General features: G+C 45.6%; 67 protein-coding genes and 1 pseudogene (1 of these 68 only partly in view). 43 read left to right on the top strand and 25 right to left on the bottom strand.

The genetic code is table 11. From position 1 onward, the window contains the following. The 4 genes in view from P401_RS0107180 to P401_RS0107165 are tightly spaced (at most 12 nt apart) and all read right to left on the bottom strand, a layout consistent with a single transcriptional unit that may run on beyond the window. On the bottom strand, positions 1-631 hold the 5' portion of the coding sequence (locus P401_RS0107180) for a M14 family metallopeptidase (RefSeq protein ID WP_029341885.1). 509 nt of this gene lie to the left of the window's left edge; 631 of the gene's 1140 nt are visible here — the first part of the coding sequence; the start codon lies at positions 629-631; the stop codon falls past the left edge of the window. Between the two features lie 2 nt (positions 632-633). Next, on the bottom strand, positions 634-1185 hold the full coding sequence (locus P401_RS0107175) for a cysteine hydrolase family protein (RefSeq protein WP_029341884.1): 552 nt from the start codon (positions 1183-1185) through the stop codon (positions 634-636). Positions 1186-1197: 12 nt separating this feature from the next. Further along, positions 1198-1503 (bottom strand): hypothetical protein, encoded by a 306-nt coding sequence (locus P401_RS0107170; protein ID WP_029341883.1) that lies wholly within the window; start codon positions 1501-1503, stop codon positions 1198-1200. Next, the gene (locus P401_RS0107165) at positions 1493-3808 is read right to left on the bottom strand and encodes a sensor histidine kinase (RefSeq protein WP_029341882.1); all 2316 of its coding nucleotides are present in this window, start codon (positions 3806-3808) and stop codon (positions 1493-1495) included. Before P401_RS0107165 ends, P401_RS0107170 begins: the two co-directional genes overlap by 11 nt. A gap of 291 nt (positions 3809-4099) precedes the next feature. Here P401_RS0107165 and P401_RS0107160 point away from each other — a divergent pair, with 291 nt between their 5' ends. Both P401_RS0107160 and P401_RS0107155 read left to right on the top strand, forming a co-directional pair. Next, positions 4100-4501, top strand: a complete 402-nt coding sequence (locus P401_RS0107160; RefSeq protein WP_029341881.1) for an RrF2 family transcriptional regulator — start codon at positions 4100-4102, stop codon at positions 4499-4501. Between the two features lie 328 nt (positions 4502-4829). Continuing rightward, the gene (locus P401_RS0107155) at positions 4830-5258 is read left to right on the top strand and encodes a hypothetical protein (RefSeq protein WP_029341880.1); all 429 of its coding nucleotides are present in this window, start codon (positions 4830-4832) and stop codon (positions 5256-5258) included. Between the two features lie 45 nt (positions 5259-5303). Here the strand turns inward: P401_RS0107155 and P401_RS0107150 are convergent, their stop codons facing one another. After that, on the bottom strand, positions 5304-5639 hold the full coding sequence (locus tag P401_RS0107150; protein ID WP_268871242.1) for a VOC family protein: 336 nt from the start codon (positions 5637-5639) through the stop codon (positions 5304-5306). Positions 5640-5817: 178 nt separating this feature from the next. Here P401_RS0107150 and P401_RS0107145 point away from each other — a divergent pair, with 178 nt between their 5' ends. From P401_RS0107145 to P401_RS0107135, 3 genes are read left to right on the top strand one after another with little or no spacing between them, the layout of a single operon-like run. Next, positions 5818-6630, top strand: coding sequence for an MBL fold metallo-hydrolase (locus tag P401_RS0107145; RefSeq protein ID WP_029341878.1), 813 nt, complete (start codon positions 5818-5820; stop codon positions 6628-6630). After that, positions 6627-7121, top strand: a complete 495-nt coding sequence (locus P401_RS0107140; RefSeq protein WP_029341877.1) for an AAA family ATPase — start codon at positions 6627-6629, stop codon at positions 7119-7121. Before P401_RS0107145 ends, P401_RS0107140 begins: the two co-directional genes overlap by 4 nt. Further along, the gene (locus P401_RS0107135; protein ID WP_029341876.1) at positions 7118-7747 is read left to right on the top strand and encodes an HAD hydrolase-like protein; all 630 of its coding nucleotides are present in this window, start codon (positions 7118-7120) and stop codon (positions 7745-7747) included. Before P401_RS0107140 ends, P401_RS0107135 begins: the two co-directional genes overlap by 4 nt. Positions 7748-7796: 49 nt before the next feature. Here P401_RS0107135 and P401_RS0107130 read toward each other — a convergent pair whose 3' ends face one another. Then, positions 7797-9182 (bottom strand): MFS transporter, encoded by a 1386-nt coding sequence (locus P401_RS0107130; RefSeq protein ID WP_029341875.1) that lies wholly within the window; start codon positions 9180-9182, stop codon positions 7797-7799. A gap of 322 nt (positions 9183-9504) precedes the next feature. Between P401_RS0107130 and P401_RS0107125 the strand changes: the two genes are divergently transcribed. Together P401_RS0107125 and P401_RS18575 are read left to right on the top strand one after the other, a co-directional pair. Continuing rightward, the gene (locus P401_RS0107125; protein WP_029341874.1) at positions 9505-9846 is read left to right on the top strand and encodes a hypothetical protein; all 342 of its coding nucleotides are present in this window, start codon (positions 9505-9507) and stop codon (positions 9844-9846) included. A gap of 263 nt (positions 9847-10109) precedes the next feature. Further along, complete coding sequence (locus P401_RS18575) at positions 10110-10283, top strand: hypothetical protein (RefSeq protein ID WP_160171460.1); 174 nt, start codon at positions 10110-10112, stop codon at positions 10281-10283. A gap of 40 nt (positions 10284-10323) precedes the next feature. On the opposite strand, the gene P401_RS0107120 is transcribed toward P401_RS18575, so the two are convergent. Then, complete coding sequence (locus P401_RS0107120; protein WP_029341873.1) at positions 10324-11034, bottom strand: GntR family transcriptional regulator; 711 nt, start codon at positions 11032-11034, stop codon at positions 10324-10326. Positions 11035-11197: 163 nt separating this feature from the next. Between P401_RS0107120 and P401_RS0107115 the strand changes: the two genes are divergently transcribed. The 3 genes from P401_RS0107115 to P401_RS0107105 all read left to right on the top strand — a co-directional run bounded on the left by P401_RS0107115 (position 11198) and on the right by P401_RS0107105 (position 15234). Beyond that, complete coding sequence (locus P401_RS0107115) at positions 11198-13090, top strand: beta-glucoside-specific PTS transporter subunit IIABC (protein WP_029341872.1); 1893 nt, start codon at positions 11198-11200, stop codon at positions 13088-13090. A 23-nt stretch (positions 13091-13113) separates the two neighbouring features. Beyond that, positions 13114-14571 (top strand): 6-phospho-beta-glucosidase BglA, encoded by a 1458-nt coding sequence (gene bglA, locus P401_RS0107110; RefSeq protein WP_029341871.1) that lies wholly within the window; start codon positions 13114-13116, stop codon positions 14569-14571. Positions 14572-14676: 105 nt separating this feature from the next. Beyond that, the gene (locus tag P401_RS0107105) at positions 14677-15234 is read left to right on the top strand and encodes a ribonuclease FAU-1 family protein (protein ID WP_029341870.1); all 558 of its coding nucleotides are present in this window, start codon (positions 14677-14679) and stop codon (positions 15232-15234) included. A 17-nt stretch (positions 15235-15251) separates the two neighbouring features. Here the strand turns inward: P401_RS0107105 and P401_RS0107100 are convergent, their stop codons facing one another. Continuing rightward, positions 15252-16463, bottom strand: a complete 1212-nt coding sequence (locus P401_RS0107100; protein WP_029341869.1) for an MFS transporter — start codon at positions 16461-16463, stop codon at positions 15252-15254. Positions 16464-16593: 130 nt separating this feature from the next. On the opposite strand from P401_RS0107100, the gene P401_RS0107095 reads away from it, so the two are divergent. Both P401_RS0107095 and P401_RS0107090 read left to right on the top strand, forming a co-directional pair. Beyond that, on the top strand, positions 16594-17163 hold the full coding sequence (locus P401_RS0107095) for a GNAT family N-acetyltransferase (protein WP_029341868.1): 570 nt from the start codon (positions 16594-16596) through the stop codon (positions 17161-17163). Between the two features lie 3 nt (positions 17164-17166). Next, on the top strand, positions 17167-17601 hold the full coding sequence (locus tag P401_RS0107090; RefSeq protein WP_051656277.1) for a zinc dependent phospholipase C family protein: 435 nt from the start codon (positions 17167-17169) through the stop codon (positions 17599-17601). A gap of 171 nt (positions 17602-17772) precedes the next feature. On the opposite strand, the gene P401_RS18570 is transcribed toward P401_RS0107090, so the two are convergent. Together P401_RS18570 and P401_RS18565 are read right to left on the bottom strand one after the other, a co-directional pair. Next, positions 17773-17931, bottom strand: coding sequence for a hypothetical protein (locus P401_RS18570; protein WP_160171459.1), 159 nt, complete (start codon positions 17929-17931; stop codon positions 17773-17775). A gap of 6 nt (positions 17932-17937) precedes the next feature. Continuing rightward, complete coding sequence (locus tag P401_RS18565; protein WP_160171458.1) at positions 17938-18078, bottom strand: hypothetical protein; 141 nt, start codon at positions 18076-18078, stop codon at positions 17938-17940. A 247-nt stretch (positions 18079-18325) separates the two neighbouring features. On the opposite strand from P401_RS18565, the gene P401_RS19060 reads away from it, so the two are divergent. From P401_RS19060 to P401_RS0107065, 3 genes and pseudogenes are all read left to right on the top strand, one after another. Further along, positions 18326-18544, top strand: a complete 219-nt coding sequence (locus tag P401_RS19060) for an AbrB/MazE/SpoVT family DNA-binding domain-containing protein (RefSeq protein WP_023468485.1) — start codon at positions 18326-18328, stop codon at positions 18542-18544. Positions 18545-18568: 24 nt separating this feature from the next. After that, the gene (locus tag P401_RS0107070; RefSeq protein WP_029341865.1) at positions 18569-19069 is read left to right on the top strand and encodes a cation:proton antiporter regulatory subunit; all 501 of its coding nucleotides are present in this window, start codon (positions 18569-18571) and stop codon (positions 19067-19069) included. 3 nt (positions 19070-19072) lie between these two features. Beyond that, positions 19073-20254: pseudogene (locus P401_RS0107065) on the top strand (cation:proton antiporter); the annotation flags it as partial. 90 nt (positions 20255-20344) lie between these two features. On the opposite strand, the gene P401_RS0107060 reads toward P401_RS0107065, so the two are convergent. Continuing rightward, the gene (locus tag P401_RS0107060) at positions 20345-20869 is read right to left on the bottom strand and encodes a dihydrofolate reductase family protein (RefSeq protein ID WP_029341863.1); all 525 of its coding nucleotides are present in this window, start codon (positions 20867-20869) and stop codon (positions 20345-20347) included. An 83-nt stretch (positions 20870-20952) separates the two neighbouring features. Here P401_RS0107060 and P401_RS0107055 point away from each other — a divergent pair, with 83 nt between their 5' ends. Continuing rightward, a complete protein-coding gene (locus P401_RS0107055) occupies positions 20953-21861 on the top strand; it encodes a helix-turn-helix transcriptional regulator (protein WP_029341862.1) in 909 nt (302 codons plus the stop codon). A 56-nt stretch (positions 21862-21917) separates the two neighbouring features. Then, complete coding sequence (locus P401_RS0107050; protein WP_023468480.1) at positions 21918-23933, top strand: Na+/H+ antiporter; 2016 nt, start codon at positions 21918-21920, stop codon at positions 23931-23933. Positions 23934-23985: 52 nt separating this feature from the next. Here the strand turns inward: P401_RS0107050 and P401_RS0107045 are convergent, their stop codons facing one another. Further along, a complete protein-coding gene (locus tag P401_RS0107045; protein ID WP_029341861.1) occupies positions 23986-24417 on the bottom strand; it encodes an Lrp/AsnC family transcriptional regulator in 432 nt (143 codons plus the stop codon). Between the two features lie 120 nt (positions 24418-24537). On the opposite strand from P401_RS0107045, the gene P401_RS0107040 reads away from it, so the two are divergent. Beyond that, on the top strand, positions 24538-24972 hold the full coding sequence (locus tag P401_RS0107040) for a carboxymuconolactone decarboxylase family protein (protein ID WP_029341860.1): 435 nt from the start codon (positions 24538-24540) through the stop codon (positions 24970-24972). Positions 24973-25116: 144 nt separating this feature from the next. Here P401_RS0107040 and P401_RS0107035 read toward each other — a convergent pair whose 3' ends face one another. Then, a complete protein-coding gene (locus tag P401_RS0107035; RefSeq protein WP_029341859.1) occupies positions 25117-25563 on the bottom strand; it encodes an NUDIX hydrolase in 447 nt (148 codons plus the stop codon). 177 nt (positions 25564-25740) lie between these two features. Next, entirely contained in the window at positions 25741-27156 is a 1416-nt protein-coding gene (locus P401_RS0107030; RefSeq protein ID WP_029341858.1) for an NAD-dependent succinate-semialdehyde dehydrogenase, read from the bottom strand. A 193-nt stretch (positions 27157-27349) separates the two neighbouring features. Here P401_RS0107030 and P401_RS0107025 point away from each other — a divergent pair, with 193 nt between their 5' ends. Beyond that, the gene (locus P401_RS0107025; RefSeq protein WP_236627088.1) at positions 27350-28597 is read left to right on the top strand and encodes a polysaccharide deacetylase family protein; all 1248 of its coding nucleotides are present in this window, start codon (positions 27350-27352) and stop codon (positions 28595-28597) included. A gap of 37 nt (positions 28598-28634) precedes the next feature. Here the strand turns inward: P401_RS0107025 and P401_RS0107020 are convergent, their stop codons facing one another. Together P401_RS0107020 and P401_RS0107015 are read right to left on the bottom strand one after the other, a co-directional pair. Next, entirely contained in the window at positions 28635-29432 is a 798-nt protein-coding gene (locus P401_RS0107020) for an SDR family NAD(P)-dependent oxidoreductase (RefSeq protein WP_029341856.1), read from the bottom strand. Positions 29433-29494: 62 nt separating this feature from the next. Further along, the gene (locus P401_RS0107015) at positions 29495-30262 is read right to left on the bottom strand and encodes an SDR family NAD(P)-dependent oxidoreductase (protein ID WP_029341855.1); all 768 of its coding nucleotides are present in this window, start codon (positions 30260-30262) and stop codon (positions 29495-29497) included. Positions 30263-30380: 118 nt separating this feature from the next. Here P401_RS0107015 and P401_RS18040 point away from each other — a divergent pair, with 118 nt between their 5' ends. Continuing rightward, positions 30381-31010 carry a hypothetical protein gene (locus P401_RS18040; RefSeq protein ID WP_051656276.1) on the top strand — a complete coding sequence of 210 codons (630 nt, stop codon included), beginning with the start codon at positions 30381-30383 and terminating at the stop codon, positions 31008-31010. Here the strand turns inward: P401_RS18040 and P401_RS0107005 are convergent. Continuing rightward, positions 30998-31852 carry a LysR family transcriptional regulator gene (locus P401_RS0107005; protein WP_029341853.1) on the bottom strand — a complete coding sequence of 285 codons (855 nt, stop codon included), beginning with the start codon at positions 31850-31852 and terminating at the stop codon, positions 30998-31000. The two genes, P401_RS18040 and P401_RS0107005, sit on opposite strands and share 13 nt — an antisense overlap. A 136-nt stretch (positions 31853-31988) precedes the next feature. Between P401_RS0107005 and P401_RS0107000 the strand changes: the two genes are divergently transcribed. The 3 genes from P401_RS0107000 to P401_RS0106990 are packed head-to-tail and all read left to right on the top strand — an operon-like array spanning position 31989 to position 33260. After that, on the top strand, positions 31989-32354 hold the full coding sequence (locus P401_RS0107000) for an ArsR/SmtB family transcription factor (RefSeq protein WP_051656275.1): 366 nt from the start codon (positions 31989-31991) through the stop codon (positions 32352-32354). Beyond that, positions 32326-32829 carry an SRPBCC domain-containing protein gene (locus tag P401_RS0106995; RefSeq protein WP_029341851.1) on the top strand — a complete coding sequence of 168 codons (504 nt, stop codon included), beginning with the start codon at positions 32326-32328 and terminating at the stop codon, positions 32827-32829. Before P401_RS0107000 ends, P401_RS0106995 begins: the two co-directional genes overlap by 29 nt. A gap of 20 nt (positions 32830-32849) precedes the next feature. Continuing rightward, positions 32850-33260, top strand: a complete 411-nt coding sequence (locus tag P401_RS0106990) for a DUF4362 domain-containing protein (protein ID WP_029341850.1) — start codon at positions 32850-32852, stop codon at positions 33258-33260. A gap of 48 nt (positions 33261-33308) precedes the next feature. On the opposite strand, the gene P401_RS0106985 is transcribed toward P401_RS0106990, so the two are convergent. Further along, positions 33309-33944 (bottom strand): hypothetical protein, encoded by a 636-nt coding sequence (locus P401_RS0106985; protein WP_029341849.1) that lies wholly within the window; start codon positions 33942-33944, stop codon positions 33309-33311. 183 nt (positions 33945-34127) lie between these two features. Here P401_RS0106985 and P401_RS0106980 point away from each other — a divergent pair, with 183 nt between their 5' ends. Then, the gene (locus tag P401_RS0106980; RefSeq protein ID WP_029341848.1) at positions 34128-34838 is read left to right on the top strand and encodes an SAM-dependent methyltransferase; all 711 of its coding nucleotides are present in this window, start codon (positions 34128-34130) and stop codon (positions 34836-34838) included. On the opposite strand, the gene P401_RS0106975 is transcribed toward P401_RS0106980, so the two are convergent. Next, positions 34827-35594 carry a nucleotidyltransferase domain-containing protein gene (locus tag P401_RS0106975; RefSeq protein ID WP_029341847.1) on the bottom strand — a complete coding sequence of 256 codons (768 nt, stop codon included), beginning with the start codon at positions 35592-35594 and terminating at the stop codon, positions 34827-34829. The two genes, P401_RS0106980 and P401_RS0106975, sit on opposite strands and share 12 nt — an antisense overlap. 12 nt (positions 35595-35606) lie before the next feature. After that, positions 35607-35963: a hypothetical protein gene (locus tag P401_RS0106970; protein ID WP_029341846.1), complete on the bottom strand. Its 357-nt coding sequence runs from the start codon at positions 35961-35963 to the stop codon at positions 35607-35609. 76 nt (positions 35964-36039) lie between these two features. Here P401_RS0106970 and P401_RS0106965 point away from each other — a divergent pair, with 76 nt between their 5' ends. The 8 genes from P401_RS0106965 to P401_RS0106930 all read left to right on the top strand — a co-directional run bounded on the left by P401_RS0106965 (position 36040) and on the right by P401_RS0106930 (position 42351). Further along, the gene (locus tag P401_RS0106965) at positions 36040-36444 is read left to right on the top strand and encodes a MarR family winged helix-turn-helix transcriptional regulator (RefSeq protein WP_029341845.1); all 405 of its coding nucleotides are present in this window, start codon (positions 36040-36042) and stop codon (positions 36442-36444) included. Beyond that, complete coding sequence (locus tag P401_RS0106960) at positions 36425-36769, top strand: DUF3147 family protein (protein WP_029341844.1); 345 nt, start codon at positions 36425-36427, stop codon at positions 36767-36769. Before P401_RS0106965 ends, P401_RS0106960 begins: the two co-directional genes overlap by 20 nt. A 16-nt stretch (positions 36770-36785) precedes the next feature. Then, positions 36786-37235: a GNAT family N-acetyltransferase gene (locus tag P401_RS0106955; RefSeq protein WP_236627087.1), complete on the top strand. Its 450-nt coding sequence runs from the start codon at positions 36786-36788 to the stop codon at positions 37233-37235. A 62-nt stretch (positions 37236-37297) separates the two neighbouring features. After that, entirely contained in the window at positions 37298-37513 is a 216-nt protein-coding gene (locus P401_RS0106950) for a helix-turn-helix transcriptional regulator (RefSeq protein WP_029341842.1), read from the top strand. Further along, positions 37510-37863, top strand: a complete 354-nt coding sequence (locus P401_RS0106945) for a hypothetical protein (RefSeq protein WP_051656274.1) — start codon at positions 37510-37512, stop codon at positions 37861-37863. Before P401_RS0106950 ends, P401_RS0106945 begins: the two co-directional genes overlap by 4 nt. Positions 37864-38039: 176 nt before the next feature. Further along, complete coding sequence (gene licT / locus P401_RS0106940; RefSeq protein WP_029341840.1) at positions 38040-38882, top strand: BglG family transcription antiterminator LicT; 843 nt, start codon at positions 38040-38042, stop codon at positions 38880-38882. A gap of 164 nt (positions 38883-39046) precedes the next feature. Then, positions 39047-40885 (top strand): beta-glucoside-specific PTS transporter subunit IIABC, encoded by a 1839-nt coding sequence (locus P401_RS0106935; protein ID WP_029341839.1) that lies wholly within the window; start codon positions 39047-39049, stop codon positions 40883-40885. Positions 40886-40899: 14 nt separating this feature from the next. Continuing rightward, positions 40900-42351: a 6-phospho-beta-glucosidase gene (locus P401_RS0106930; RefSeq protein WP_029341838.1), complete on the top strand. Its 1452-nt coding sequence runs from the start codon at positions 40900-40902 to the stop codon at positions 42349-42351. 112 nt (positions 42352-42463) lie between these two features. On the opposite strand, the gene P401_RS0106925 is transcribed toward P401_RS0106930, so the two are convergent. Then, complete coding sequence (locus P401_RS0106925) at positions 42464-42865, bottom strand: VOC family protein (RefSeq protein WP_029341837.1); 402 nt, start codon at positions 42863-42865, stop codon at positions 42464-42466. A gap of 87 nt (positions 42866-42952) precedes the next feature. On the opposite strand from P401_RS0106925, the gene P401_RS0106920 reads away from it, so the two are divergent. Then, the gene (locus P401_RS0106920) at positions 42953-43942 is read left to right on the top strand and encodes a phosphotransferase (RefSeq protein ID WP_160171457.1); all 990 of its coding nucleotides are present in this window, start codon (positions 42953-42955) and stop codon (positions 43940-43942) included. 45 nt (positions 43943-43987) lie between these two features. On the opposite strand, the gene P401_RS0106915 is transcribed toward P401_RS0106920, so the two are convergent. After that, positions 43988-44851 (bottom strand): NAD-dependent epimerase/dehydratase family protein, encoded by an 864-nt coding sequence (locus P401_RS0106915; protein ID WP_029341835.1) that lies wholly within the window; start codon positions 44849-44851, stop codon positions 43988-43990. 6 nt (positions 44852-44857) lie between these two features. Next, on the bottom strand, positions 44858-45040 hold the full coding sequence (locus P401_RS0106910; RefSeq protein ID WP_029341834.1) for a hypothetical protein: 183 nt from the start codon (positions 45038-45040) through the stop codon (positions 44858-44860). A gap of 100 nt (positions 45041-45140) precedes the next feature. Between P401_RS0106910 and P401_RS18560 the strand changes: the two genes are divergently transcribed. Next, entirely contained in the window at positions 45141-45290 is a 150-nt protein-coding gene (locus P401_RS18560) for a hypothetical protein (protein WP_156772514.1), read from the top strand. 44 nt (positions 45291-45334) lie between these two features. Here the strand turns inward: P401_RS18560 and P401_RS0106900 are convergent, their stop codons facing one another. Both P401_RS0106900 and P401_RS0106895 read right to left on the bottom strand, forming a co-directional pair. Beyond that, the gene (locus P401_RS0106900; protein ID WP_029341833.1) at positions 45335-46033 is read right to left on the bottom strand and encodes a DUF3169 family protein; all 699 of its coding nucleotides are present in this window, start codon (positions 46031-46033) and stop codon (positions 45335-45337) included. Beyond that, on the bottom strand, positions 46030-46236 hold the full coding sequence (locus P401_RS0106895) for a helix-turn-helix transcriptional regulator (RefSeq protein WP_023468455.1): 207 nt from the start codon (positions 46234-46236) through the stop codon (positions 46030-46032). The genes P401_RS0106900 and P401_RS0106895 overlap by 4 nt, the downstream gene beginning before the upstream one ends. A gap of 159 nt (positions 46237-46395) precedes the next feature. Here P401_RS0106895 and P401_RS0106890 point away from each other — a divergent pair, with 159 nt between their 5' ends. The 9 genes from P401_RS0106890 (at position 46396) to P401_RS0106850 (ending at position 54624) form a co-directional block, all read left to right on the top strand. Further along, entirely contained in the window at positions 46396-47994 is a 1599-nt protein-coding gene (locus P401_RS0106890; RefSeq protein ID WP_081834723.1) for a M3 family metallopeptidase, read from the top strand. Positions 47995-48049: 55 nt separating this feature from the next. Beyond that, on the top strand, positions 48050-48490 hold the full coding sequence (locus P401_RS0106885) for an NUDIX domain-containing protein (RefSeq protein ID WP_029341831.1): 441 nt from the start codon (positions 48050-48052) through the stop codon (positions 48488-48490). A 96-nt stretch (positions 48491-48586) separates the two neighbouring features. Further along, positions 48587-49288, top strand: a complete 702-nt coding sequence (locus P401_RS0106880) for an ABC transporter ATP-binding protein (RefSeq protein WP_029341830.1) — start codon at positions 48587-48589, stop codon at positions 49286-49288. Then, a complete protein-coding gene (locus P401_RS0106875; RefSeq protein WP_029341829.1) occupies positions 49285-50055 on the top strand; it encodes an ABC transporter permease in 771 nt (256 codons plus the stop codon). Before P401_RS0106880 ends, P401_RS0106875 begins: the two co-directional genes overlap by 4 nt. Positions 50056-50065: 10 nt before the next feature. Then, positions 50066-50488: a cytidine deaminase gene (locus tag P401_RS0106870; RefSeq protein WP_029341828.1), complete on the top strand. Its 423-nt coding sequence runs from the start codon at positions 50066-50068 to the stop codon at positions 50486-50488. A 96-nt stretch (positions 50489-50584) separates the two neighbouring features. Further along, complete coding sequence (locus tag P401_RS0106865) at positions 50585-51334, top strand: ABC transporter ATP-binding protein (RefSeq protein ID WP_029341827.1); 750 nt, start codon at positions 50585-50587, stop codon at positions 51332-51334. Further along, complete coding sequence (locus P401_RS0106860) at positions 51331-53775, top strand: ABC transporter permease (protein ID WP_029341826.1); 2445 nt, start codon at positions 51331-51333, stop codon at positions 53773-53775. The genes P401_RS0106865 and P401_RS0106860 overlap by 4 nt, the downstream gene beginning before the upstream one ends. A gap of 29 nt (positions 53776-53804) precedes the next feature. Beyond that, positions 53805-54122: a hypothetical protein gene (locus P401_RS0106855; protein ID WP_029341825.1), complete on the top strand. Its 318-nt coding sequence runs from the start codon at positions 53805-53807 to the stop codon at positions 54120-54122. A 31-nt stretch (positions 54123-54153) separates the two neighbouring features. After that, positions 54154-54624: a hypothetical protein gene (locus P401_RS0106850; RefSeq protein WP_029341824.1), complete on the top strand. Its 471-nt coding sequence runs from the start codon at positions 54154-54156 to the stop codon at positions 54622-54624. The last annotated feature ends 80 nt before the right edge of the window (positions 54625-54704 follow it).

The following is a 54704-nucleotide window of genomic DNA, read 5'->3' as shown; positions in this document are numbered from 1 at the left end:
GGGTATCGACGAGACGACTTAATACGTCAGAGAAGTAAGCGTCTGGCGTACGTCCGCCATAATAGAATCCGGTCGGATGTTTGAATTGTCCTAGTGTCGCAGCCTTTAAAAACGCATGTGGACCTAGACGAATCAAGTCGTATAAGACATGTAACGTAAACGGCACATAATCCAGACGACGCCCTGAACCTGGTCGTTTTATGAACAAAGACTGTAAGTCATCAAAACCTGGATTACGTAAATCTGCCTTTGAAAAATCGTGAATCGCATTTCGATTTAAATTGAGGTTATGATGTGTTTCTTTACGATGATGTTTCATCCCGTACGCATTAATACCATGGATCAGCAAAACATCGACTTCTCCCGTATTTAGCTGTTTCATATGGTCTGATAAAAATTGAAGTTGCATGGCACTCCCTGCATATCCTTCAATTCCGTGTAACCCACTCGTTAGGATCAATAATGTTGAATTGTTACCGGATTGCCCATGCCACCAATCGGAACAAAGCGATCCTTGTTGTTTGAGTGATTCATGAATAAGTTTCGGATAATACCGAGAGAGCATTTCCTTCGAAGTCTCATTGAAACGTTGGCGTGCTGTTTCATACGTACCAGAAAAATAATGCAACATCGTTATTCCCCCTTCATCAAACTTAAACTTGAAGAGCAATCAAGAGATAATGTCGAACTGAGAATTTCTAAAGCATGATCTTTTGCAACGGCGGTTTCTGCTGCCGTACAGTCTTCAGGAACATGAATAGCATATTCTCGCATGTAAGCGTCGTTTGCAGTAAATAAGATACACATATCTGTCGTTAGACCGGTGATGATAAGACGTGAGACTTCCAAATGCTTCAATAAAATATCAAGTTGGGTCCCGAAAAAGCCTGAATGTTTTGGCTTGATGATGAAGTAATCGTTCTCTTCTGGGTGCATTGTTTCGATGAGTACATCGCCAAGACCACCGCGGCACTCATCAATGATTTGGTTAACATTCTCTTGCCACAGACCAAAATTATCATTGACATAAATCACTGGGATGTTTTGACGTTTACAATGTTGTTTTAATTTTGAGAGTGGTTCGAGGACAGGGAGCGTCTGTTGCAATAACTGCTCAGCTCCTTCGAAATCCATCTTATTGATGACATCGATGATCAACAATGCTGTATTTTCTTGAACAGTCATGGCGGACTCCTCTCATAAAAAGGTGACTAAATAATGATACGGCGAATAAAGCTGGGCTTTAGAGATAAAAATCTCCGAAGGGGAGGCTGATTCACGGGCTCCCCGGACATCAATTAAACAACGATAAATGAGTGATTCCAACTCTGCGATGAAATCAGGATATTGATACAAGGCATCCTCCATCCGTCTTTTACGGTGATCTTCCATCAAGACGATGCAGGGATTGGTCTCTTTTAAGGGTATTGCACTGAAGACAGTTTTTTGCTGTTTAAAATCTTGATTTAAACAGCGAACGATTTGATTTAAATCAGCTTCCACTTTCTTCACTTCCTAGTTGTAGATTATTCATACTGTTCTTATACATGTTATTGGTTGTGTTCCACTCTTCATCACGAGGTAAACGGATAAAAAAGTCGGATCCTTTTTCGATTTCTGAATGAACGGTGATCCGTCCGCCGTGCGCTTCAATGATTTCCTTACAAATCGGTAAACCGAGACCTGTTCCTTGAACTTGGAGATGATCTTCATGTTCGACGCGGTAATATGGATCAAACAGATGGGGAAGATCTTTTTTGGGAATACCATACCCGTCATCGCTAATGGTGATGACGATTTCAGCTTCACAGCACGCTAACGAGACCTGAATGTTCGAACCGGCTGAAGAGTACTTTATTGCATTATTCAGGAGGTTTAATAAGACTCTCCGGATTTTTTCTGGATCAGCCGTGATCAGGCAAGGACCATCGCTTTCGATTTGTATATGATGCGTCGATGTCGTGACGTTCAACCATTCCGTTAACTCAATGAGCATATGTTCGATGCAAAATGATTCTAACTGATATGATTCTTTTTGATGACTGAGTCGCTGATAATCAAGGAATTCGGTTAACAGTTGACTAAGTCGCTGTGTCTCACTCCGCATCGTCTCTAGATATTTGCGCTGTTTTGAAGGAGACAACGTCCGATGTAACATCAGTTCGCTAAACCCTTCAATGGACGCAAGCGGCGTTCGTAGCTCATGAGATAAAACCGAAATGAAATTTTGCTCCCTTTTGGCATAATTGACTTCAACCGTACGTTCACGAAAAACAAATAAAATCCCTTGTCGATCGGACAAAAATTCTGTATAAAGTCTTACATGACGATCGTCTGACATTGAAAAATCCTGAGCAGGAACGACTGTTGCGTGCTCAAAGCCTGCTTTGATTTGTTCGACATAGGCATATAACGCATCTGTTTCGAGAATCAACGGTTCGAAAGTTTCGATGACGAATGCTAAGTTTTCGGATTGTTTTTCAGAAGGTGACCAGTTCGGGAACAATTGATGGAACATGTGATTCGTAAAGATATTTGTGTTCGTCACATCGACGAACAATATAGCTTCTCGAAGACCATTTAAGATACGTTGAATTAATTGATGATGATCTTTTATACGGATATCATCAAGCAACCGCATCAATCCGATATTTAATAAATGTGTCGTTTTCTGAAGTGCGATTGTCTCGGTGAAACGATGATGAAATTGTAACGTCAATGTACCAATGAATTTTGACGGACTGTGTAAAGGGAGAGCACACAACGTCGATTGTTCCTTCTCGATTAGATGGAGCGATGTATCTAACTCAGTCTTCGCTTCTAACTCTAGCCGCTCTTGGTCAAATGTCGGTTCGTCTGATAAGGCGATATGTACAGGTTCAAAACTTTCCGACTGTGGTGAAAAATGGATATGCGTCGCCCGAAAATGACTACCGATTGCTTGTAGCCAAGTGTGAAGACCTGACATTGATTGATGGCGTAAAATTTGAGTAGCTAACTGGTTTTGAAATTGAAGTTGTCGCTCAATTATTTTTTGTTGATAGAAAGACTCTTGAAGTTGTGAATTAACAGCTTGCGTTTGCTGATGTTCAAATGCGAGCAATGTCGTCATTTGTTGCATCGATCGCCCAAGTGAACCAATCTCATCGTGGCGGTTCTGGAAATCATGATGTTCCAATCGATCAGGTTGTTTCGTTTGATCGACGAGATCGAGTAAGTCCGTTCGAAAAGACCGCACAAGTCGTAAAATCAAGTAACTGAGAAGGCAAAAAGCGATGATCATCACACCAAAAGCATAACGTAAAACTTCAACGGTTCTTTGTTGTAGTGACTGTTGCGCTTTTCGCTCTTCATCATGAATCAATCGAAAATAGTCATTGATAGAGGAGTCAGATTGTTGAACCAGCTTTTGATTATCCGTGAGTACTTGCAACGTGAGTTCCAGTTCCAAAAATCTCGCAAATTGAACGAGTTGATGTATAAAGCGTTCGTCCGCTGGATTTGAGTAGCGTTGATTAAATGATTGAACCTGTCGTTGAAAACGTTCCAACCGCTGCTTGACCTGCTTGAGATCAGATTGATCATTAAAGTCAACTTGTTGAATTTGAAGATTTACTTGCTGTGCTTCATTCCAAAGCGTACGAGCTTTCGTTTTTTGTAGTGTTATTTCTTGAGATGAAGCACGGTGTTGCTCGAGTTCTTTTTGAGAAAAGTAAAAGGTTAGGGCGCCAATGCTTGCAAAAATCAAGAAATTTGAGAGTAACAAGATATAAAATCGATGAAACATACTTGATGAGAGCCACTTCATGACTAGACCTCTTTCTAAAAAGATATAGAAACAAACTCTAAAAATACATGTTTAAAGAAATCTTATCATAGACATTCAATAATCTGCATGATTTGATTCATCGATCCAAATATCATTTTGCCTCTTTCCGAAAAAATCCCTAGATTTTGACACTTCATATCCTTTAAGATAAACGATATACATATGTGCAAAATCACTCGAAGTGACACTTTAAACCATACTATTGATTGTGAAAATGAGTGAGCTTCTGTACTATGTTTATATAAAGGAAAGAAAAAGAAGGTGAAATGGATGAAGATGACTCGCTCTACGGACTATGCCATTCGTGTGCTTATTTTCGCAGCGTCGCATCCGACTCGGCTCGTACAAATTCAGGAAGTGGCAACCCATTATGATATTTCTAAAAATCATTTGATGAAGATTGTCCATTCATTGAGCAAGTTTGGTCTCATCATTTCCGTACAAGGTCGTAATGGTGGATTCAAATTAGCAAAATCCCCAGAGACGATTACGTTAGGAGAAATTGTTCATTTATTTGAAGAAGTCTCCTATCTTGAAAATGTGACAGTTCCAAATAAAAATGGTAGTTTGCAAAACACACGACAAGCGTTCGATCAAGCATTCATGTCCTTTACGGATGCGTTGCAGGCATACACGTTACAAGATTTAATCGCGCCAACGATGATCGATTGAAGGAAGAGTCAGAGTGGGATCAACGAGCTCTGACTCTTTATCCGTGTACATAATCTAGTCATTCAGATTTTTATCACATGATGATGGTAATTATGATTAAAACTAGTATCTTTTATGTTACTATAAACAAGATTCGGACGCTAATCGAATCTTAATTTTGAAACAAAAACATGTACACTTTGTACTTGTTTTTGTGGTATAACTTTACAGGGAGGAGGGGATATTTCCAATTCACCTGATTGATTTTTATACAGGACTCTTACTGTCCATTCAGATAAAGGATTAAAGGCATTCGTTCATTGATCCACGTAAAAGGGAGGGTTTCGGTATGTCCGAAATGACCATCGAAATGTTCGTTCACTTCATTCAACACCTAGTGCATTCTCCACGATTCGTCGTCCAGCGTCAGCATGAACATGAGGACGCCTACACGTTCGAAATTCGTGAGTTGAATCTATCACGTGTCTCAAAAGCCGTATTGCTTCATAAGACAGTTGATCTTCTCCATGAAAAGACGTCAGAAGATACACGCGAAACGTTGACGAACGAACTGGTCACTCTATCACGAAAGACGTTAATGAAGTCAGATACGATTGCGATGCTTGAAGTGCAATCCACGATACATGACTCACTGCATCTTACATTTTCACAGAACAAGAAGATCTGGTTTTCAGGTATTTTAGACACGGAAGAGGCAATCAATCGATTCACAGAACGTTTTCAAAGCGTCATAAATGACGATCGAACGTCTTATTAAACAAAGCAGGTCGAGCCCATATTAGTGGTTCGACCTGCTTTTGTCTTACCCTGTACAGAGCATCAAGACGTTACCGTCAGGATCCGAAAACGTAAAGTAAGCAAAGTCATCGAAACGTTCGATGTCTCGAATGATGGGTGCGTGTAGTGACCGCACAAACTGATAGGATGCATCGATGTCCGTCGTATAAAAATTAAACAAGGCATGGGGAGAAGGGTGATGTCGGTACGTTGCGTCATTCGTATGATCATCGAGCGTCAAACTCGTTGGACCCTCAAGTGGAAGATTGTAGACAGGTGACGAGACGCGCGAAGCATCAAACGGCAGCTGCAGTAACTGGTGATACCAAGCGGCGGCACGTTTCACATCCTGAACATGCAAAAAAAACAGCGTTCAAGCGGGGCGTAATGAGGTGGGTCGAAATTGACATCAGAATCTCCTCCTTTGTTTTCATACATGTTCCTTTCGATAACCGCCTCTTAATCCCTCCAATCCCTATAAATGGAATATGGTATGATATATCAGGAAAATCATTTACGAATTGGAAAGGAATGATGAGATGGAAACCATCATCTGTACGACGTGTGGTGTTGAACAAATCAATCCAGAGCGCGAAACATGCCCGATTTGCTTAGAGGAACGACAGTATGTCAATCCAACCGGTCAAACGTGGACGACGCTCGATGCGATGCAACAATCAGGAACGTATCAAAATGTCATTAGTGACGACGGAGCAGGCGTCTATGCGATTCAGACGACACCGTCGTTCGGTATCGGTCAGACGGCATATCTTGTCCAAGGAAAATCGTTCAACCTGTTATGGGACTGCATTACATATCTTGATTCCGCAACGAAAGAGCAACTTGACGAATTGGGCGGGATTCAGGCGATTGCTTTATCACATCCGCATTATTACGCGACACAAGTCGAATGGGCGGAGACTTTTGACGTACCGATCTATATTCATGAAGATGATGCGTCGTTCGTGACACGACCAAGCGAGCGTATCGTCTTCTGGAGTGGTGAACGATTGAAGTTAGCAGAAGATGTGATGTTACATCGCGTCGGTGGTCACTTCAAAGGAGCAGTCATTTGTGAACGAAAAGACGCGTCAGCGGGGCTATTGTTGACAGGAGACATCATTCGGATCGTTGCCGATCGGGCATGGGTCAGTTTCATGTACAGCTATCCGAATGTGATTCCGCTTCCGGCAAAGACGGTCGCGCGAATGGCAGAAACGTTACGTCCGCTTCACTTTGAAAAATTATATGACGCCTTTCATCGGAAAATCGAAACCGGTGCGTCTGAAGCAGTAGCGCGCTCTGCAGAGCGGTACATTGCTGCCTTAAACGGGGACTGGTTCACGACATGAAGTCGCGCTTGATCGTCATCCGTGGGAATTCTGGTAGTGGAAAAACGACGCTTGCAAAAGCGTTACGATCGGTCTTACCGGATAGCATCTTATTCTCGCAAGATGTCATCCGCAGGGAGATGTTGAACGTAAAAGATGGACCAGGAAATCCGGCGATTCGCTGGATCGAAGAGTTGATCGGACTTGCTGACGGACGCCACGCGACGATTCTGCTGGAAGGAATTCTTGCACAGAACTGGTACGGTGAGATGATTGACCGGTTGGAACGACGCTTTACTTCACGGTACGCGGCGTATTATTTTGACGTCTCATTTGAAGAAACGGTTCGTCGCCATGAAATGCGCCAGCCCACGGAGTTTTCTGTGACGGATATGAAACGCTGGTGGATTGATCGGGATCACCGCCCGACAGATCGTCTAATTGCTGAGGATAGATCGATAGAATCCGTGATTCAAATGATAAATCAAGAGCAAAAAGGGGAGAGCGAATGACACACTACATTTTTGATATGGATGGAACGTTGTTTCAAACGAATGCCGTGCTGTCGCATGCGCTAGAAGAGGTCTTTCAAGAGTTGCGTCAAACGGGACGCTGGGAGGGGGAAACCCCACTCGCCCTCTATCAGCAGATCATGGGCGTCTCGTTACCGGAAGTCTGGCAGACGTTACTACCGGACTTTTCAGCCACAGACCAACAGGCTGCGGATCACAAGTTTCGACGTAGCTTAGAGCAGGCAGTCAAAGCGGGGAACGGTCGCTTATATCCAGGAACGGTCGAGTTGCTCGCTCGTTTGAAACAAGCGGGTCACTCCGTCTATATCGCCAGTAATGGGTGGCCATCCTACTTGTCAGCAATCGTGACGACGTATGGACTTGAAGCGTATATCGATCATGTCTATAGCATTGAAGACATTCGTTCCGGTGATAAATCAGCACTCGTACGGGAGATTTGTAAGATGCACGATATCTCGTCAGGCTACGTTGTCGGTGACCGCTTATCTGATTTCAAAGCGGCGCATGCAAACGGGCTCGCTGCGATCGGTTGTCAGTTCGATTTTGCACAAGAGCAGGAACTCGCAGTCGCGGACCGAGTCGTAAAAGAGTTGAGTGCTGTCTAATAAAAAGAGCCGTCTTCTGTGGAAGACGGCTCTTACTTATAGCTAGCAATTATTCTGCCCACCAGAGGGCATCGTTTGGTTTCTTCGCGATTGATGCGACTTCTTTTTCACTCGATACAGTCGGATGCGATCCTTTAAGTGCTTTTCCGGCTGTATTTTTAAAGAAGAAGAAGAACGTGACGAATCCGATGACGCTGACTGCTGTTAGATAGAAAGCAGGAGCAAGCGGATTTTGTGTCGTATGGACGAGCCAAGTCGAAACGAGTGGCGTCGTTCCACCGAAGATCGAGACCGAGACGTTGAACGTCACGGATAGTGTCCGATAACGGACATCCGTATAGAAGATACTCGGTAGAAGACTTGGCATCGTTCCTTCGAAGATCGCCAAGAAGAAGCCGAGGATGAAGATCCCGATTCCGACGAAAAAGAGTGGTTTAAGACCAATCAAGAAGAACGACAGGATTGAAAGCAACGATAGTCCGGCTAACGCGAAAAGGACGATATTACGATTCCCTTTTTTATCACTGAGCTTCCCGAAGAAGTAAGCGAGCGGAATCATGATCACCATGACCCCAGTAATTAGAATCGTACTTGTCGAACTTGACATGCCGATGACTTCATCGAGGTACGATGGCATGTAGGACAAGAGCATGTAGTTCGTAATATTGAAGAAGGCAACAGCGATGAAACAAACGATGATATCACGTTTGTGGTCGCGAAGAATTTCGCGGAATGTCGCAGGCTCTTCTGTGTTTTCATTAATCTCATTTTCGAAGATCGGTGATTCATCCAAGTGACGACGTAAATAGAGACCAAATAAACCGAGTGGTGCTCCAAGAATGAAGGGAATCCGCCATCCCCAAGATGCCATTTGATCATCCGATAAGGTGACGAAAAGTGTTGTAGCCAGTAATGAGGCGAGAATATATCCACCGAGTGTACCGATTTCAAGTCCACTTCCGAGGGCACTCCGTTTGTTATCTGGTGATGACTCAGCGATGTAGACCATTGCGCCGGCATATTCACCGCCAGTCGAGAATCCTTGTAAAATCCGGGCTAACAATAACAGGATCGGTGCCCAAATTCCGATTTGATCGTAGGTCGGTAATAGACCAATGATGAGCGTGGAACCAGCCATCATGACGATCGTCGTTGTTAAGACGACCTTCCGCCCGAGTCGATCTCCGATGCGTCCAAAGACGATTCCGCCGATTGGTCGCATTAAAAAAGCGATCGCAAACGTCGCAAAAGTAAAGACGAGCTTCAGTTCATCATTTTCAACAGCGCTAAAGAAGTTTTGACTGATGATGATTGCGAGATAGGAATAAAGACCAAAATCGAACCATTCCATCGCATTCCCAATTCCGGTCGCGTAGACACTCTTTTTGGTTTGCTGCATGTCAACGACATTGACTTTTTCTTTTCTGAATTTCATAAGTTCTGTTCACTCCCTTTGATAAGTTCGTATCGTACCATAGCAGGAAATGAAGTCAAGTTGCTAATGCGCTTAATCAATTGAAAACGACTGAAAACGGCTCTGTGCCGGGAGTTGTCAAACCGTTGCTACTCTAAGGACGAACAGGGGTGTGCATTTTTTATGAAAAAAATTGAAATTTTTTTGGATGTTTTCATAAATTCGAAACAATTTTCATATGTTTTCACAACTAAAAAATCAGTAATCCGCCTTTAGGATGAGGGAAATTAAACTATTTTTTGGTAATTTTAAAATGAAGATGGAAAGTAAAAGGAGAATACTTATGAAGAAGAAATGGATCGCCATTGTATGTCTTGGGCTCATTGTAGTCATCGGTAGTTGGTATGCTGGATTTCAAGAATCAAAAGTATCCGGTTTTCCGGTGCCGCGATTTGCTACGGCAGTTGAAAAACAAGGCGAGTGGAAAATCAAAACCCGTCTAGTCTCGGAAACTGACGGACCGGGTTTACTCTATGGGACTCGGATTCGCCAAGCCGATTGGAAAGAACTCGATCGTGAAGGCGCAACGGCGTGGTATGAAAAAGACGGGAAAGTGATTGCCTTGACGACATTTGATGGGGAACTGTATATCGAAAATTCTAGTAAAGAAGAGATAGGTATTTAAAGGATGCGATTATTTATAAAATGGAACGGATGGAGTCTGTTTTTCGCCTTGATTCTCTTTCTTCCTGTTGAGATGACATTGAACATCGAACGTATTATCCGCATAACGGGAACATCATACCAGTTTTTTATCTAATGGATTTTCTATTAATCACGGTGTGTATGATCCTATTTTTTACGCCTATTCGTCTGATGCAGGGGATAATAGTTCGAGGTCGAATTACTTGGTCGTTTTCCTTTAGTTGGATACCGTATTTCGTCTTCATGTCGTATGCTCTGAGTCAGTGGTTCCCAGTCACGTACCCTACTGATTTTCCGAGCCCAGTCCTTGGCTTATTATTGATTGCCGTTTTAGCGATTTATCCGTTTTGTATATTAATTTTAATTAGTTTCTTAAAAGAAAAAGCGAAATCCGATGGAACGTCTTCAGTAAAATGAAGACGATCATCAGACTTCGCTTTTTTACTTTTTTCATTTGTTAAAGATATAGTCCGTTCGCCTGAACGACGAAATGCGAGTGTTCATAATGATAGGTGATGACGGAATAGTCGAACGGACGACCGTTCGTCAAATGAAACACCGTCTCGATCGTTAATCCAGGATCGCCCTCGGTGAGATCCAGATGATGAGCCGACTCAGCGCTTAACTTCCCGACGTGCATATACATATCCGAGAACCCGATATTCAATTGGAGTGCCGTCTCTAAGTATTCGAAGATCGACTGCTCGACGATTTCACGATTTAAGTACGGAACGATTGATTGGCGATAGTAAGACTCTTCGAGACAGAGGATCTTGCTGTCGATGTAGCGGATTCGCTTGACGTAATAAACTGTCTCACCTGCCTCGATCCCGAGATTTTTCGCGATATTATCGGTTGCAGCGATTGGTTCGAGTGCGAGAACGGTCGACTCGATCGTATGACCGACGAGATTCTGCTTGAATCCTTGGGTCGAGAACAGGCGAATGTAGCCGGTGCGATTCGTCTTCCGGACAAAAATCCCGCTTCCACGGACTTGAAAGATAACCCCTTTTCGTTCGAGTAACTCAAGTGATTTTGTCATCGTCGTCTTACTGACGGCGAACTGCCGGATCAACTCTTCGAGAATCGGTAGTTTGTCCCCTTGTTTCAACTCATGTTGTTCTATGTACCGTTCGATTTCATCGGCCGTCTGTTGGTATTTCAGCATAGGACACCTTCTTTTCTTGCGAACTTTTTCTTTCTTTAGTATAGCATAAGCCTTCTGTTGATTAATAACATGTTAAATTTAATTATTTATGTATTGATTAATTGTGAATGTACAATTAAAATGAAAGGGTATACAAGCGTCATATTCAGGGGAGGTACACGATATGGGCAAGGTTCGCGATTATCAACAATTGGCGCATTCGATTTTAGAAGCTGTCGGGGGAGAAGACAACGTCATCAGCGCCGTCCGATGTGCCACACGACTTCGTCTCGTCTTGAAACGATCGGATTCGTCAGCTAAGGAAACAGTCAGTGCACTACCTGGCGTCATTACGGTCGTTGAGTCTGGTGGGCAATTTCAAGTCGTCATTGGTCAACACGTCGGGGAAGTTCATCAAGAATTTTTGAAGCTCGTCGATTTGGAACAATCGGAAACGGAAGAGGCGCCGAAAGGGACGGTCCTCAACCGAATCATTGCGACGATGTCAGCCGTCTTTGCACCGTTTGTCTACATCTTAGCTGCAGCGGGGATTCTGCAGGGAATTTTGATTTTGACGACGCTCGCTTTTCCAGCATTTGCGAAAACAGGGATTTACGAAGTCTTCAGCTTCATTTCATGGGCACCGTTTACGTTTTTGCCGATTTTCATTGCCATCACGGCAGCGAATCATTTTAAGGTCAATGCCTTCATCGCGGTCGCCTGTAGTGCGGCACTCGTCAGTCCAACATGGGCAGATATCGCAGCACGCATCACGGCTGGTGAATCCATCACGTTTTTAGGAATCGCATTATCCGGGACGACGTATACGTCATCGGTCTTACCGCCATTATTCCTCGTCTGGATCCTGTCTTATGTCGAGCGATTCCTGAACAAGACAATTCATGAAGTCGTCCGTCCGTTGTTCGTTCCATTCTTCAGTATGGTATTGATGGTGCCGCTTACGATTCTCTTGATCGGACCGATCACGACACTTGGTGCAGAAGGGATCGCAAACGGGTATAACTACTTAGCGGAGAATGCTCCTGCGGTAGCTGGTCTCATCATCGGTGGCTTCTGGCAAGTCATCGTTATCTTCGGTGTCCACTGGGGTGTCACGCCGATGGTGCTCGCAAACTTTGAGCAATATGGTCGCGACTCGTTCCAAGCCTACCAAACGATTGCCGTCATCGCCCAAATCGGTGCTGTCATCGGGGTCATCTTGAAAGCACGTAACAAAGAAACGAAAAAAGTCGGGGTCTCAGCCGGACTGACAGGTATCTTCGGTATCACGGAACCAGCTATCTATGGGGTGACGCTCCGTTTTAAAAAACCGTTTATCTATGGCTGTATCTCGGGAGCAATCGGCGCAGTCACGGCAAGTTTCTTTAAACCGTATTACTTTGCCTACGCCGGATTACCGGGACCATTGACGCTCGTCAACGGCATCGATTCCGACTATCCATCGTCGATCATCGGCTTATTGATCGGAACGGCGATTGCCTTGATTCTACCCATCGTTTTAATTCAAGTGTTCGGTTTCGGGGAGCAGGCTGCTCCGGTCGTAGCACCTGCAAGTACAGCGACACCAGTTGCAAAACAGGAAGTCAGCGCAACTCTGACAAATGAAGAGACGCTTCGTGCACCACTTGAAGGAAAAATCGTTGCCTTATCGGATGTACCGGATCCTGTCTTTGCTTCCGGTGCGATGGGACAAGGGGTAGCGATTCGTCCGACGAACAACCGGGTCACGGCACCGTTTGACGGGACCGTCGTCATGGTCGCCCCGTCAGGTCACGCGATCGGATTACGCTCGACGAGTGGTGTCGAAGTTTTGATCCATGTCGGTCTTGAGACCGTAACGCTCGACGGTAAACCGTTTACGCTTCACGTCCAAGAAGGTGATACGGTGACGACAGGTGATCTCCTCGTAACGTTTGATGCGACAGCGATTGAGACGCATGGACTCGAGACGATCACACTAATCATTATCACGAACACGCAGAGTTATGCACAAATCCTACCGACGGACGAGACAGTCACGACGGCAAATACAGAAATCTTGACGATCATCAAGTAAGAGAAAAGAAGGAGGACATGAAGATGAAGACATTACCAAATGATTTCCTATGGGGCGGTGCGTTAGCGGCGCATCAATTCGAAGGTGGCTGGAATGCTGGCGGAAAAGGACCGAGCGTCGTTGATGTATTGACGGCAGGGGCTCACGGCGTTGCACGACGCATCACGGATCAGGTAGAGGAGAATGAATTCTATCCGAATCACGAGGCGATTGATTTTTATCACCGTTATAAAGAGGACATCGCCCTGTTCGCTGAGATGGGACTGAAATGTCTCCGGACGTCAATCGGGTGGAGTCGGATTTTCCCGAACGGAGACGAGGCGGAACCGAACGAAGAAGGACTGAAGTTTTATGATGACGTTTTCGACGAATTACTGAAATACGGCATCGAACCGATCATCACACTGTCGCACTTTGAGATGCCACTCCACCTCGCACGTGAATACGGTGGATTCCGCAACCGGAAAGTAGCGCTGTTCTTCGAAAAATTCGCGGAAGTCTGTTTCACGCGTTACAAAGACAAGGTTAAGTACTGGATGACGTTCAATGAGATCAACAACAAGATGGACGTCAGCAATCCGTTGTTCCTTTGGACGAATTCTGGTGTCCTACTTGATCCGAAAGAGAACGCGATGGAAGTCATGTATCAAACGGGGCATCATGAGTTACTCGCGAGTGCACTAGCTGTCGCGAAAGGGAAAGCGATCAACCCGGACTTCGAGATCGGAGCGATGGTTTCCCATGTACCGATCTATCCGTACTCGTCGCACCCGGAAGACATTCTGCTTGCTGAGACATCGATGCGTCAGCGTTACTTCTTCCCAGACGTTCAAGTCCGCGGCTATTATCCGTCTTACGCGTTAAATGAGTTCAAACGGGAAGGGTATGACATTCCGATCCTAGAAGGTGATGCAGAAATCTTACGAAACGGAACGGTCGATTATCTCGGATTCAGTTACTACATGTCGACGACCGTCAAACATGATGCTGTCGTCAATAACACAGGTAACATCGTCAACGGTGGTCTTGCGAATGGTGTTGAGAACCCATACATCCAGTCGAGTGACTGGGGATGGGCGATTGATCCGGTTGGACTCCGGTATGCGATGAACCGTCTGTACGACCGCTATCAGATTCCGTTGTTCATCGTCGAGAACGGTTTCGGTGCGATTGATACGATCGAGGATGGTCAGATTCATGATACAGCGCGGATCGATTACTTGCGTGAGCATATCGAAGCGTTCAAAGCAGCCGTGCTCGAAGATGGCGTCGAATTGATCGGCTACACGCCGTGGGGCGTCATCGACATCGTCTCCTTTACGACAGGAGAGATGAAAAAACGATACGGCATGATCTATGTCGACCGGGATAACGAAGGCAATGGATCGATGAAACGGATGAAAAAAGATTCGTTCGATTGGTACCGTCACGTCATCGAGACGAATGGTGCTGCGTTACACGGTTCAGAGACGGCAAAATGATGAAGTAAGGGGCAACGGAAAAAATCCGTTGCCTCTTTTTTTAAAGAATTAGAATGAAAAAGAAGTGGGGTATGGCACACTAAGGAAAAAACGGAGGACCGGTAAATGATCAAAAAACGCTATGCCGATCGACGTGACTGGCGTCGCATCACACAACGACACTATGGTCATGAACAAGTAGAAAACGAAGTGTTCAAAGGACATGTGACACTCCTTCAACTCATTGAAGTCACTTCACCGTTAGACGTCCGTTATGGTGACGAAACGATTCGAATCGCTGACGCTGGTTACGTCTGGGTACAACAATTCCCAAGCGATGCCCATCATGCCGTGACCTCGATGTTTGACGCCACAGGTCAGTTGGTACAAAACTATATCGATATCTGTCTTCGTACTGGAGTGGAAGACGGACGTATTTACTGGGAGGATCTGTTTCTCGATCTGATCGTTTTGCCATCGGGAGAAGTCTTGTTAGTCGATGTGGACGAACTGGAAGCAGCACGGGAGCAAGGGGACGTCTCAGAAGCGGAATACGCGCTCGCTTTAGCGGAAGCAAAACAACTGCAAAAACAACTACAAGACGGAACTTTTCCGCTCGTCGCACACGTTGAAGTAATGAAAGAACGGTTAGAATTGCAACTCAAACAGGGAACACCGCGTTGACGGGGTTCCCTGTTTTTTTAGGCATGTCGTTCTTCGTTGATCTCGTTCGTTGCGAAATACTGTTGCTTGCGCGGGAGGAGAACCAATCCAAGGAAACAGATCGTCACGATCACGAGGAGACCGGCAAATAGAATCGTACTGAAACGAATCGACCAGATGTCACCGAGCAGACCGATCGCGACGATCGCTAGAATCTGTAGCAGACTGACGCCGACACCGTATAGACTCGTAAAGCGTCCCATTAAGTGGAGTGGAATATTCGTCTGTTGGAACGTCAAGAAACCGGTTCCCGCAAATGCGTGAAAACTACCGAGCAACAAGAAACCAGTACAGACGATCGAAAACGAATTCGCATTCGCATACAGCATGTAACCGACAGCGACAAATACATAGCCGATCGTCAGCATCGTCCTAATCGAGAGCGTTTTAGCGTAGCGGGCGACGACCCAGCTGCCGGCGACGGAACCAATCCCAGTCAGGCTCATCAGTAAACCATAGTCGGTTTCCGATAACCCGATGCTTCGTTGTAAAAAGACGACTTCTTGCGTATCAAGTGCAAGTGTCGCGATCATCATCAGCATCGCGAGGATATACAATCCCGTCACGTAGCGTGCACTTTTGCTGAACTGATAGACAAGCCGCCAATCGGATATAATGTCTTGCAGCCGCATCCCTTGTTCGACCGAAGCAGTAAAACGCGGCAAGCGCATCAGCAGGACAGCTGATCCGAGGAACGAGACAGCGTTGAGCCAAATGGCAACGTCGGCAGAAGCAACATAGAGCAGTCCTCCAGCGAGAGCCGGACCGATCAAAAAGGCACCAGACGTGATCAGACTACGATAGGCATTAAATGACGTCCGATCGTTTTGTGGAACAAGCGTCGTGATGTAGGTCAACGTTGCCGGTTCGACGACCGCTTTGATGATAGCTAAGGCGATCAAGTCGATGTAAAGCAACGATAATGGTAGAAATGGCATGATACCGATTAAGAAAGCACGCAACAAATCAGTTTGAATCAACAGTCGACGTAAGTCGGATCGGTCGACCCAACTTCCTGCGAACGACTTGATGACGAGAGCGATGACCGGACTGATGATCCAAAGCGCAGCAACGGCTGACGCAGAGCCGGTCAAGCGATAGATGTATACGTTGATCGCAACGAGATAAATGAAGTCACCAAACTGTGAAATACCGAGCGCACTTAAGAGGGTTCGTTCCCGAGAAGACATGACAGCATCCTTTCTTACATCATTTTCCAATATTATAACAGAAAATTCTGATACCGTTTTCGTATATCTCTATACTTTTTATGGAAGAGTGGGTATACTTGGAAAAAATCAAAGGAAGAAGGGTTCGATCATGTTAACGACCATCGATTTATATCAAGCTTTGCCTGTACTTGAAACGGAGCGACTCCGTTTGCGACCGGTTCGCATAGAAGATGCAGCAGATATCTATGCCTATACGAAAGATGAAGAGACGGCGCGATATGTCAGCTGGCATGCGCATAAAAGCCTCACGGACTCTGAGCAATTCGTCGAACATATCCTTCGCCAATACGAACAAGGAAATCCGGCACCTTGGGCAATCGAAGAAAAAACGAGCGGACGAGTCATCGGGACGATTGATTTCATCAAAGTCTCGTTTGAGCAACAGCAAGCAGAACTCGGTTATGCGCTGTCGCGCGATTACTGGGGGAAGGGTTTGATGCCGGAAGCAGCAGCGCGTCTCGTACAGTACGGTTTTGAGACACTCGGACTCGAGCGCATTCAAGCCCGTTGTTTTGTTGCGAATGATGGATCAGCTCGAGTCATGGAAAAGATCGGTATGACGTTTGAAGGGATCTCGCGGAGTGCTTTATTCGTTAAAGAGCGTTTCTGGGATTTAAAAATTTATGCGATCACGCGTAACGATTACGAAGGGAAGTAAGCGATGGGTTCACGACTGATGCATGCCTACATCGGACAACGATTGATTACGTTACTTCCGGAACTAGACCCCGCTCGATTTCTTCTCGGTACGATCGCTCCTGATGCGCGCTATGACGAGAAGGAGCAAGCCCACCATTATACGGGTGAATTAGCGAGCGGGACACGAGCGATTGACTGCGAAGCGTTTTGGAGAGACTCGGCGTCTTGGGATCCATCTTTTCGAAGTGGCTATTACGTCCATCTGATAGCGGACGATATTTGGTTACGCGGTTTTTATATGGGGTGGTTACGGCAAGCGATCATAGCTGACGCCTCGATTGGTTCAAGGTATCATGATGACTTCAGGCGGTACAATACACGCATTGCTCCGTTCGTGAACTGGAATGAACAAGCGATAAATTGGGCGCTTCATGAAGTGAGTGTGCAGTCGAGATAGAAAGCATTTCCGCATTTCATTAGAGAGGTAGAGGAGGATCGACGAACCGTTCTGCCACAAGAATATGATATCTTGTTGCCGTGTCAATTGGATGGATATATCGAAACGGCGATTGAACGTTCCTTCCATCACTTAGGTGAAAAAGGGCTAAAGATCGATCCAGCGAAAGAATCATCTCCGAATCATTGAAATGATCCATCTAACGGTACCGAATAATATGTAGCAGCATCCGTTCAGCAGACCAATCCACATCAGGTTAATCAGACTTTCTAAACCTTCAAACCAATCCATGACTGGTGTGACGAATAAAGCGAAAACAAAAAGTACCATGACGGTTCAACTGACGGTTGGAATCAGGAAGAGAATTGTTAAGCCAGCGACTATAGCTGGTACGATTCGTTTATGGACAAGATAGATCGCTGCCATGTTCAACGATAAAATATAGATTACAAACGCAATTGAAAATAATTGCGACATAAAATCACCTCCGAATAACAATAAGACGAAGAACGCATCCATTTAGATTAGGATGCGTTTTTCTATGTTTATTGTAAGATGTCTTGAAAATAATCGTATGAATACGGTTGAACAAAAAGAAAATCGATTTTTAAATTTTAATTCAAAGCAAAACACTCGGAATAAGTTTAGAACTGTGTTACACTGGAAATAAGAAAAGTAAGGAAGTAAGGAATACAAGAAAAACACAGAAAGAAGGAAGTTCGTGATGGAGCTATCAAAGTTAACGTCAAAAGGACAGATCACCATCCCCAAAAAAATTCGGCAAGCCTTGCAAGTGGAGGAAGGAGATCGCGTGGCATTCATTGAGGAGGACGGGTTTGTCATCATGGCGAAAGCGGATTTGAAACAGCTGCATGACCTTCAAGATATATTGAGCGATGAGACGTTCAAGACACTCATCCACAAAGCAAATCATCATTTGTAAACCAAAAAAAGGAGGAAATAACAGATGGATATGCGAGAAGTAGATTTACCAGGAATCGGACGGAAGTTCGAAGGCATCACGACACGAGGAGATAAGGTGGTCGTCATCGTCCATGATGATGGACGACGCGAGATGCATCACTACGATGACGATGATTTTGATGAGAGCATCTCGAGCGTGACGTTCAATGACGCAGAAGCCCGTCAGATGGCAGGAATTCTCGGAGGATTATCCTATAAGCCGAAGGATCTCGAAAAAATTGAACTCGCGTTTGATGATCTCGTCATTGAATGGTTCAAAGTCGGTCAGGATTCAAAGGTCAACAATCGAACGATCGGTGAACTCGATGTCCGTAACCATTACGATATTTCAATCATTGCGGTGCTCAAGCATGACCGTTCAAAATCGCTCAATCCAGGACCGGATACACGCCTTGAAGCCGGTGATACGATCGTCTTATCTGGAGAGCGTCAAAACATCCGTCACATCACGAAAGCATTATTCTCAATCGAAGGAGGCGGATAATATATGGATCATCTCATATTTGAAGTCGGTACCGCGCTTATCTTAGTGGCAATCGCGGCAGTGCTCGCGAACAGACTCAATTTCTCAATCATCCCGTTTCTAATAATTCTCGGGATGATTGTTGGACCGCACGCTCCGACAATCGGGATACTAGACTTCAAGTTCATTGAAAGTGCTGAGTTCATCAGCTTCCTCGGACGAATCGGCGTCCTGTTCCTTTTATTCTATCTCGGACTCGAGTTCTCGATCGGTAAGTTGATCCGGTCTGGAAAATCGATTGTCACGAGCGGAACGATCTATTTATCGATTAACTTTACCGGTGGTCTCTTATACGGGTTCATCGCTGGATTCCCACTCTATGAAGTACTCGTCATCGCCGGGATCATTACGATCTCCTCGAGTGCGATCGTGGCAAAAGTCCTCGTTGATCTTCGCCGGACCGGTAATACGGAGACGGAGTTGATTCTTGGAATCATCATGTTCGAGGACATCTTCCTCGCCGTTTATTTGTCGGTTTTATCGGGACTGCTTCTCGGCGGTGGGACGACGTTACTCGCGTCCCTTACCTCAATCTTGATCGCCCTCGGCTATATGTTGCTGTTCTTCATCGTCGCTCGGAAGGCAACACCGCTTTTGAATAAGATGCTGAAGATCGCCTCGGACGAAGTCTTCATCATCGTCGTCTTTGCTGCCTTGTTCTTCATCGCCGGATTCTCGGAAACGATTCATGTTGCAGAAGCAATCGGGGCGTTGTTACTCGGTCTCGTCTTCTCGGAAACTGATCAAGGCGAACGGATCGAACATCTCGTCGTCCCATTCCGTGATTTCTTCGGTGCGATCTTCTTCTTCAGTTTCGGGTTGAGTATCGATCCGACGATGTTACTTGACGCCGTTTGGCTCGCACTCGGTGCCGTCGTCATCACGATCATCGGAAACTATGTGGCTGGTATGATCGCGGGACGTAAAGCAGGTTTGTCACACAAAGCATCCTCGAACATCGGCTTGACAATCGTCTCGCGTGGGGAATTCTCGATCATCGTCGCGAATCTCGGAATCGCTGGTGGGTTGATGGACATCTTGTCACCATTCTCAGCCTTGTACGTCTTGATTCTCGCCATCCTCGGACCGTTGATGACGAAGGAATCAAAACGGATTTACAACGTCATGAATAAAATCTTCAAGTGGACGGAACCAAAAGAGAAAAAAAACGAAGAAAAATGCCTGACTGATATAAACGAACAACCGGTTCGCTTTCCCGAACCGGTTGTTGTTGTTTTAAGTCAAGACTTCATACGTCGCCATCAGGAATTGTCCCGAATGGCGACTTGCTGTCAAACGAAGATTCGTTTCATTCGTCCCTTCCGGAAACAGCGGGATGCCTGTTCCGAGGATGACGGGTGCGATCGCCAGTTCAATCGAGCGGATGCGTTTTAAACGCAACGCTTCTTGAATCAATTCGCCACCACCGACAAGCCAGACGTTACCTTCGATCGTTGGCGTGATCCGGTCAAGCAGTTGATCGAGCGGTTCATCCGTATAGGTGACCGTCTCAGACGTTCGTTGCGTCCAACTATAGATATAACTCGGAATATCTGCGTAAGGGTATGTCTCGCTGAGTTGCAGGACCTCATCATATGTTTTTCGTCCCATGATGACGGCACCGACTTGATCATAGAACGCTTGATAACCATTATCCCCGTCTCCGGCAACGGCAAATAACCAATCAAGTGAACCGTCGAGTCTAGCAATTTTCCCGTCAAGACTACAAGCGATATAAAGAACGGTCGTAGGTTGTGACATCCATAATTCCTCCTTTTGCATCGTGTGACTTCATCTTAGCGTATAATGACGACAAAAGATGTCGTTATTTGAGGAGGAAATGTATGAATACGAGACAATGGCGTTTAGTCCGCTTGTTAAACCGGGGGGAACACTTCTCTGCACGGATGCTTGCGGAAGAATGTCAGGTGTCGATCCGGACGATTCAACGGGACATGACGGTACTTGAAGCAAATGGTTATCCGATCTACAGCGAACCAGGCGTAGCGGGGGGTTACCGGATGCTGCCGCACCGGAACATGCCGCCACTCGTCTTGACGGATGAAGAGACGATTGTCTTATTCATCCTTCTGGAATGGGTCGGACAGATTCCCGATTTTCCATTCGGTACGATTCGACAGGAAGTCGCTGAACGCTATGCGAACGAGTTACCGAAAATGACGGAGCAACAGATTGTAAAATGGAAAGACAGCTTTCGCTTTCAAGCGGTCGATACACCACCGTCGCCGCAAAATCCTGCGTTACTCGACTTGTTAGAGAGCGGACGGATGGGGAATATTCTTTATGAGACGACAAAAGGACGACACGTGATCGTCGTGGATCCGATCGGTATATCGTTCGAACAGAATCGCTGGTACTTCTATGGACAGACGAATCGAGGGTATCGCCAGTTCCGTGTCGATCGGATTAAAGACGTGACGCTCCATGAGTTGCCGGCAACCGAGTTAACCTTTTCAGATTTGGAGCAGGGTACGGCACACGTACCGATGACGACGGTGAAACTGGAAGTATCACCATTAGGCGAACGGTTGCTAGAGGGGATTTTACCGATTCAGTCGGAACGAACATGGTTGGTTCCGGAAACTGAACTGCCGTATCTCGGACGCCAATTGATGCGGCTCGGTCCGGAAGTGCGAGTCCTTGAACCACTCGAACTCCGGGAGCAGTTGATTCGTCAAGCAGAAGAAATGATTGCTGTGCAACGGTCCGATAAGGCGCTCGGACAGGATTGATTAAAAAACTATGTTAGGATATAGGTAGAAAGAAACAATAGAGGAAGGGGTCTTCCATGGAAACACTATCATTGATTTTATTGATGCTTGCGCTTATTTTATTGACGCAAGTCATCGGACATTACATCCGTTTCATCCCAACGGCTTTGATTCAAATCATTGCCGGAACCGTCGCCGCTCTCCTGATGAGTGGTTTGACGATCGAGGTCGAATCCGAGTGGTTCCTCCTCTTATTCATCGCACCGTTACTTTACAACGATAGTTCTCACTTCCCACGAGAAGATTTATGGCGGATGCGGACAGCGATCTTCGGGAACGCGATCATTCTCGTCTTGTTGACGACGATCGTCGGAGGGTACTTCATCAACTGGTTGATTCCAGTTATTCCAGTCGCTGCTGCCTTTGCTTTGGCTGCGATTTTATCGCCAACGGATCCGATTGCCGTCAACGGGATCGCGAAACGTGTCCAGATTCCAGAACAGATTCTGACACTCGTCCGTGGAGAGTCGCTGATCAATGATGCTTCAGGATTAGTTGCGTTCAGTTATGCGGTCGCTGCTGTCGTCACAGGATATTTCTCGCTTCAAAGTGCGACGACTGAGTTCTTCTACATGTTCATCGTCGGAGCATTGATCGGATTGACGATCTCACTCGCGATGAACTTTCTCAAGGTTCGCTTGCGTCGCGCCGGCATTGAAGATGTCGTCTTTTATGCCTTATTGCAAATTTTAACGCCATTCATCATCTTCTTCATCGCCGAAGAAGGGTTTCACGCGTCAGGCGTCATCGCCGTCGTGACAGGTGGTATCTTGCATGCCTTGATCAAAGAACGGACGGAAACGTTCTTTGCACAAGAGCAGACGTTGACGGATAACATCTGGACGATGATCGCGTATACGTTAAACGGGATCATCTTCTTATTGCTCGGTTTGACGTTACCAGAAGCGACACGCGAGATTTTTGCGGATGACGCGATCAACAACTGGCGTCTCATGCTATATGTCATCGAAATCGGTTCATTCATTCTCGCGATCCGTCTCGTCTGGACGATGTTCTTCAATTGGTTCGATCATCGGTTCTTTAAAAAAGAGGACCGCGATCATCGTCGACCGTCCTTCAAACAAGATTTAATCACGACACTGGTCGGGGTTCGCGGAACGATCACGATGGTCGGGGTCTTGTCATTACCGTTCTTGACGGAGTCCGGCGAAGCCTTCCCAGAACGCTCATTGATTATCTTCCTTGCAGCGGGTGTCATTATCTATACACTCGTTCTCGCAACGATTCTCTTACCGGTCTTGAACCGTGGTGAGGCGGCTACACCAATCGCACTCGACCTGAATGCCCAAAAACAACGGATGATTCGCCGTGCAATCTCAGAAATTAAACAAGTGACGGACGAAGACAATGCAGTCGTTGCGTTTGATCTCCTTAATGAGTATCATGTCATGCTTCGGTTACTTCGGGCACAGGAAAAAAGTCAGGAAGAGCTCGATCAATTCAATGATCAATTGAAAGCACTGCGACTGGAAGCCGTCCAGTGGGAAAAGGAAGAATCAAAACGTTTCGTCGCTGAGCACAAGGTGCCGGATCTGTTGAAGAAGGATGTCTTCCGCTCGATCGAAAACCGTCGTAAGGCGATCGGCAAGGATTCGCGTTTCCAAATCGTCCAACCGATTCGTAAATTGTGGTGGAAGCGGAAACGATCGAACATGTCGTCTGATGCGTTGATTCAAATGACACAAGTCGAGCATGAACTGTATGAAAAGGTAATGGGCACAGTGATTGAACGTCTCGAGAATTGCCGTTCATCGTATCCGCCAGACGTCGTTCAAAGCGTGCTGGAGTTCTATAAACGACTTCGCTTCAAACATACGCGCTGGTCGTCACCAATCGGTGGCAAGGACGTCGATCAGCAAAAAGAAGAACTTTGCTTGAAAGCTATCGAAGTTCAGCGTCTTGAAATCGCGAATATGTCGAAAGAAGGGGATCTCTCGAACGAAGAGGAGAAGGAATTACGCCGCTTCATTCACTACATCGAGAGCGTCGTTTTGTACGAATACGTTGAATAATATTTATCAAAAGACAAGAAGAGCAAACTTCAAATGCTCTTCTTGTCTTTTTTTATATCATGACTTGAGTGCCAACTTCCGAAAAAATAAAGCGAGTAACTGTATGGGCATATGGATGGATTTGTTCTATAAAAAATTCTGCCTCTTGAAACGTTTGGAAATGTAATTTTAGCATGAAGCAAGAATCACCTGATATTCGATAACAAAAGTCAACGTTAGTAAGTTGCTGTATGTGATTTTTAAATGTATCGTAGCGTCCTTCTTTAATGGTTGCTTCTACTAAGCATTCAATAGGAGACCCTAACTTTTCGTAATCGATTTTTAAACTGTATTTTTGAATGAGTCCAAAAGATTCCATTTGTCGGACACGCTCTGTTACGGAGGGAGCGGATAAATTAACTCGTTTTGCTAATGAACGCATCGATAATCGACTATCTTGAGCTAATTCATTTAAAATTTGTCGATCAATTATGTCAATTTTCAATTGTAAATCCTCCTCCGAAATAAAATGTTGAACAGTAAGTATTTTATCGTCAAATGTATCAAATGAAATGCAAGGATGCTTGATTATTATATAAAATATTTTGTAGAAGGAGTGACGAGAATGACAAAAATACCTTTATCCCAAATAGGAGAAACACCGTTTCAGAAATTATTAGGTCACAACGCCAAAATCTTAAATAGTTGGACGATGCTTGAAAGAGACTTGGTTGAAGAAGGAATCCTAAGTTCAGATTTGAAAGAACAAGTTCGAAGAACATTGGCACAATCAAATGGATGTGCCTATTGTAAGGCTAAAGGAAAGCCGAAGAAGAACATCATGGATGAAAAAATGATTTTAGCTATTGGATTTGCAGATCTCTTTTTAACGGTAAAGGGGAATATTCCTGATTCCATATTTTCATTGATGAAAGAAACATTTACTGCTCAAGAAATCAGCGAGTTATGTGCGTTCATTACGTTTTGTACAGCATCTCAATATTTTGGAGCAATCATGAATTTACAGCCAACAGATATCCCTGATTCGACTTATACTTAATTGAATGCTCATTAGTTCAACGTAAATATAAAGAAATACTAGGACATATTTGATTCGTTATTGTTAGTCTGAAGATAAAAATGTAACTCTTTAATAAAGTGATAAAAATTGAATTTTTTGTTGGTCTTAATCATTTTCTTTACATCAGAGGTTTTCCTCTAGTACTTTCCGAACAGCCCAACGTTGATGTTCGTGGAATAAATCTTCTGTTGCTTTAGAAGGATTAATCCACCTTAAAAAGTGGTTTTCTTCAATGGAATCTTTTATTTTTTTATCCGCATGACAGATATAAAAATAACCTTCACCCAAATAGTAAGTACATTCATTGTGAGAGTAGAAATATCGATTTGCGCGTCCGATAAAAGCACCGATTTCGATATCCAGTCCGGTTTCTTCTAAAACTTCTCTTTTAATACAGTCCTCGTGCGTTTCGTGTGCATCGATTCCGCCACCTGGAAGAAAATATTTACCGTCATTTTTTTGAATGATAGCTATTTTGTCTAACTGACGATTGAACATTACAGCATAGATAGCCGGTCTTGTTATGTAGCGTTGATTATTTTCTTTCTGACCAAAGGAGATGACATCCATTCCTACATCCGTCCTTTCATATGATCTTTCATTTTGAATTATACCTTAAAAAGTAACTTACACGGAGGAGCTACTCATTCATGGGCATCACCGATACAAAAACCCCTCATTTCGATTTAGAAATGAGGGGTTACCTATGAATAAAGATGGTTCGTTTCAAACGAAATGTCTGATGGATTAACCGAGCGACAAGTATTTGACTTCGAGATAATCTTCGATGCCGTAGACGCCACCTTCACGTCCAAGACCACTCTCTTTGTAGCCACCAAATGGGGCTTGTGCTGCAGATGGCGCACCATCGTTCAGACCGACGATCCCGTATTCGAGTCGTTTTCCGAGCATCAATGCTTCATCGATGCGTTCAGAGAACGCGTAAGCCGCTAGTCCGTATGGCGTGTTGTTCGCCCGTTCGATGACTTCATCAAGTGTCTCAAAGACAGAGATCGGTGCGAGCGGACCAAACGTCTCTTCCTGCATGCAAAGCATGTCTTCTGTGACATTCGCAAGCACGGTTGGAGTGACGAAGTAGCCGACCGATTCGTCAATCGTACCACCAGTCAGGATCGTTGCCCCTTTTGCGACAGCGTCATCGATGTGTGCTTTGACTTTTGCGACGGCTTTCGCATTAATCAATGGACCAACTGTCGAGTCAGCGTCCATCCCGTTACCGACTTGCAGTTGTTTGACGGCTGCTGTGAATTTTTCCGTGAATGCGTCAAGAACAGACGCTTGCACGTAGAAGCGGTTCGTCGCGACACACGCTTGTCCACCGTTCCGGAATTTTGAGCGCATTGCCCCTTCAACGGCTTTATCGAGATCCGCATTTTCCGTGACGATGAAGGGTGCGTGACCACCGAGTTCAAGTGATAGTTTTTTCATCGTATCGGCTGCTTGACGCATGATCAATTTCCCGACGGCTGTTGAACCTGTGAACGTGATCTTCCGGACGCGAGAATCGGCTTGCCAGACACCACTGATCGTTGCCGCGTCACCTGTTAGGACGTTGATGACACCTTTAGGGATACCTGCTTCCTCTGCTAATTCAACGAGGCGAAGTGCCGTAAACGGTGTTTCTTCCGATGGTTTAAGGACAATTGTACAACCCGCTGCAAGAGCCGGTGCAAGTTTACGTGTGATCATCGCTGCCGGGAAGTTCCATGGTGTGATCGCTGCGACGACACCGACTGGTTCTTTTTCGACGAAGAGTCGTTTTCCTGGAACAGAAGCCGGAATCGTTTCACCGTAAATCCGGCGTGCTTCTTCAGCGTACCAACGGACGTATTGATTTCCGTAATCGACTTCACCGAGTGCTTCGACGTACGGCTTTCCTTGTTCTGTCGTCATGATCCGAGCGAGTTCCTCACGGTGTTCGTTGATCAAGCGATACCAGGCATCGACTAAATTCGCGCGTGTGTCTGCTGTTTCATTTGACCACTTGACGAATGCTTCGCTCGCTGCGTCAACGGAACGTTGTGCGTCTTCCGCTGAACTTGCAGGAACATGTCCGAGCAGTTCTTTCGTTGCTGGGTCGTAGACCGGAATCGTTTCTGTCGTATCGTACCATTCACCATTAATTAAGTTCTTTTCAATCATCTTGTTGCACCTCCGTGAATTTCATTACGTCCTTTATTAAACACCTCAAGACGAGTGAGCGGAAGTTCCGCTTTGGATGGACAGTCATAACGAAACGGAATGACTCAAAAAAGTAGTTAATCGACTGAACAATCGGGAACAGTTAGAATAGAGGGGGATGAAAACGTCAAAATTGATGAAGGAGTCGAAAAACATGAGACGGAACTGGATCATTGGCGGTGTGGCGCTGAGTCTGCTACTAAGTGGATGTGGGGAAAGCGAAGTCAGCGAGAAAAAGTCGGAAAAAACACGAGAGTCACAGCAAAAAAGACAAGCTTCGCAACAGGCATACATAGAAAAGACGATACAGCGTGCTGATCGTTACGCTGCCCAGTACGATTATGACCGGGCGATCAAAGTGTTGAAACCCGTCCGCGCAAAAGAGACGAATCTGAAAACGGAAGAATACGAACAGAAAAAGCAGGCGCTCCTGCCTGTGACGAAACCTGTGCCACATCTCTTTTTCCATTCACTGATTGCTGATCCAAAACAAGCGTTTGACGGCGACCGCAAGGAGGCGGGATACGACGATTATATGGTGACGCAACAGGAGTTCGAACGAATTTTGGATGCATTGTATAAAAACGATTACGTACTCGTCCGACCGACGGATTTAGCAAAAGAAGCGAACGGAAAGATTGTCGAGACACCGGTTCGTTTACCAAAAGGAAAACATCCGCTCGTGCTCTCGCAGGATGACGTCAATTATTACGAATACATGGAAGGGGATGGATTTGCGAAGAATTTAAAAGTGAAGGATGGCAAAATCGTCAACACGATGGTCGGAAAGCCCGACGGCGCCTATGATCTCGTACCAATCGTCGATGCGTTCGTCCAGTCTCATCCTGACTTTTCGTATAAAGGCGCGAAAGGGTTGCTCGGCATCACAGGCTATAACGGAGTGCTCGGGTATCGTTCTTCTTACAATCAATATGGGCACAATGAAAAGGTCGAAACGGCACGAAAACAAGCGAAGCAGACCGCCGTCGCATTAAACAAGGACGGCTGGCAGTTCGCGAGTCATACGTACGGACATATTTGGGTCGGAAAAGAATCAGTCGCGACGATCCGCGCGGATCTTAAACGCTACAAACAGGACGTTGCCCCGCTGATTGGAAAAACGCCGCAACTGATTTATCCTTACGGCAGTGATGTCGGGGATTGGCACGATTATTCGGGTGAGAAATATCGTTTGCTCATCGATAGCGGGTTCCGGTATTTCTTCAATGTCGATGCGAGTCAACATGCGTGGAAGCAAATTGGTCCCGACTACTTCCGCCAAGCCCGGATCAACGTTGATGGGATTCGTTTACGCCAAGCCGTTGCTGGAAAGACGAGCGTACTCGATCCATTCTTTGATGCGAAAGAGGTCTTTGATTCAGTACGACCGGAACGGAAGTGAGTGATCGAAAACTATTTGAAATCATCGATTAAAGAAATTAAAACGGTAGTGGCTGCGTTCCGTCCTGATCCGTAAATTGATAGGTCTTCGCGAGATCGGCAACGAAGACGGCTTGTCCAGAATAACGTCTAACATCTTCATCCGCCATCAGCGCTGTAACGGCTCGTCCGATATAGGTCGTCGATTCAGTCGTGGCACTCGCGAAACCGGCATCGACAACCCGTTCCGTTCGCATGAAACCGGGGCAGAGCGCGATGACAGAGATATTCGTTTGAGTCAGCTCTTGCGCCATGACGTACGTCATCCGATTAATTGTTTGCATTGCCAAATCATAGTAGAGGTTTCCTGCAACCTGATCTGGAGCGAATGACGTCAAATTGATGACGAGTGCGGCTGGACTTTGTTGCAGTAATGGCATCGCGGCCCGAATCGTCCACAAATACGCTTTTGGTCCGGCAGACATCATCGCGTCCCAATGCTCCGGTGGTCGCTCCCAAAACCGTCGTCCGGTTCCAGACGGTAAATGGCTTTCCGAACCATCGAACACACAATTGACGAGGAGATCGATTCGACCATGTCGGTGCTGGATCTGCTGAATGAGACGATCGATATCGTCAAGACTCGTATGGTCACAAACGATGGGGATGCCAAGTCCGCCGCGTACCGTGACACCAGCAGCCGTCTCTTCGATCGTTTCGCTTCGATGATCCGTCGTCTGTTCATTCGTACTTCGTCCCGTGACGTAAACGATCATTCCGGCGTCACCTAAGGCATAGGCGATGCCACGTCCGGCGCCACGGGAGCCACCAGTGACGAGTGCAATACGTTTTGACATGATGAAGCTCCTTTCAGATACGAGAAGACGGATGGGCAGATGCGCATCCGTCTTCTTCTGTCTTAAAAACCTTTAATCGTCATCCCACCATCGACATAAAGCGTTTGCCCGGTCACGTAACGGGCAGCGGCAGACGATAAGAAGACGGCTGGTCCAACCAGTTCTTCTAATTCACCGACCCGCCCGAGTGGTGTCACGTCAACGATCTCTTGCAGGTATGTAGAATCTTTCAGCAATGGTTCCGTTAATGGTGTCTTAAAATACCACGGTCCGATCGCATTGACGCGAATGTTTCGTGGTCCCCATTCAAGCGCCAGTACTTTCGTCATCTGAATCATCGCTGCTTTCGTCGTCGCATATACGACGCCGGTCCGTAAGGCGACGTGACCAGCAACCGAGGCGATATTCAGAATGCTTCCACCTGTCTCCTGCATCCGTTTACCGACTTCTTGAGCGAAAAAGAAAGCGGATTTCAGATTAGTCTGTTGGATCGTTTCCCACTCGTCTTCTGTTACATCGAGTGCCTTCGAACGAATGTTCATCCCAGCATTGTTGACGAGCCCGTCGATCTGCGGCACTTGTTCATAAGCCCGAGTCACCGTCTCGACGACTTGTTTCCGGTCAGTGATGTCGCACGGGAATATGTAAGCCGTTCGACCGAGTCGTTCGATTTCTTGTGCCGTCTCCTTCAAATCCCGTTCCGTCCGCGCGACGAGAATGATGTTCGCACCGGCTTCTGCCATCCCGATGGCGAGCGCGCGTCCGATGCCTCGCCCAGCTCCTGTGATGAGAAACGTCTGATCAGTTAACGAAAAACTTGGAAGATACATGATGTCACGTCCTTTTAATGAGAGTCACCACTTACTCTAATGAAAAATTGACTGAAAAGAAAGAAAAATCACTCCGTGGCAGAATAGGGATGGTAAAATATTGAAAAGGAGGGATGGGATGAAGCGTGGGTTAGTTGTGACATTATGTATAGCAATCGTAAGCCTTGCTGCTATTCAACTGGTCGGTACGGAAGTCTATCGTTATTTCTTTTATGATCCGGCAACCTATCAAGCCCGATTTATGGTTGATGGAGGCGGAAAGGAAGAAAGGAAACCGACCAAACAAAAAATCGACACCCAAAGCGGGGAATTTGCGGATAAGGATGCATTAGGAGTTGTTACCTTTTACAGTGTCGTCGGTCTTGCCATACTACTAATCGTCCTCTTCAGTGTGCGTTACTTCTTGAAGCGTTTGCGAATACGACGCAGACGAGAGAATGTAATCGACGATTTAATGGAGCCGCCGCCGGTCTTTTCCCCAAATCGTTCCACACGACAAACACTTGTTGGTGAAGAATCAGAGTCAGAGATTCGCCGTCTGTTACAAACGTTCGATCGGCAACTGACACGACAAAAACGCCGCCGCTCCGAAGAGACGGTCGGCGAATGGTTACAGCGGATTGATGTCACGCTCGATCCATCGATCTATCATCTTGTCCGGTACGGTGAGACACCGGACTCGGCGATTTCACAAGATCAGGTCGATGATTTGAGACATGAACTACAAGTGCACCTTCAGCGCGACTGACCGAGTAAATCAAGCAGGATCGCATGATGGGAGGCGTCTCGTGAGACGAGTGACAATTCGCGGACGACATCAAACCCGTCGACCGGTAACGTCTTGATTTCAGGGGACAGTCCATCTTGGAAAATCTCCGGCAATAGAGCGATACCAAGTCCTGCACGGATGAAACCGAGGACGCTTGATCCGAATTCCATCTCGTTTTCTGATTGATAGACAGCACCTCGCTCGATGAACGCGTCCTTTAGGATGTTCGTCGAATCGCAATCGATCGGAAGCGACAAGAAAGAGGCGTCACGAATTTGCTCAAACGCCACAGACGTACAGCCTGTGAATCGTTCATCGTCTTGATGGACATAAAGTAAAAAGTTCTCCGTATACAAATGGGTCGTATGATACGGATGGACATGGTGACGATCGTCGAGTAAGACAGCATCGTATCGGCGTTCTTCAAGACCTTGCATCAAATCGATCGTCGTATGCGCCGTCTTCAACTTGAGATCTGGTGCTGTTGCTTGACGCGAGACGTGACGCGGGAGATACGTCATCGCGACGCTTGGCCATGATCCGAGCGTTAAGGTCGTCCGTTCGTCGATCGTACCGATCCGTCGTTTCATCTGATCGATCCGATCAATCAGTTCACGACTCTCTTCAAAGACGATTTCGCCTGCTGGCGTCAACGTGACACCATGTGCCGATCGGTGTAACAAAGAGACATCAAGCGCACTCTCAAGACTTTTGATTTGTTTACTTAACGCCGGTTGCGTCATATGCAATACTTCGCTTGCTTTCGTCAGGCTGCCGGTCTCCGCGGTGACGAGGAATGCCTCCATCCATTCGGTCTTCATTGGTTCACGCTCTTTTCATACAGGTTGTTTAGAACGTACGTCATTTGAACGCATCTGACAATCATTTTGCATTTTTTATATTCTTAGTTTAGAATATTCCAAATTGGGAATATATAAAATAAAGAGGTGAACGGATATGAACGATCGGATACCAATACGATTCTCAGCACTCGGAGACGCGACACGGCTCCAACTGATCGAAGCGTTACGAAACGGTCCTCGCTCCGTCAATGAGTTAGCTGAACAATTACAGTTACGCCAACCGCAAACCTCGAAGCATTTGAAGCTGTTGCTTGACGCGGAACTGATCACTGTCGAACGACAGGCGAATCGTCGCTTGTACAGTCTTCGTCCAGAAGCGTTTCGAGAACTCGTCATATGGAGCAACTCGCTAGCGCAAATGGAGGCCCGCATGCATCGTTTAGACGCACATTTGAAGCAGATTCAGTCGAACGTGAAGGGAGACGGGACGAATGAAAAAGGAATTGAAGACTTCGATTGAGGGGAAGACGCTACGAATGGAATGGACGTGTGAAGCGCCGCGAGATAGCGTCTTTGCCGCATTTACGGAAAAAGAACAGCTTGAAGCGTGGTGGGGACCGGAAGGCTGGGAGACAGCGATCAAGACGTTCGAATTTCAACCGGGTGGTATGTGGCATTATTGCATGCGCTGTGTTGATCCGGCGCAAGGTGACTTTTACGGCATGGAGTCGTGGGGGAAAGCGATTTTCAGAAACATCGATGCTCCGAACACGTATAGTCATGCCGATTACTTCTCAGACGCGTCAGGGGTGATCTCTGAACATTTACCAGGAAGCGAGAATGTCACGACATTCATTGATCATGGGGAGACGACGTTGATCGTCTTCGAGTCGACCTATGAGACAGAAGAAGCTGTGCAAGAAGTGCTCGGTATGGGGATGAAGGAGGGCTTTACGTCGCAACTGTATCGCCTCGATCGTCTATTAGCGAAATAGTGAGAAGGAGTCGGTGAGTGATGCGAAAGCTCTGTCTTGTGGTATGTCTGCTTTGTTTAGCTGGTTTCGGAAAATATACGATGGAAGAGGAGAAGAAGAATGGCGACATCATTGTCCAGAAGGATGTTACGAACAGAGACCGATTCGAGTCCTTTTTGAAAAAGTCAACGCAAGGCAAATCGGATCAGATTCGCATCACGGCGTTTACGACTGAAGGAGACCCGATTTTGTATGATGTCAAGTATGATGGTAAGTCGTATCAATACACGTCCGATTCATCGCGTGATCAGTTCGGTACGACAGACGATGATCGTAAAAACGAAATCTGTCAGCAACTCAACAAGACAAGCGATAAGAAGCAGTCGATCTATACGTTACGTAAATGCGCTGAAGAAGCGGAACATGAGCTCCTGCGATTGCCAAAACAATAATCAAAAAGGATCGTGTCCCGTCGAATCAATCAGCGGGCACGATCCTTTTTATTCGATCTCGAGACGACGCAAGGCTTCGCGCCAACTGGAGAAACGTTCAATCAACAACGTCAGTGAAGGTGCTTGGTGCGCACGCGCCCACTTGGCATATTGTTGACTCGTCAGAAGTGGTCCATGCGTGGCTGCAGCTTGTTCAAGAGCGTCTAAGCAGTCTTGATCTGTGAAGAAGCCGTTCGAGGTGAGGTCGAAGTGTGTTAAGGCATTTTTCCATGTACCGAACCGACGAATGATCGTATTGGCACTTAACATCTCCGGATGTAGATCCCGCAATTCCGTGTAGGAGCGAATCGTCATGTTCGTTCCTTTCTGTGCGACATAAAAAGCGACGCTTTCTTCGATCGACCACCGTTTCGTTCGCTTGACCGCAGCGGGACGGTTCAACGTCATGCGTTCTTTCGTCGATAAATGGGAAGTCTTGACGATTCCCGCTCGTTCTAACAGGTGTGCCCACGAACCGAATCGGGCATTGATCTCTTCAAGCGAAGGATAAGGAAGTTGAGCTGCTAACTTTTGATAATGGGTAGCTTTCATAGGTGAATGGTGCATTTGATGAAGACCTTGAATCAAGCGGATGATCTTCTCATCCGTTGCTAAGGTGGAAGTGGAAGTCGGATGTTGACGCATGCAAGATATCTCCCTTTTGAATGGTTGTTTCAATTACAGGCTAGTGTAGCATGAGAGATTTCAAGAACATACTAACAATATCGTAAGGTAAGAAAAATAGCGCATTTCTATCCGAGAAATACAGGGAAATCAGTAGGGAAACACGAATACATTATTATAGAAGAAAAGAGGGAGAACTGATCAATGACAGAACCACAGACGATTGATACGATGGAGGATATTTTAAAGATGCTCGACGCGCGATTGCGTGAACCGGAACCATTTTGGGACAAATTTTATGAAGATCGTACGAAACCGGTTCCGTTTTTTAAGAACATCCCTGACGAGAACTTAGTTCGCTATATCGAACAGGGATGGCTCTCACCGGGTGACGCGTTAGATCTCGGGACAGGACCGGGACGTAACGCGATCTACCTCGCAACACACGGTTTTTCGGTGACGGGACTCGATCTTTCAGCAACCGCGTTAGACTGGTCAACAGAACAAGCACAACAGGCTGGAGCGCATGTTGCGTTTCGAAAACAAGATTTTCTAGAGACGACCGAACAGAATACATATGATTTCATTTACGATTCCGGCTGTTTTCATCATATGGCGCCACATCGACGTTTGACCTACGTGACGCGAATAAAAGAGATGTTGCGGCCAGGAGGATATTTCGGATTGACGTGTTTTGTTGCGGGCGGTCCGCTTGGCGGGGCGACGTTGACGGACTGGGAGGTCTATCAAGAAAACAGTCTCCAAGGCGGACTCGGCTATACGAAAGAGTGGTTACTCGCCATATTCGATGCATTCGACGTCATCGAACTAACGGAAATGAAACCCGTCGACAATCCAGAGGCATTATTTGGTCATGCTGGACTGTGGACTGGTCTGTTTCGATTAAAGGATTGATTCGTCCGGCATTCGAGACATGAACCAATCTACAAAGTAGTGGACATCCTCTATCGAAATGATTTGGTGTGTATCGTATGTGGTGAACAGTGACAAAAAGCGCGGTTCGTCAGGGAAATAATGAAGCAGGATCGGGCGGAGTGTCTCTAGGTCATGCACGAAGCTTTGATCGTCTTCTAGAATAAGGTGATAGGTGCTCCGAATAATCCGTTTCACGATCGATTTGGAATGAAGCAGAGCGACCTGACCGGTTTCTAAGAGAAATAAATCCGTTTTCAACTGCTCACATACTCCACTGTTTAACGCGAAGCCAAGAGCGCGTGTCGGACGAAGGGATGGAAATCGACTTTGGAGATTTTCGCCTGCCAAAAACAAGTTGACGGATTTCAACCAGACGCCCCAGCGAAGAACTTCGTCGTCCCGTATGACGTTGTCAAGCAGACCGATGTCATAATCGATTTTGGTGACGAATGGATAGTCCGTCAACCAGTGTTCCGTCCGTTTATCTAACTGCATGTGTTCTTCTTCCGTCAACGGCTCTGTCAAAATCAGTGTAAAATCGAGGTCGGATTCAAAGGGACGCGCCGTTCCTTTTGCGACGCTTCCATACAAGTACACGCCATGAAACACGGATAAGGTTTGTACATAGGCGACGACGTCTCGAATCACGGCACGATAACGGACAGGAATCGCTTCAGCGGAAGTCGGATTGTGGATGTAGCCATTTTTCGTGCCCAATGTCGTTGGATACTGCATCTGTCTTCCTCCTCATCCTTCAGGAATGGATTGATAGCGATACCACTTCTTGTTTCGCTGCACATATAAAAACATCGTATCATCTTTTTCTTGATAGATGACCGTATCGCTATTAAGACGAGTTGCCATGCCGTCCTTGAGCGTCTTTTCGGATGCTATTTTTTGAACATGTGGACCAGGAGTCAAAGAAAGAATCGAGACGGTTACGACCTGATCTAGTCGATACACGCGATCGTTCAAGCGGATGACGTCTTGATCTTGTTTAATGGCATCCGCCGCGATGAGGTCCGTCGTTGTCATCGTCGTCTCCGCTAAGCATCCACTGAGAAAAAGAATGACCAATACGATAGTAGCTAACGTTTTTTTCATGAAACACATCTCTTTCTCTGTTAATATATCGTGTTTTACGATATATTCGAATTATACGATATAAGGGGGGAGCATCATGATTTCAGCTGATTTTGCAAAAATTTATTATCAATTACATCCACGGTTCGAAGAAAACCTGTCTCACCAAAGTGTGCGTATTTTGCAATACATTCAATTTGCGGTGAATCCGACGATCAAGCAGATTGCCGAGGCATTTCGCCTCTCACATAATACGACGTCCGAGCACGTCAAAAAGTTGGACAGATTAGGCTATATCGAAAAAAAACGGAATCCAGAAGACCAACGCCAAGTGACGATTGGTTTGACAGACATGGGGGATATAATTGTTCGTCGTCATACGGAACTTGATCCTGAACGGTTAAATCAAGTCCTTGCTACGATGTCAAAAACAGACCAACAGGCGATTGAACAGGCGTTTCGATTGTTGCGGGAGGCGGCAGATGACTGCTTTTCTCGTTAAGGTGTTTTCGAGCGCACTAGTCATTGGTCTTGTTACCGAAGTCGCCCGGCGTTCACCGTCACTGGGTGGTGTGTTGTCTGCATTGCCCGTCGTCAGTCTGATTAGCTTTGCCTGGCTCGTTAAACAGGGAAGTGAACGGGCAGAACTGAGTACATTCTTAAAGAGTGTGTTACTCGGATTACCAGCGACGTTCTTATTGCTTGCCGTCTTATATGGATTGATCCGCTTAGGGATTCCTATTTTTTACAGTATACTCGGTGCAACAAGTCTTTTTATCGTTTGTTGGTATATCCAACGTTACCTACAACAGTGGTGGCAAACATAAAAAAGGAGACAAAGTAATGATAACCCTTCAAACAAAGCGATTGACGATTCATCCATGTACAGCGAATGACGTGACACGTTTACAACAACAGCACTACGATAACGGACCGGAAGTTCAGCATCATTTGATGTCAATAGCGTCAGATCCCTCGCTACTATACTGGGGCAGCTGGCTCGTCATGACAAAGGATAGTCAAGTAATCGGGGATATCGGATTCAAGGGGAAGCCGGACATACGACAAGCGGTCGAAATCGGTTATGGTCTGTTACCAGCGTATCTCAATCAAGGGTTTGCGACGGAAGCAGTTCAAGCATTGATCGAATGGGCGTTCGAACAAACGGAAGTGACAGGAGTACTTGCGAAGACGGAGTCGACGAATCAAGCATCGATCCGAGTACTCGAAAAAGTGGGATTGATGCAGGTCGGGAGCGATGAGCGATATATCATGTGGGAACGTATAAAATGAATGTAAAGGAAACTTGACAGGTAGTGTGTTATTTACATATAGTGGAAGAGTGAGGTGGGATCATGAAAAATAAGGTCAGAGAGATGCGCGAAGAACGTGGCTGGTCGCAAGGCGAACTGGCAAAACGATTGAATGTGTCGCGTCAGACGGTCATTTCCATTGAAAAAGAGCGGTATAATCCGTCACTCGACCTCGCGTTTACACTAGCTGATCTATTTGAGCGGCGAATCGAAGAAATTTTTACACCGAATCGAACGAGCGAGGAGGGAACAGCATGAAGCGAGTCAATGTGTTCTTAGACATCATTTTAATTGGAGCGGGTCTTTACTTAACAATGACGGATCCAGCGGCTAAAACACTCGGAATCATCCTTGTTTTAGCAGGTGTCACGTCACGTATCACAGGAACGGTATTCTCGCCAACGGAACCGTATGATGAGCGCCAAGGAGCGGTTAAAATCCGTAGTGGACATATCGCTTATCTCGTAAGTATCGGATATCTTTTTTTAATCTTGGTACTCGTTAATCTGTCGATCATTCAAGACATTCAATTTGCTCTGTTACTAGCATTAGGAGGACAACTTTTATTCTTTCCGCTTGTATTGCTGTACGTGAATCGAAAGATGTGAAGAATTAAATGTTTATAAAAATGATGCTTGTAACCGTTATCAAAAATGGTATAGAATGTAATGGAATAGGGATTGTTACTGGTCAAGCAGGCGAAACCCAAATCAGCGATCACTGGAACCGTGAGTGACGTTTGATTTGGGTTTTTCTATTTTTTCGATTTGGAAGGAGGTCACCGATGATCATTCATCAAATTTTCAACAACAATGTCATCAGTGTATTTGACGAAGCAGGGCGTGAGCGAGTCGTCATGGGGAAGGGGATCGGATTTAAACGGAATTCAGGGCAGGCGATATTAGCCTCCGATGTTGAAAAAGTCTTTTATCTCGATGATGCTGGCAATCATGAACGATTTAAATTACTACTTCAAGAAATTCCTGAAGAAATCATCGTCTTGACTGATGATATCGTAACGATTGCTAAATTGACGCTTGGAAAAAAACTCAATGAACTTGTCTATATCGCTCTTGCCGATCATTTACATTTTGCATTAGAACGTCATGAAAAAGGTTTAGAGATCAAAAATGTATTGCTTTGGGAGATTAAACGTTTATATCAAGATGAGTTTAGTGTTGGTCTGCAAGCACTTGAACTAGTTGAAGAAAAATTCAATATCATATTACCTGAAGACGAAGCAGCCTATATTGCACTTCACATCGTGAATGCTGAATTAAACGAAGAGATGCCGAACATCGTCTCAATGACAAAAGTCATTCAAGAAGTATTAAATCTCGTAAAATACCACTTTGCATTAGAATGGGATGAGAATGCTCTCGCCTATCATCGTTTTGTTACTCACCTTAAATTTTTTGCACAACGACTCGTGTCACGAACCGAATACGAAGGAGATGAGAGTGCGCTTTTCGATCTAGTGAAAATGCAATATCCAAAGTCCTATGTCTGCACTGAAAAAATCGCTACCTTTATTCAGACAAAATATGATTATCGGTTGACGGATGAAGAGAAACTGTACCTAACGGTTCATATCACAAGGTTAATCAAAGAAAAAAAGAAGGATTGACATATAAATGTATAATTGTTATTATATGTTTAATAAATATATTTAAAGGGATTGTTACTGGTCAAGCAGGCGAAACCTAGGTGAAACAAAACGTATTTTCATGAAATACGTTACTTGTTCTCATCTGGGTTTCTTTTTGTGTCTATCAACTATGGAGGTGTCTTATGAAATACGATCAATTGGCAAAAGAAATCATTGAATCTGTCGGAGGCGAACAAAACGTTAGTTCACTTGTTCATTGTGCGACCCGTCTACGTTTCGTACTTAAAGACAAAATAAAGGCTGATAAATTAAAACTTGAAAAACTAGAAGGTGTCATTGCAGTAAAAGAGAGCGGAGGGCAATTTCAGGTCGTTGTCGGAAATACAGTACCTGAGGTATATCAAGCAATTGGGAAACAAACAAAGCTGATGGAGGAGTCAACAGACACTAGTGAGATAAATGAAAAAGGAAACATTTTTGGTCGAGCAATCGATATTATTTCAAGTATCTTTACGCCATTGCTTGGTGTCATGGCGGGAGCTGGTATCTTAAAGGGGTTACTTGCGATTGCGACGAATGCAGGTTGGTTAATTCCTACTGAAACTACGTATATTATTTTAAATGCTACAGCGGATAGTCTCTTTTACTTTTTACCTATTTTGTTAGCGGTTACATCAGCGCGGAAGTTTGGTGCGAATCAATTTGTTGCCATGACAGTAGCAGGTGCCTTGATCTATCCGACAATCATTCAACTGAAGACGGATGCAGTCGCGACGACATTCTTCGGTATACCCGTGACGATGATGTCATATACCTCTACGGTCATTCCAATCATTCTTGCCGTTTGGGTTATGAGTTATGTTGAAAAATTCTTCAATCGACATATCCATGAGAGTGTTAAAAATTTTGTTACACCTTTGATTGCTCTCATTACAATCGTTCCATTGACATTAATCGTGTTTGGACCAATCGGCGTCACGTCAGGCGACTTGATTGCTGCGTTCATTTTAAAGGTATTAGCATTTAACCCAATTTTAGCAGGGGCGTTTATTGCTGGTGTATGGCAAGTCCTTGTCATTTTCGGTATTCACTGGGGAGTCGTTCCGATTTTCATCAATAACATTGCGACTAAAGGATATGACTATATCAAACCAGCAACTGCTCCAGCAATTTTTGCACAGGCAGGAGCTTCATTCGGTGTCATGCTTCGTTCAAAAAATAAAAAGTTAAAGACATTAGCAGGATCTACGGGAATTACCGCATTATTCGGTATTACAGAGCCAGCCGTATATGGAGTTACTTTACGCTTAAAGCGCCCTTTCATTGCAGCGGTCATTAGTGCAGCAGTAGGTGGAGGAATTGTAGGATATTTTGGAAGTGTAGCGGTAGCTTCTGGTCCTCCGGGATTATTGACATTACCCGTCTTCATTGGAGATAGTATGACAGCATTTTACGGGTTGTTGATTGGTGTTGCTGTCTCATTCTTTTTATCGATGGTCTTAACATACATTCTTGGATTTGAAGATGACCCGATTGAAAAAGAAGCAGAAAAAAATGTTCATCCATCAACAGACATGACGATTCCAAGCCCCGTGTCAGGTCAAATCGTGTCTCTTGAAAAAGTTCCGGATAGTGTGTTTGCGAGTGGAACAATGGGACAAGGTTTTGCAGTCATTCCAACTGAAGGAAAAGTAGTCTCCCCAGTTGCAGGTCAAGTAACTGCTGTATTCGCAAGCAAGCATGCAATCGGTATTCGATCAGAGGACGGAATAGAAATCCTCATTCATGTTGGGATCGATACGGTGCGCTTAGATGGAACTCACTTTGAATTACACGTCACACAAGACCAAAAAATCGAACCAGGAGATGAATTGATTACTTTTGATATTGAATCGATTCAAGCTGAAGGATATGACATCATCACACCTGTAATTTTCACGAATTTATCAGAAGAACGACACATTACGATTGACCAAGATCAAATTTCAGTAAGTGAATACAATAAACCTGCTTTTGCATAAGAAAGGATGAGACGATGCAATTTCCAAAAAACTTTTTATGGGGTGGCGCTATTGCTGCCAATCAAGCAGAAGGTGCCTATTTATCCGATGGAAAGGGATTATCTTCCGTTGATTTAATTCCTAATGGGTCAACTCGAAGAGCCGTCATGAAAGGAGACTTATCACATTATGAGCCGCTCCCAGAACTAACTTATCCATCCCATGATGCGATTGATTTTTATCATCGCTATAAGGAAGATATTGCGTTATTCGCTGAAATGGGATTTAAAGCACTTCGTCTATCGATTTCATGGGCGCGTATCTTTCCAAATGGTGATGAAGAGCAACCAAACGAACAAGGATTGAAGTTTTACGATGATGTGTTCGATGAATTATTAAAATATGGAATTGAACCGGTTGTCACGATGGCGCATTTTGATGTCCCCGTTCATTTAGTAGAGCATTACGGAAGTTGGCGCAATCGAAAGATGGTTACATTCTTCGAACGATATGTTGAGACGATTGTATCCCGTTATCATTCGAAAGTACGCTATTGGATGACTTTCAATGAAATTAATATGATGTTCCATCTTCCCTATATGGGAGCTGGGTTAGTATTTGCTGAGGGAGAGAACCGGAAACAAATTCAGTATCAAGCAGCACATCATCAGTTGGTGGCGAGTGCGCGTGCCGTAGAAATTGCTCATACGATTAATCCGGATCTTCAGGTTGGATGTATGTTGGCAGCAGCTATGACATATCCTTATACCTGTAACCCAGATGACGTCGAAAAAGCGATGGAACGTGATCGTGAGAATTTCTTCTTCATTGATGTACAAGCTCGCGGTGCCTATCCTGGTTATGCATTAAGACAATTGAAAGATGCTGGAATTGAAATTCAGATGGAACCAGGTGATATTGAACTATTACGCAACCACACAGTGGACTTTATTGGTTTTAGTTATTATTCGAGTCGCTGTATCAGTACTGATCCAGAAATATTAGATAAGATGACGGCGGGAAATGTGTTCCCGACTGTTAAAAATCCATATTTGAATCAATCGGAATGGGGATGGACGATTGATCCGAAAGGACTCCGTTTAACGGCGAATCAGTTATATGACCGTTATCAACTCCCATTATTCATCGTCGAAAATGGCTTAGGGGCATTTGATGAATTGGATGGTGAAGGAAACATTCAAGATGACTATCGAATTGCTTATTTAACAGATCACATACGCGCAATGTACGAATCGATACAAGACGGTGTAGAACTTATCGGTTACACGAGTTGGGGCTGTATTGACCTCGTTAGTGCTTCTTCCGGAGAATATGCAAAACGGTATGGCTATATCTATGTAGATCGTCATGATGATGGCAGTGGAACGAATCGAAGACAAAAAAAGGCGTCATTTGATTGGTATAAAAAAGTAATTGCATCAAATGGTGCCTTTATAGAAAATCAAAAACATATTAAAATCAAATAAAAGTATAGCTAACGACGTGGATCTAGAAATGCTTAGATTACAAATCGTTAGCTTTTTACTTATGATTGGGATTCTTTCATAAAAAAATCATTAATAAAGATATTTTCAAGATTCAACCATGAATCGCAAACGTATCCCGTAACTCGATGATTGTTCCTTCGGGTGCTTTTAATTTGCTGAGATGACCATCGACGACGAAGTAGATGTTTCCGCCGTGTTTCGGTAGGAAAGGCATCCCGAGTCGTTCGAGGCGTGCTACTTCTTCTTGCAAGTCGTCAACGTAAAGTGCGAAATGGACGGGACCCGCTGCTTGCTTCGTATAATCGGTGAACGGCTGACCCGATTTGGGTGTTTGCAATTCGATATAGAAGTCACCGAGACGTAACCAGCTGTTAAAGGCGCGGTCGTGAAAACCAGGCGACTCTTGAACGAGTGAGAACCCAAGCTGTTCATAAAATTGTTTAGACGCAGCATAATCCGTTGTCTGAATACAGATGTGATGAATTTGTTTCATACTAAAAACCTTCCTTCGTGTTCAATGAAATCATGCAGAACTAGTGTAGCATTTCACGGATCGGTTGGAACGAACGAAATGGAGAATATGATGCAACAAACGATGAATTTGATTTGTGAACGATTTTTATTAGGGCAAATGATTAGCGAACCTGTACGATTGACAGGCGGACTCTTGCATGAGACATGGCGACTACAGACGACGACTGGATCTTACGTCTTAAAGCGATTGAATCCGGACATCATGCGACGCCCTGAAGCACGAAATAATTTTAAGATGTCAGAAGCGGTCGCCATGCAAGCGTCATTTCACTTAGCAGCATTACCGGCACGTTGCATCAACGATCAAGCGGTACAGACGATTGACGGATCGGATTACCTTTTGTTTGACTGGATCGATGGCAAGACGTTATCAACCGACCAGCTTCGATCGGCACATGCACGACAAATCGGAGTTCAATTAGGACTATTGCACGGTCTTTCCATAGCTACGACTGGCTTTATAAAGCCGGATACCTCAATTATTTCAATCGATTGGAACGGTCATTTAGAAGAAGGAAAACGGCAGCAAGGAAAGTGGCTGCAGCTATTCATGGAAGAGCAGGAACATTTGCAACGAATTGAAAGATTAGCACAGAAAGCACAGAAACAACTGCCAGTAGACTGGATCGTCAGTCATCGTGATCTCGATCCAAAGAACGTCCTCTGGACACCAACGGGTCCAGTCCTGATTGACTGGGAGTCTGCGGGTCTGATTCATCGAGCCGTCGACGTGTTCGAGACAGCCTGTTATTGGTCGAAGCAGGAAAACGATACGTTCGACAGCGTTCGATTTAACGCATTTCTTGACGGTTACGCAACAAATCAAGTTTTGCCTGATGTCGACTGGACGCACGTCATCGATAGCAGTGTTCAAGGAAAGCTGGACTGGCTGAATTTTAATCTGGAGCGCTCACTCGGGAAAAGTGGGATCCCTGAAGCGGAACGAGTCCTTGGAACAGAACAAGTCGTTTTAACAATAAAAGAATTACGAGCGCACGACCGGAATCTCTGGATCAAGTGGATGTCGGTAAGATAAGCGTAAATGAGGCACCGAATCACTCGATTCGATGCCTCTTCGTTATTAAAACGATTTGACCAACTGTTCAATAGTTGATTCAGGAGTGCGAATCGGAATATAACCAAGTTGCTTGATTCGGTCATTCGCAAATGTCGCGTGTTCCGCTGCACGCTTCGGTATTTGGTACGGCTTGTCACTTGCTGTGATCAACTTCATCCGGAAATCCGTCTCAGGTAGATTCGAATCGATTGCATTGAAGATATCCCCATTATGCGCATTTGTTGCGGCAAGGACGATCATTTCGACTAGATTATCCGTATGGACCCACGGGACGACATCATACGGATGCACCCAGGTAATCACATCCGCCTCCTTCATCCGCTCGACTTGACGATCCCCCCAATAGGACTGCTCCTCGGCACAAATTGATCCTGGGCGTAAGATGATTAAATCGGAATCGGGTGTGTTTTCCTGTAACAGGCGTTCGGATTCCTGCTTTGTATGGATGTAGACGTGCTCGGACGGTAGGAGCGGTGACGTTTCCGTAAAATGTCCACTCACGACTTCGCCGTACACGGAAGTCGTCGAGATGTGAACGATGCGCTTGACACGAGCTTTTGTCGCAGCATCCGCGAGATGTTGTACACCAGTGACATTTGCTTCCTGTGCTAAATCGGGATCATCTCCGAGATAGGCAGCACAGTGAATCAACAGATCGACACCTTGAAGTGCTGTAAGAAGCGAATCCGGATCACCGAGCTCACCGATGACTGCGTGGACACCTTTGAAAGCGTATTGATCCGCTTGTTCCTTAGAGCGATACAAACCGCGCACTTCACGCGCTTCTTTTAGAAAACGTCGCGCAACACGAGAGCCAAGCGTCCCGGTCATTCCTGTAATTAAAATCGTACTCTCTTTCAGATTCATGGATGCTTACCCCTTTGACTCTGTCTTTTCAGCGAAACATTGCTCACAAATGAAACGTCCTTCGCTTTTTAGGTATGCTTTGACTTCCGTCATCCCGCGATGTTTCGGATAGCGCATCTGGATGTAGACTTTTTCGTTTCCTTCAATCGTTTTGCCGCAATGAATACATGTCGGTTCTTTGCCGAACATCCTAACTCCCCCTGATTATTTTTATCTTCTACCTTATCGTAAAGGAAAAATAAAGGTGTTGGAAGAATAAAGTAAAAAAGGAATCTAAAGGAGGGTGTCTATGATCTTCATTGCTATTTTTCTCGCCGTTGGTGGAGTCGTCTGGTTCATTTCAGCGCGGAGTCAATCGAAACATCGCTCGCTCGACGATCAGGAATATACACTGAATCAACATGATGTCCATCAACAAAAAAATCATCGTGATTTTTGAAGGCATGTAAAGGAGCATCCAGTCGATTGACTGAATGCTCCTTTTTAGCGATTGCGTACATGGAGAAAATATTTTGCGTTGCTCCAGATCAAGGCGAAAATCAATAAGCTGATCGCGAAGATCTGAGATTGACCGGTCTCATATGAATACACGACCAATACGACGATAATACCCATTAATAGGAGTTGCAAAGAAGATTGTGAACGGATGAGTCCTTCTAACATGACGTGTCGCTCGCCGTCATCTGAAGCAGCGAACAGCTTTTTGATATAGTTTGTTTCCGAGTACTTCGGGAACTGACGGTCCGGATATATATGATGCATGAGATTAAGATAAAAAACAGAGACAAGACTACTGATGATAAAAAAGAGTCCGCTCAGTATCAAATGAAGTCCGAACTGGTTTTCAATGATGCTAAATGATGCAAGTCCGATGCTGAGAAGATTGGAGAACTGCACGATCATCATGCCGTCCGCATAGTAGCGATTCACTTGATCGTCAATCGCGTCCTCTTCGTTGGAAGAAACGGAGCGTCGAGTCAATTGACGAATTTGCAAATAGCGTACGATGTAACTGAGAGTCAAGATCGTCAAGATAACGAAAAGACCAGTGAATATGTAATCAAGATAGAGCGATCGTTCAAACTGTGACAAATGCGTATTTTTGAGGACAAACATAACGATATAACTACTAATGAAACCGAGTAATCCTGCGATGATGACCTTGACTGCTTCCTTGTTCATGTTAATTCCTCCTCATCGAAATAAAAGATGTCTTCTAGCGGTGTGTCAAACACACGAGAAATTTTGACGGCGATCAGTAGCGACGGCATAAATTCTTCGCGTTCGATTAAGCTGATCGTCTGGCGAGAAATGTTCGCGCGCCGTGCCAGTTCAGACTGATTCCATCCGTGGCGAGCACGTAATTCTTTTAAACGGGATTTCATATAGGGATTCACCTCCTATATAATGTAACTTATCATAGTCTTTTTGACAACGATAATAGTCAAAAAAGACAACATGATAGTCATTTGTTCGTAAAATGATCATATCGTTGGCATAAACTGTATACTGGAATAAGTTGAAAGGAGATGTGAAATCCGTCGATGAAATCTCAGTCATGTATAAACAATGTTATTAATAATGATGAGAATGTTACGCACCAGATTGCTTCGATTCTCCAAATGGAAGAGACATTGCTCAAACAAAAAATCACGTATCTCCAGGACGTGACAGACTCGGACGCAACTAATACATACGAACAAGGACGTCAGCAGCTATCAGACAAACTCGATACGTTAAGACATTCGGTAAAAATGAATTTTATCTCGCGCGACGACGTTCCGATTCGAACGCGAGCACTCTGGAAACAGTCACTAAGAGCGACGTCTGTGACGGAAGAGGAAGCACGTCTCATTCAAGAGTATCTCCAGAATGAGGCAACGATGCTGACAGAAGCGGGAGAAGTGGTTTCTGATCTCTATGCCGCCTTATTTGATGCAGATGAGCCGACACGGAAACAAGCATTCTTATCGATTGAGGAAGCGTTCCGGACGAATGAATCTGTCATTCAACGATTATTTTCGCAACTCGTCGACTTGCGACAAGCGCGTGCTTCTGCAAGGCGTCAGTCGGGATACGAAGAATTAGCTTTTGCGGAGCTCGGACGTATCGATTATACAAGCAAGGATGTCGATCATTACGCCAGCATCATTCAAACTTATTTTCTGCCGGTTAAACAGCGATTTCAGCTCGAGCAACAAACGTTTCTCGGCAAACAGGCGCTCCATCCGTGGGACGTTCGGCAATCGGCCTATACGCAGATTGATCATCATGTAACCGGGTCTGATACTTCATTCTTAGACAAGGCACAAGCAATCCTCGAGAGCGTGCATTTATATTTTGCTGACGTATTAAGAGAAATGCGACATACGAATCATCTCGATATCGGTGCCCGGTCGAATAAAGCGGGCGGAGGGTTTTGTGAGTATTTACCGGTCGAACAACAATCGTTCCTATTCATGAATCGCATCCATACGTTTGATGATCTCGTCATCTTTATGCATGAGATCGGGCATGCCGTCCATCATGATGCGATGAAAGAGACGTATGATGGACTACAACCGATTCCGCTTGAAGTAGGGGAATTCGCTGCTATGTCACTTGAGTTGTTGTCGATGAACGAGTGGCACCAAGTGATTCCAGGTCGAAAAGACGTTGCCCGAGCGAAACTCGAACAGATTCGTTCCATAGTGGAGTTTTTGCCACAAACGATTATCGTTGATCGTTTCCAGTCGTGGCTCTATGCTCACCCGGACCATCTGCCGGAAGAGCGCCAAGTTTCTTTTGCTCGTCTCCGGGAGACGTATGATACGGACGTCATCGATTGGTCGGAAACGCTCGATTGGAAAGGCCTCGAATGGATGAGTGTCATTCATCTCTTTGAGACGCCATTTTATTACATTGAATATGCGATAGCCCAAATTGCTGCTCTTCAGTTGTATCACTGTTTTACGAAAGATCCTGACCAAACGATGAAGGACTTCCTTGCAGCTTTAGCGCTTAGTCACACCCATTCGATTCAAGACGTCTATGCGAGAGCGGGAGTATCCTTCTTACCAAGTGATGCGGAAATGAAAGAGTTGATGGCGTTCCTAGAAGGTCAAATTGAAATTTGGACAAATGAGTTAGAAAAGACATATTAAAAACAACACGCTTTGATCAGAAATAGCAGATGTACAAAACGATAGGAGGATGAACATGAACACACGAAAAAACATTGTTTATGCGACCTTATTCAATGCCACAGGCAGTCAGTTATTGATGGTTGAAAATCGTGACGATCACGGTGACTACTATACATTGCCCGGTGGGACGGTCGAACGTGACGAAACGTTACATATGGCAATCGCGCGTGAAGTATTAGAAGAGACAGGATTTACCATCATCCCAGGTGACATCGTCCATGTGGCAGAAGCATTCTTTCCGCAAGCGGGGGAACATTGTCTCTTTTTCTTCTTCGCGGGAGAAATCACTTCCGGTCAATTGCAGACGAATGTCCCAGAAGAAATTTCCGGACTCGTCTGGATGGACCGTGAAGAAGCGTTCAAACACCTCAATTTACCGGAAGCGTCAAAAGAATCGCTCTTTGCTGGTCGAACGGTACCATATGATTTTGCCGGAGAGATCATTCACGCGTAAGGAAGTGTTGCTTGACGTACTAAGGTGACGGATTTTCGGGTACAACATTACAGGAGCATTACCCGAAATTTGTAGAAAGTCAGGTGAACACACAGTATGTCGATTCTTACGTTTCACGAAGTCAGCTATCAACACATCTTACACGAAATAACGGGTGAGTTCCGAGAAGGTGTCATTACGACGCTCGTCGGACCGAGTGGTGCCGGAAAATCCACGACATTGAAACACATCAACGGACTTATTTCTCCCGATCGCGGCGAAATTTGTTTTCGAGGCGAACCACTCGAGCAGATGAATCTGCTCGACGTCCGCAAACGGATCGGAATGGCGTTCCAAAGCGCGCCGATGATTCCAGGTACCGTCTACGATAATATCAATTTACCGAAATCGATCTTCGGGGAATCGTTGCCACGCGAGGAGGCGGAACGCTTGCTACAACAAGTCGAACTATCCGTCGAACTTGAGCGACCGGTCAAAGATTTGTCCGGTGGCGAACGAAGCCGACTTGGAATCGCACGGACACTCGTCAATCGTCCAGACGTCCTGTTGCTCGATGAAATCACGGCAAGTCTCGATTACCGAATGGTACAAGAGATTGAGAAGCTAATCCTTGATCTACAGCAGGAGTTACAGACGACAATCATTTGGATTACGCATGACTTAGAGCAAGCAAAGCGGGTCAGCGACGACGTCTGGTTTTTAAAGGATGGACGATTGATCGAGTCTGGTGATTTTAAAGAACTCGCTTCAAGTGGTCAAGCCGAGACGCAAGCATTCTTGAAGGGGGAATCGGTATGAGTTACCTCCAACTGGCAACTTCGCTAATCTTCATTCTGATCCCCCTCGTCTTAGCACGGACGTTACAGCTTGGTTTAGAGAAGGACATCATCATCGCAACCGTTCGATCAATCGTCCAACTCTTGATCATCGGTTACATTCTGACGTTCGTCTTTGAGAGCGGCAGTCCAATTTTCATGTTACTCATGATTCTGTTGATGATCGGTGCAGCGACACTGAACGTCATCCGTAAAGGGGACGGGATTCCTGGGATCCAGTGGATCATCTTGTTGACACTGATTGCGGTCGAAGCATTGACGATGGGCATTTTGCTTGGATTACAAATCATTCCGTTTGAAGCCCAGCAAGTCATTCCGATCAGCGGGATGGTCATTGGGAACTGTATGATTTTGTCCTTATTGTTTCTTAATAAGTTCAAGGACGAGGTCGAACGAAGCGACGAGGTCATTGAACTGATTCTTTCGCTTGGTGGAGATGCGAAGACAGCGATTGATACGAGCTTAAAAGGCGCGATTCGGACAAGTATGATTCCAACGATTGAAGCGCAAAAAACGATGGGCCTCGTCCAACTGCCAGGGATGATGAGTGGGTTGATCATCGGTGGCGCGGATCCGATGGAAGCAGTCCTTTATCAACTATTGATTCTATTCCTGATCTTGACGACGGCGGCGATGGCATCGGTCCTCGTTGGTTTTCTATCCTACCGTCGACTGTTCAATGAAAAAGCACAATTCATCGGTTTGACCTATAAGAAAAAAGACACGTAAGGAGCACGTTATGCAGACTTATCCGATTACAGAAGCCGACCTACAACTGGTCGAACTAGCAACCGAAACGATTCAAAGCCGTTACGCTGACGATAAACATCACGTCGCAGCTGCGTTGCGGACAAAAGATGGCGCGACGAAAACGGGTGTTCATGTCGAAGCCTATATCGGACGGGTGACGGTGTGCGCGGAAGCCATCACGATCGGTTCCGCCATCACGGATGGATTGACGGATTTTGAGACGATCGTCGCTGTCCGACATTCTTATTCGGATGAGACGGACCGAACGATTCGTGTCGTCAGTCCGTGCGGCATGTGTCGCGAATTGATTTCCGATTATGCACCGGACGCGTTTGTCCTCTTGACGATCGACGATCAGTTGACGAAAGTCCGGATCGCGGATTTGATTCCATTGAAATATGTCCTACAATAACCAGTAACTCCTCGTCGTTTGGATGAGGGGTTTTTTGCATTTACTTCTAAAAAATCCTTATTATGGTTATGATAAAGACTGAATAATTAAGGAGGGATTTGCGTGTCAGCTTTATTAGAAGTCGAACGGTTATCAAAAACCTACATACGTGGAACGGAGACGATCCATGCGTTGAAGCAAGTCAGCTTTACGTTAGAGGAAGGAGGATTCATCGCCATCATGGGCACGAGTGGCTCCGGGAAAAGTACACTGTTGAATATCCTGGGAGCGCTTGACGCGCCAACCGGCGGAACGTTGACCTTAAAGGAAAAACGGCAACGCGACATCTTCACTGAACCTGCTGCGACGTTATACCGACAACAACATATCGGCTTCATCTTTCAATCGTTTCATTTACTCGATGACTTGACGGTCCAGGAGAACATCGCCTTACCTTTGATGTTGAAGGGGATGGATGATAAAACGATCAATCAAGAGGTAGAGACTTGGCTCAAACGAGTCGGACTGACGAAGTGGAACAATCATCGACCGAAAGAGCTGTCGGGTGGACAACAACAACGTGTTGCGATCGCACGTGCCTTGATTAGTCGACCACCGATCATCTTAGCGGATGAGCCGACGGGGAACCTCGATTTCAAGACATCTGCCGAAATCATGCAGTTGCTACATGAACTTAATCGCGAACAACAGACGAGCATCCTGCTCGTGACCCATGATGCTACCGTAGCCGCTCATGCGAAGCGGGTACTGTATTTCCATGACGGACAGATCGTCGCCGATCAGCCGTCGACCGGTGACGTGGCGCCGATCTTAGAGACCTACGAGAAGTTCGTGGGGGCTATATGAAACGACAACATCTCTTCCGTCTTTCCCACCGACTGTACCGTAAAAGTTCGATGATTCTAGTGACCTCAATCGGAAGTGTCATGATTTCGATTGGTCTCGTCTTAACGATGGTCATTTTTTTACTACATAATCAAGCCGCAATCGAGACAGATCGTGTACAAAAATATGGTCAAGTCGATCTGACAGTCAAATATACACCAGAAGACGAGCGGACGGATCAGTCCGTGTTTGAGCAACTTGAAAAGAATCAAGGTGTCTCGCGCGCAGAGTCGATCCTACAGACGACAGCGCGCGTCGCTGGTCAAACGATGGCCGACGTGGAAACGATGGGAGTTCATTCGGACGCCCTGACGAAAAGTCGGTATCATTTCACGAATGATTTGAAACAGGGAGAAGCGATCATGTCAGCTCGACTCGCGACGGCGCTTAACCGTAGTGTCGGGCAATCGCTTCGCGTCGGAGAAAAGACGTATCGAATCCGTGAGATTTTACCTAGTGCGAAAACACCTGAAGCTTCGCACGATCAACTTTTGCTTTCGTATGCTGATCTGAAGAAGTATCATCCGATCGAAACGAAAGCCGTCTTGGTTGATCTGAAAGAAAAGACAGATGCCGTTCACTATGCCGATAGACTCGTCAAAGCGAATCCGAAGCTCCGTGTTGAACTTGCGGAAGGACAGGCGCTCTCACCAGCGCTGAACGGCTACATCGCAATCTTATCCGTACTGATCCTTGTCGTCTCCGGCTTCATCTTGATGGCGAACTTCGACTTATATTTACGTAAACATGCTGTTCAATTTGCGATCATGCGGACGCTTGGGGCGACGACACGGCAACTGTTTCAACTGTTCTTCGTTCAATCTGGATTGATTGTCTTAGCGGGCACGATGCTTACGATTCTTAGTAGTATTTGCTTACCATTACTCGGTCAACTCGTATGGCCGACAGAGGGTAAAATGATCGTCTCCCTCATGATTGATCAGGGAGCGTTCTTGATGCTCGTAACGTTCGGTAGTGCTTTGTTGATTCTGCTGTTGCTCGCGAGTACGGCTTACCGAAAACGGGATGTGTTACCACTCCAAGTCTTGCGAGAAAATATGAAAACGGCGTCACGACCGACTCGACGAAAACGTCTCGTCCTGTTCAGTAGTGGATTGACTGTCAGTTTGGTGTTGTTCGCTGAAGTGATTGCCAGTACGGATGGGTCACGGGCAATCGCCTGGCTCGGTGCAACCGTCGCCTTTTTACTGACGATGCACCTTGCGACGCCACTCCTCTTGAAGGGAGTGCTCCAGCGAGCGGAACCGATTGTTCGTCGGTTAGCGGGACCGACGAGTTTCGTTGCCTTCCGGGGCGTGTTACCGCAACTACGGAAAAATGCTTGGTTGATGCTGATCGTTCAAGTATTGATGATCATCGTCGTCATCGGCTCGACGTTCCTTGAGACGGTGCAACAAAACGAGCGGAAGTACATCATCAGCCAATATCCGACAGAAGTCGTCCTAAAGAGTCGTTTGGATGAAGGATCGCAAGGAAACCCGTTGCAATTGATTCGACAAATTGAAACCGACCTACCTGGCGCAAGAGCGACCTTCCTGTCGTCTCGCAATTCCTTCGAATACCAGTCGCCTCAAGAAGATGTCTCGATCGAATACGAAGTGACGGATTATCGTCGTCTTGATGTCTTAGCGGGAGAGCAGACGAGTGACACAGAAGGAATCATCGTCTCACGCGCCTTTGCTAAAACACACAGTCTTCAAAAAGGCGATATGTTGCCAATCGGGCGATGGGACGGGGAACAAGAACGAAACGTTTCGGTCGGTCAATTCCGAATCGTTGGAATTGAAAAGAAGATAGCACCAGACGTCCTCGTGGATTGGCGGAACGAGCAACTGCGGCAACCAAACGATCACATCTTGAATGTCTTTATCGACGTTCCGTCCGAGTTAACGAAGGCGCAAGTGACCACAACATTATTAGAGATCACAGAAAGTTATCCGACATTGCAAGTGAATCGACTATCTGACGCACTTCGCGATGCGGAGCAACAAACGACGGAACGCTGGTTCGTCTTCTTGATTGCGCTTGTCGTCATGAGTGGATCCGTCTGGTTCGGACTTGCAAACGCCTTACTCAGTTTCGTGAGTGGAAAACGAGGTGAATACGCATTGCTACGAACGATTGCGTTGACACGGAACAAGCTCCGTCAGCTGACACTCCTTCAAATGCTCTTATTCATTGGGAGCGGCATCACCTTTGGACTGATCAGTGGACTTGGTGCGACCTTCTTCGTGACACGGATTGATGATGCGGGATCATTTTACTTCAACGTACCGACGATTGCCGGAACCATTGTCGGTTTAATAGTGCTTGTCATAAGCATCGCTTGGTTCGTCACCCGACGAAAGCAGGAAAACCTCGTTCACGAATTGAAACAGTAAATAAGGGCACGTGAACCGGGGGGATCGAAATGCGAAAAACGATCGGGGCGATTCTATTACTCGTAATAATTAGCGGTGTCGGCTGGTGGATGATCGCAGATGAACGGGATGCGACCTATGAACAGATTGTTGAAGTACAAGTCGTTCGACACGTGACGAAGCAGTTCGGACGCGATGATATCGCATCGGTCAAACCGTACTTCGTAGCGTCGGAATCATCGAAATCACGACGTCATCAGATTGCCGTTCAGCTGAAGTCGGCACCGACGGGAGAATACCGTATGTATCGTGTACTTCGGAATAAAGTCGAGTACATCGGTCGATCAAGGACGGTTCGATCAGATTAAAAAGATACGTCACATCAGTTGGGGGATTTAGATGAAAACGAAAACCGAACGCATCGCGTTCATTCAAGAAGAAAAGCGTCAACTCGCAAAACCACGTTTGTACAGCTCGTTGCTGTACGGCGTCAGTATCTTATTAGTCGTCGCCAATCGTGACGTATACTGGCCATTGTTCTTTTTACTTGTGGCATTGGTCTGGATTGCGCGGATTCACTCACAAGAAGTCGAACGTGATATGGCATTAACGGTAGAACCACAGATGAAGAAAATCATTCAATGGCAGTATGTGACCGATTTTCTGTTCGTGATCTTAATGGGATTATTCTTCCCGCTGATCATCGTATTCGACTTGCCATTCTTCCTCAGTTTTGCCGTCTATGTCGTCCTTGCGATTGTTTTGCTCGTATCCGATATGTTGCTTGAACGAAACGGAAAACGTCTCGATGCTGAGCATCCGACGAAGAAGGAACTGCGGACGTATCCGAAATCGTGGAAAAAGATCTAATCCGTGGAGCCGGTCGATGAACCGGCTCCTTTTTGAGCATTCCGGTCGCCTCAGCTTGTTCGACTGCCGTATGATGAAGG

It is taken from the genome of Exiguobacterium acetylicum DSM 20416 (assembly GCF_000702605.1).
GTDB classification, from domain to species: domain Bacteria; phylum Bacillota; class Bacilli; order Exiguobacteriales; family Exiguobacteriaceae; genus Exiguobacterium_A; species Exiguobacterium_A acetylicum.
Note: the sequence above shows the minus strand (reverse complement) of the source record. Positions and strands in the feature narration are given on the sequence as shown.

Bases quoted from the DNA above. Each gene is read 5' to 3' on its own strand.
- P401_RS0107175 (WP_029341884.1), bottom strand. From the start codon at position 1,185: ATGACTGTTCAAGAAAATACAGCATTGTTGATCATCGATGTCATCAAT.
- P401_RS0107165 (WP_029341882.1), bottom strand. From the start codon at position 3,808: ATGAAGTGGCTCTCATCAAGTATGTTTCATCGATTTTATATCTTGTTA.
- P401_RS0107160 (WP_029341881.1), top strand. From the start codon at position 4,100: ATGAAGATGACTCGCTCTACGGACTATGCCATTCGTGTGCTTATTTTC.
- P401_RS0107155 (WP_029341880.1), top strand. From the start codon at position 4,830: ATGTCCGAAATGACCATCGAAATGTTCGTTCACTTCATTCAACACCTA.
- P401_RS0107145 (WP_029341878.1), top strand. From the start codon at position 5,818: ATGGAAACCATCATCTGTACGACGTGTGGTGTTGAACAAATCAATCCA.
- P401_RS0107140 (WP_029341877.1), top strand. From the start codon at position 6,627: ATGAAGTCGCGCTTGATCGTCATCCGTGGGAATTCTGGTAGTGGAAAA.
- P401_RS0107135 (WP_029341876.1), top strand. From the start codon at position 7,118: ATGACACACTACATTTTTGATATGGATGGAACGTTGTTTCAAACGAAT.
- P401_RS0107130 (WP_029341875.1), bottom strand. From the start codon at position 9,182: ATGAAATTCAGAAAAGAAAAAGTCAATGTCGTTGACATGCAGCAAACC.
- P401_RS0107125 (WP_029341874.1), top strand. From the start codon at position 9,505: ATGAAGAAGAAATGGATCGCCATTGTATGTCTTGGGCTCATTGTAGTC.
- P401_RS18575 (WP_160171460.1), top strand. From the start codon at position 10,110: ATGTCGTATGCTCTGAGTCAGTGGTTCCCAGTCACGTACCCTACTGAT.
- P401_RS0107120 (WP_029341873.1), bottom strand. From the start codon at position 11,034: ATGCTGAAATACCAACAGACGGCCGATGAAATCGAACGGTACATAGAA.
- P401_RS0107115 (WP_029341872.1), top strand. From the start codon at position 11,198: ATGGGCAAGGTTCGCGATTATCAACAATTGGCGCATTCGATTTTAGAA.
- bglA (WP_029341871.1), top strand. From the start codon at position 13,114: ATGAAGACATTACCAAATGATTTCCTATGGGGCGGTGCGTTAGCGGCG.
- P401_RS0107105 (WP_029341870.1), top strand. From the start codon at position 14,677: ATGATCAAAAAACGCTATGCCGATCGACGTGACTGGCGTCGCATCACA.
- P401_RS0107100 (WP_029341869.1), bottom strand. From the start codon at position 16,463: ATGTCTTCTCGGGAACGAACCCTCTTAAGTGCGCTCGGTATTTCACAG.
- P401_RS0107095 (WP_029341868.1), top strand. From the start codon at position 16,594: ATGTTAACGACCATCGATTTATATCAAGCTTTGCCTGTACTTGAAACG.
- P401_RS0107090 (WP_051656277.1), top strand. From the start codon at position 17,167: ATGGGTTCACGACTGATGCATGCCTACATCGGACAACGATTGATTACG.
- P401_RS18570 (WP_160171459.1), bottom strand. From the start codon at position 17,931: ATGGTACTTTTTGTTTTCGCTTTATTCGTCACACCAGTCATGGATTGG.
- P401_RS18565 (WP_160171458.1), bottom strand. From the start codon at position 18,078: ATGTCGCAATTATTTTCAATTGCGTTTGTAATCTATATTTTATCGTTG.
- P401_RS19060 (WP_023468485.1), top strand. From the start codon at position 18,326: ATGGAGCTATCAAAGTTAACGTCAAAAGGACAGATCACCATCCCCAAA.
- P401_RS0107070 (WP_029341865.1), top strand. From the start codon at position 18,569: ATGGATATGCGAGAAGTAGATTTACCAGGAATCGGACGGAAGTTCGAA.
- P401_RS0107060 (WP_029341863.1), bottom strand. From the start codon at position 20,869: ATGTCACAACCTACGACCGTTCTTTATATCGCTTGTAGTCTTGACGGG.
- P401_RS0107055 (WP_029341862.1), top strand. From the start codon at position 20,953: ATGAATACGAGACAATGGCGTTTAGTCCGCTTGTTAAACCGGGGGGAA.
- P401_RS0107050 (WP_023468480.1), top strand. From the start codon at position 21,918: ATGGAAACACTATCATTGATTTTATTGATGCTTGCGCTTATTTTATTG.
- P401_RS0107040 (WP_029341860.1), top strand. From the start codon at position 24,538: ATGACAAAAATACCTTTATCCCAAATAGGAGAAACACCGTTTCAGAAA.
- P401_RS0107035 (WP_029341859.1), bottom strand. From the start codon at position 25,563: ATGGATGTCATCTCCTTTGGTCAGAAAGAAAATAATCAACGCTACATA.
- P401_RS0107030 (WP_029341858.1), bottom strand. From the start codon at position 27,156: ATGATTGAAAAGAACTTAATTAATGGTGAATGGTACGATACGACAGAA.
- P401_RS0107025 (WP_236627088.1), top strand. From the start codon at position 27,350: ATGAGACGGAACTGGATCATTGGCGGTGTGGCGCTGAGTCTGCTACTA.
- P401_RS0107020 (WP_029341856.1), bottom strand. From the start codon at position 29,432: ATGTCAAAACGTATTGCACTCGTCACTGGTGGCTCCCGTGGCGCCGGA.
- P401_RS0107015 (WP_029341855.1), bottom strand. From the start codon at position 30,262: ATGTATCTTCCAAGTTTTTCGTTAACTGATCAGACGTTTCTCATCACA.
- P401_RS18040 (WP_051656276.1), top strand. From the start codon at position 30,381: ATGAAGCGTGGGTTAGTTGTGACATTATGTATAGCAATCGTAAGCCTT.
- P401_RS0107005 (WP_029341853.1), bottom strand. From the start codon at position 31,852: ATGAAGACCGAATGGATGGAGGCATTCCTCGTCACCGCGGAGACCGGC.
- P401_RS0107000 (WP_051656275.1), top strand. From the start codon at position 31,989: ATGAACGATCGGATACCAATACGATTCTCAGCACTCGGAGACGCGACA.
- P401_RS0106995 (WP_029341851.1), top strand. From the start codon at position 32,326: ATGAAAAAGGAATTGAAGACTTCGATTGAGGGGAAGACGCTACGAATG.
- P401_RS0106990 (WP_029341850.1), top strand. From the start codon at position 32,850: ATGCGAAAGCTCTGTCTTGTGGTATGTCTGCTTTGTTTAGCTGGTTTC.
- P401_RS0106985 (WP_029341849.1), bottom strand. From the start codon at position 33,944: ATGCGTCAACATCCGACTTCCACTTCCACCTTAGCAACGGATGAGAAG.
- P401_RS0106980 (WP_029341848.1), top strand. From the start codon at position 34,128: ATGACAGAACCACAGACGATTGATACGATGGAGGATATTTTAAAGATG.
- P401_RS0106975 (WP_029341847.1), bottom strand. From the start codon at position 35,594: ATGCAGTATCCAACGACATTGGGCACGAAAAATGGCTACATCCACAAT.
- P401_RS0106970 (WP_029341846.1), bottom strand. From the start codon at position 35,963: ATGAAAAAAACGTTAGCTACTATCGTATTGGTCATTCTTTTTCTCAGT.
- P401_RS0106965 (WP_029341845.1), top strand. From the start codon at position 36,040: ATGATTTCAGCTGATTTTGCAAAAATTTATTATCAATTACATCCACGG.
- P401_RS0106960 (WP_029341844.1), top strand. From the start codon at position 36,425: ATGACTGCTTTTCTCGTTAAGGTGTTTTCGAGCGCACTAGTCATTGGT.
- P401_RS0106955 (WP_236627087.1), top strand. From the start codon at position 36,786: ATGATAACCCTTCAAACAAAGCGATTGACGATTCATCCATGTACAGCG.
- P401_RS0106950 (WP_029341842.1), top strand. From the start codon at position 37,298: ATGAAAAATAAGGTCAGAGAGATGCGCGAAGAACGTGGCTGGTCGCAA.
- P401_RS0106945 (WP_051656274.1), top strand. From the start codon at position 37,510: ATGAAGCGAGTCAATGTGTTCTTAGACATCATTTTAATTGGAGCGGGT.
- licT (WP_029341840.1), top strand. From the start codon at position 38,040: ATGATCATTCATCAAATTTTCAACAACAATGTCATCAGTGTATTTGAC.
- P401_RS0106935 (WP_029341839.1), top strand. From the start codon at position 39,047: ATGAAATACGATCAATTGGCAAAAGAAATCATTGAATCTGTCGGAGGC.
- P401_RS0106930 (WP_029341838.1), top strand. From the start codon at position 40,900: ATGCAATTTCCAAAAAACTTTTTATGGGGTGGCGCTATTGCTGCCAAT.
- P401_RS0106925 (WP_029341837.1), bottom strand. From the start codon at position 42,865: ATGAAACAAATTCATCACATCTGTATTCAGACAACGGATTATGCTGCG.
- P401_RS0106920 (WP_160171457.1), top strand. From the start codon at position 42,953: ATGATGCAACAAACGATGAATTTGATTTGTGAACGATTTTTATTAGGG.
- P401_RS0106915 (WP_029341835.1), bottom strand. From the start codon at position 44,851: ATGAATCTGAAAGAGAGTACGATTTTAATTACAGGAATGACCGGGACG.
- P401_RS0106910 (WP_029341834.1), bottom strand. From the start codon at position 45,040: ATGTTCGGCAAAGAACCGACATGTATTCATTGCGGCAAAACGATTGAA.
- P401_RS18560 (WP_156772514.1), top strand. From the start codon at position 45,141: ATGATCTTCATTGCTATTTTTCTCGCCGTTGGTGGAGTCGTCTGGTTC.
- P401_RS0106900 (WP_029341833.1), bottom strand. From the start codon at position 46,033: ATGAACAAGGAAGCAGTCAAGGTCATCATCGCAGGATTACTCGGTTTC.
- P401_RS0106895 (WP_023468455.1), bottom strand. From the start codon at position 46,236: ATGAAATCCCGTTTAAAAGAATTACGTGCTCGCCACGGATGGAATCAG.
- P401_RS0106890 (WP_081834723.1), top strand. From the start codon at position 46,396: ATGAAATCTCAGTCATGTATAAACAATGTTATTAATAATGATGAGAAT.
- P401_RS0106885 (WP_029341831.1), top strand. From the start codon at position 48,050: ATGAACACACGAAAAAACATTGTTTATGCGACCTTATTCAATGCCACA.
- P401_RS0106880 (WP_029341830.1), top strand. From the start codon at position 48,587: ATGTCGATTCTTACGTTTCACGAAGTCAGCTATCAACACATCTTACAC.
- P401_RS0106875 (WP_029341829.1), top strand. From the start codon at position 49,285: ATGAGTTACCTCCAACTGGCAACTTCGCTAATCTTCATTCTGATCCCC.
- P401_RS0106870 (WP_029341828.1), top strand. From the start codon at position 50,066: ATGCAGACTTATCCGATTACAGAAGCCGACCTACAACTGGTCGAACTA.
- P401_RS0106860 (WP_029341826.1), top strand. From the start codon at position 51,331: ATGAAACGACAACATCTCTTCCGTCTTTCCCACCGACTGTACCGTAAA.
- P401_RS0106855 (WP_029341825.1), top strand. From the start codon at position 53,805: ATGCGAAAAACGATCGGGGCGATTCTATTACTCGTAATAATTAGCGGT.
- P401_RS0106850 (WP_029341824.1), top strand. From the start codon at position 54,154: ATGAAAACGAAAACCGAACGCATCGCGTTCATTCAAGAAGAAAAGCGT.